This window comes from Salinimicrobium sp. CAU 1759, assembly GCF_054482715.1.
In genome coordinates this window covers 230686-287639 of sequence record NZ_JBTLRK010000003.1, presented here as the reverse complement: position 1 = coordinate 287639, position 56954 = coordinate 230686, and the positions used below count along the sequence as shown (strand labels likewise).

The following is a 56954-nucleotide window of genomic DNA, read 5'->3' as shown; positions in this document are numbered from 1 at the left end:
TTAGAAGAAAGATTGATGAATCTATAGTTTCTGCATTTGAAGTATTAAGAAAGCGTATCGATAAGTTTGGTGTAACTCAACCAAACATTCAGCGTCTTGGTTCTTCAGGAAGAATTCTTGTTGAATTACCTGGTGCTAAAGAAATAGAACGTGTAAAAGACCTTTTACAGAGTACAGCGCAGTTAGAGTTCTGGCATGTTTATAAAAGCAATGAATTTCAAAACTTCTTTGTTCAAGCCAACAATGTGCTTAAGCAAATGCAGGTTGAGGAGACCGCAGAAGCTGATGTTGATACTGCAGAAGCAGAGCAGGATGAGATCGATGCTTTATTGGAATCTGCTAATGATACAGCCCAGGTAGCTGAGCAAAACAATCCTTTGTTTGACCTAATGGCTTCTCCTGGTTTCCAGGGAGGTCCTGTTTTGGCTACTTTCAACATTGAGGACACTGCAAAAGTAAGGGAGTACCTGAATATGCCCGAAGTGCGCAGCCTTCTTGAAGGTGAACAGCGTTATGCAAAATTTGTATGGGGAATTACCAGTGAAGATGATGAGGCTGCACCGCTTTATGCTTTAATAGGTAACAGGCAAAATGAGCCACCACTTTCGGGTAGTGTGATCACAGATGCTACACAAGCTTACGATCAAGTAGGTAGAGTTGCTGTAACCATGCAAATGAATGGAAAAGGAGCTAAGTCCTGGGAAGAAATGACAGGTTACGCCTTTGAGAACCAGAGCCAGATCGCCATAGTTCTTGACAATGTGGTTTATTCAGCTCCCGGAGTATCCAGCGGACCAATATCCGGTGGAAGAAGTGAGATCACTGGTGATTTCAGTATTACAGAAGGTCAGGATTTAGCAAACGTATTACGTGCAGGTAAACTTCCTGCTTCAGCAGATATCGTACAGAGTGAGATCGTTGGTCCTTCTCTTGGACAGGAAGCCATAGATAGCGGTATTATGTCTTTCGGTATAGCACTGGTTCTTGTTTTACTTTGGATGATCTTCTATTATGGTAAGGCAGGTATTTTTGCCGATATCGCCCTTGTGGTGAACATCCTTTTCATCTTTGGAGTACTTGCAGGTCTAGGAGCGGTTCTTACCCTTCCCGGGATTGCGGGTATCGTTCTTACCATAGGTATATCTGTGGATGCGAACGTTCTTATCTTTGAGCGTATTCGTGAGGAATATGCAAAAGGAAAAGTTCAGAAAGATGCAATTAGAGACGGATTTAATAATGCTCTTTCGTCAATTCTTGATGCTAACATCACGACTGGTCTTACGGCCTTGATCCTTCTGGTTCTTGGAACTGGTCCAATTAAAGGGTTTGCAACCACCTTATTGATAGGTATTGCTACCTCTCTTTTCACAGCTATCTTTATTACCAGGTTGTTCATTGACAATTATGCCAAGAACCCAAACAAGAGTCTTGAGTTTTCAACTTCGGTTACTAAGAACCTTTTCTCCGGACTTACTATTAAGTTCCTGGAGAAGAGAAAAACCTTCTATATAGTTTCAGGAGTATTTATTCTTGTGAGCTTAGGTTCCCTGTTTACTCAGGGATTAAATCAGGGTGTTGATTTTGTTGGAGGAAGGAGCTATACTGTAAGATTTGAGCAGGCCATCAACCCATCTGAAATCGAAGATGACCTTGTTGCGGAATTTGGAAGTGCGAGTGCCAAGACTTTTGGAGCTGCCAACCAAATCAAAGTAACTACTAAGTATAAAGTAGAAGAAGAAGGAAGTGAAGTAGATGAGGAAATTTCTAGAAAGCTATACAGTGCAGTTCAGTCCTATTTACCTGAGGGAACTACTTACGAAGACTTTACTGTTGGAAGTGAGGGTGAAAGAGAGATTGGAATAATGCAATCTATAAAGGTTGGACCATCTATTGCCGATGATATTAAACAAGCTTCTATTTGGGCTGTATTAGGTTCTCTGTTGGTGATCTTCCTTTACATCTTGTTGAGGTTTAGAAAATATCAATTTTCACTTGGTGCAGTAATAGCAGTTATACATGATGTTCTTATCGTACTGGGAGTATTCTCCCTGACTTATAAGTTCATGCCTTTCAATATGGAGATCGATCAGGCATTCATCGCTGCAATTCTTACCGTTGTGGGTTATTCGCTGAATGATACCGTGGTTATTTTTGACAGGATCAGGGAGTTCTTCAATGAGCACCCGTCTTGGACCAAAAAAGATGCTATTAATGCTGCGATTAACAGTACAGTGAGTCGTACAGTGAATACCTCTTTAACTACACTTGTAGTACTTCTTGCAATCTTCATTTTTGGTGGAGAAAGCATTAGAGGATTCATGTTCGCCCTTATTGTTGGTGTGATTGTGGGTACTTACTCTTCTATTTTTATTGCAACGCCGGTTACTTACGACACGTTCAATAAAGAAACCAGGAGAAGAGAACTGAAAAAGAAAGAAGCTGTAGCTTAATTTCATCAGCTTTTCACATATAGCCTTCCGGAAACGGGAGGCTTTTTTTTGCCCTTTTTGGAGCAGGTAGTACATTGAAGTTAGAGGTGGTAGAGTAGCATTTTTTTCTAAAGTTAGAACGATGGTTAAAAGCTTCCTTTTAAACTTTTGAGCCAGCTCCAGGTTTGCTGTTGTTTAGCAATTGAGAAGAAAAGGACCAGGAAGGGTTTTTCCTGGTATCAGGAATACATTTTCGTGTTCCTGGTTAAGTATTTGAAGAGAGGGTTAGGTTTTGGGAAGCTATCTCAAAAAGAAAAGCCTCAAAAAGAGGCTTGAAAAATGGCATTTTCGGAAGGTTATATTTTAATTTCTCTTCAGGATTAAGCTGTCACCAACTTGCAGCCCCCATTCATCTGAAAGGCCGGCGTTTACTTCCAGTACATACTGTGCCGGAACTTCAGAAGGAATTGTTTCGAGACTCTGTGGCTTTGCATTTTTAGCAATACTCACAATTTTATTTTCAGCATCAAGGAAGATTAGATCAAGTGGAATATTGGTGTTCTTCATATAGAAACCCCGTGGCTCCTCATTATCGAAGATGAACAGCATACCCTGGTCCTGTTCCATTCTTTCCCTGTACATCAATCCCGTTTCCCGCTGGTAATCATCATCGGCGATCTCCAGTTGCAGGAATTGAATGGTGTCACCACCAGATTTTGTGAGATAAGCTTCTGCTTCTTTGGTGAAAGAAATAGGTTCAGAAATGTCCTGCTTTTGAGCTTCAGGCTTGTCTTTACAGCCCGCTGCAAGAATACCGACTACCAGAAGGCCCAAAAATGCGTTTTTTCGGATCATTTTACACGGGTTTTAGTTGAAGGCCTATACATAAAGTAAAAGCCGGCAAGGATGAAAGGAATACTCAACCATTGACCGGTATTTAGTACCCAATTCACTCTTTCACCCACCTGTGGTTCCTTCACAAATTCGACAAAGAACCTAACAGACCAAAGTAGGACAAGAAATAGTCCAAAAATATAACCCAGCTTTTCTCTTTTTAAGGTTTTCCAGTAGGTGTACCAAAGAATAAAAAAGACTACAAGATAACATGCGGCTTCATAGAGTTGAGCCGGATGCCTTGCGAAATCTTCACCCAGTTTAGTGAAAACTACACCAAAATCGCTGTTAGTGGGTTTTCCTATGATCTCAGAATTCATGAAATTCCCAATACGAACGAAGATCCCACCGCAGGCTACAGGTATAACTATCCTGTCCAGGATCCATAGCACAGGTTTGTGCAGCACGTTGCGGCAATAAAGGTACATTGCTGTAATAATTCCTATTGCTGCTCCATGACTGGCCAGGCCTCTAAAGCCTGTGAACTCGAATTCCGGTTCAAAACGTACCGGCAAGAAAATTTCCAGTAAATGGTTCTGGAAGTAATCCCAGTCGTAGAAGATGACATGTCCAAGCCTTGCACCTATAAGTGTAGCAAGAACTGTATAGATGAAGAGAGAATCCAGTTTTTCAAGGGAAACACCTTCTCTTTCATAGATGCTCTTCATGAGATACCAACCTATGGTAAAGGCGATAACAAACATTAAACTATAGTAGTGAATAACGAAAAATCCCAGATCAATTCCTTCGGAAGGATTCCAGTAGATCTTATTGAAAAGCATGATGTGTTTTTACTGTTGGGAGGTAAAGATACATATTCGGCAACTTTTCGACTTATTTTTCCTGCTGAAGTTTCTCCGGAACAGGGTCATATCCTTTTCCTCCCCATGGGTTGCAGCTGGCAATGCGTTTAAGAGAGAGCCATCCGCCTTTCAAAGCCCCGTGCTTATGAAGTGCTTCAACGGTGTATTGAGAACAGGTGGGAGTGTATCGACAAGTGGCCGGAGTGAAGGGAGAGATGAAACGCTGGTAAAATCTCACAAGTCCAATAAGCGGATATGTTGACCACTTTTTCACCTCATAGCTTTTATTCAATGCTAAAACTAGTACCCTCTTTGCCGTCTTTCAGTTGAATTCCTAACTCAATAAGCTCATCCCTGATCTTATCACTTGTTGAAAAATCCTTGTTTGCCCGTGCCTCAGCCCTAAGCTTTATTAGTAACTCCACTGTTCCTGATAGTTTATTTCCAAAGTCATTATCTGCAGCTTCAGTTGTATCTACAAGTCCCAGAACTTCAAAAATGAAGTCGCTCATAGTCTTTTTAAGAAGCTCAAGGTCTTCAGCATTGATCTCAGCCTTGCCATCTTTTATGATGTTGATCTGTTTTACCGCTTCAAAAAGCTGAGCAATCAGGATTGGACTATTGAAGTCATCATTCATAGCATCATAGCATTTCTGCCTCCAATCAGCTACATTAAAATCCGATCTATCTGAAGTTTCAAGACTGTTAAGGGTGTGGAAGGCATCCATAAGCCTCTGGAAGCCTTTTTCACTTGCCATAAAAGCTTCATTGGAAAAATCAAGGATGCTCCGGTAATTGGCCTGTAACATGAAGAATCGAGCTATAGTAGGAGCAAAGCCTTTTTCGAGATTGGGATTGTCGCCCGTAAAGATCTCATTTGGGAGAATGTTATTGCCTGTACTCTTAGCCATCTTCTTGCCATTAAGGGTAAGCATATTGGCGTGCATCCAGTAATTGACCGGAGTCTTCCCGGTGGCCGCTTCTCCCTGTGCGATCTCGCACTCGTGATGAGGGAATTTAAGATCCATTCCGCCGCCGTGGATATCAAATTCTTCACCTAAATATTTAGAGCTCATCACTGTACATTCCAGATGCCAACCGGGAAAACCGTCACTCCATGGGGAAGGCCAGCGCATGATATGCTGAGGCTCTGCTTTCTTCCAAAGGGCGAAATCCTGAGGATTCTTTTTGTCACTCTGGGCAGCCAGTTCCCTGGTATTAGGGATCATGTCTTCCAGTTTTCTTCCGCTTAACTTCCCATAATCATGGGATTCATTGAATTTGAGAACATCAAAATATACGGAACCATTGGCTTCATAAGCATAACCTTTCTCCATGATCTCTTTGATGATCTCAATCTGCTCTACAATGTGGCCTGTTGCAGTAGGTTCAATGCTTGGAGGTAAATTGTTGAACTTTTGGAGGATATTGTGAAAATCAACGGTATAGCGCTGAACGACCTCCATTGGTTCTATTTGTTCTAAACGTGCTTTTTTGGCGATCCTGTCTTCACCTGAATCTGCATCGTTTTCCAGGTGTCCGGCATCAGTAATATTCCGTACATATCGCACTTTGTAACCCAGATGCTTTAGATATCTAAAGACCAGATCGAAGGAGATAAAGGTGCGGCAATTACCAAGGTGAACATTGCTATACACAGTTGGACCGCAAACGTACATGCCAACTGCACCTTCGTTGATGGGCTTAAATACTTCTTTTTCTCCCGATATTGAATTGTAGATCTTTAATTCCTGCTGCTGGTAGAGTGCCATAAATTATAAACCTGTTTAAAATTCGGTTTCCAGATTGATGTAGTCCAAAAAGTCCCTTCTTGCTTCGGGATCTTTGAACCTTCCGCCGTATTCACTGGTTACTGTGCTGCTTTCAATATCGCGAATTCCGCGGCTGTTCACACAAAGGTGCTTGGCATCAATAACACAAGCCACATCTTCTGTCCCCAACACCTCCTGAAGTTCCTTCACGATCTGCATGGTAAGTCTCTCCTGGACCTGTGGGCGCTTTGCGTAATAATCTACGATTCGGTTCATTTTCGATAGACCTACTACAGTACCATTAGAAATATAACCTACGTGAGCTTTACCCACGATAGGAAGCAGGTGATGTTCGCAGGTAGAGTAGAGGGTTATGTTTTTTTCTACGAGCATTTCGCCGTACTTATATTTGTTCTGAAAGGTTGAAGCTTTCGGTTTCACCTGTGGGTGAAGTCCACCAAAGATCTCTTTCACAAACATTTTGGCCACTCTTTTTGGAGTACCTTTAAGGCTGTCGTCTGTTAGATCCAAACCAAGGGTATCCATTATGTTCCTTACATTTTCCTGGATGCGGTCGATCTTTTCTTCGTCACTTATATCAAATGCGTCCTTACGCATAGGCGTGTCTGTATTGGGGCTCACAAAAGCATCTCCCATTTCATCAATAGCCTCGTCAATATGGTCTTTTTTCATAATATTTATAAAGTACGGTCTAAACACTCAGTAATTAAGCTTGCAAAGATACATATTTAAACCCTTTTCTGGTAATCTGAGGAAGCAAGTTGCATCACCCCAATGGCCCGAAAAAGAAAAACAGCCCGAAGGCTGTTTTAGTAATAAGAATTTCTAAAAACTATAAGTTGAAACTAAGCGACAGAGAGTAATTGGAATTTTCTCTGTTAATATCTAACCTGTCGGTCAATCCCACCTGGTACATCTGTGGATTGTTTTCTCTTGAAGACCTGTCATACGCAAAATCGATTCTTACGTTCCCAAAGTTGTAACCAAGTCCGGCTGAATATCCTTCGAGGTCACCTACCGTAATTCCATTGCTGTAAGGACTTTCTTCAAAACGGTATCCACCTCTTAAGCTCCAGTTTTCTATTCTATATTCTCCTCCAATTCTAAATGTTGAAGCTCCCTGTAGAGCATTAGAAATTAGATCGTTCTGTGCCACAAAAGCCGGGTCATCTGTCGGCTTAAATTTGGTAGTTCCATGATCTCTATAAGTGTAATCAAAACTAATAAGCGCGGCAGAGCCAAAGAGGTAGGCAAGACTTCCCGTGTAACTTGCCGGAGTTTGCAGCTTGTAATCAGGATATACATTAACAACATTGGGATTTACAACTGCAAGATCTGATTCGATATACTGAGTGGTTTCTTCAGAGATCGTATACCATGTGGGTGACTCGTAAGAAACTCCGGCGCGTAGATTCTGTCCCACTTTTGCTATAGCTCCTAATTGTAAACTAAATCCACTTCCTAGAGTATTTAGTCGATCTTCAAAGTATACATATTCCGCCGGTGCATCCAGGTTTCCTTCATCTATTGCAGTCATTCTTTCATAATTGATGAAGTGCGTATTCAAGTTAAGGCCGAGGTAAAGGAAATCCTGATATTGAGAGGCGAAATTGAATGAAAACTTACCATTAAGACCTGTCGCGGCATAAGCATATCTTTGGTTGTAGGTCCCCGGAGACAGTATACTGCTATATGTGTCCAGATCATAATAAGAAGGGTCAGATTCAGGAATATTATCCGGGTTGTTTACTCCAATCACTCCTCCCTGTAAACCGAGAAACGCCTGTTGAGCCCCAAAACCAAGATTCTCACCTAAATAAGAATAGAGGTCTCCATCTGTCTCACCTTGCAAAGGGACAAGATAATCTAGCGCTATACCATTAGCGTAAGCGAGGAAGTACTGATCAATTGAACGCATGTTATTTCCCACTGCCAGGAAATCATCCTCAAAACTTGCTGTTTTGTTGTAGTTAAAACCAAGGGAAAATTTTCTCCAGTTTGCTTCCTGGTCATTGTTATTAAAGACAAAAACAGCACCGGCCTGTCCCAGATCAGTGTGAGAGTTAGAGTTGGTGTTGTACCCATTCATGAAACTCACTTCGTTATCGCTGTTTTCTACATTGAGAGTGAGGGTGGAAAAGCTGTTAAGAAAAACCGCTGAACCTGCAGGGTTCACATTTAAAGAGGAAAGATCACCTCCCAACGCACCAAAGGCTCCGCTCATTGCTCTATAACGAGCTGTTCCATTAAGGTCTGTATTGGAATACCTTACGGCATCTGTAATATTTTGAGCCTCCACAGTCATAGAAACTATGGCTGTGAAGGCAAAAATTAATTTTTTCATTTATAAAGCTTTAGATAAGGACTAATTTCCACCTCTTCCACGGCTTGATCTGCTGGAACTCGAAGATGAGCCTGTTGCGCCAGATGAAGATCTTGTTTGTGTTGAAGATCTATACGAGCTGTTATTACTTCTTGAAGATCGGCTTGATCTCACTGCCGGTCTGGAATTCTCATATGATCTACCTCTTACCGCAGGTGCAGATCTGCGCTGAGTAGAACTTCTATAAGCGTCATTGCTTCTTGTTGAAGTTGATCTTACGCGAGTGGAACGGGTTTGATAAGTTCTGCTATCATTTACACGTTTTCCTGCTGCGCGTACATTTCGGGTATTGGAATATCCCTGGATCCTGGAGACTCGGCTGTCTGCGTTGACCTGCCTGTTCCTGTAATCATTGGAATAGCTGTCTCTACGCCCTGCATTGTAAGCAACATCTCTGCGGTTGTAGAAAGGATAATTGTGATAATAACCCCCATACGGGAAATACGGCGAATACCTGTGGCCATAGCCATAGTAGCCACCCCAGCCGAATCCCCAGCCAGTATTCCATCTCCACGAGTGGTAGGCAAAAGGGTGCCCATAATAATATGGGTTTCGAAAACCATAACCGTAATATCCAGGCCCCCAAAAAGGATCGTAGAACCCTCCATAGTAGGAGAATGGATGGCCATACCCATAACCATAATAGAATGGGTGATATCCGATATTATTGTTGTAGACATTGATCGCTATCTCATCTGGATCTGTTCCCCAGGCAGCACGTCCCGGCTCATATTCCAGGCCTTCGGCCCCAAACATGTTTTCATCATAATGGCCCGAAGAATAACTCTCGACATCTGTGAAGATGGCTCCGCTCTCCGGTACTGCTTCAAATTCAGAAGCTTTTTGACCAAAGAGATTTTTGTAATATAATGCGTCTTCATAAGATTCCTCATAATCATTAGCAGTATAAGCCTCGCCTTGATTAGAGGAACTATAGATTCCATCATTATCATATCCGGCATACTGATAAGAACTACAGGAAGCTAATAAAAACAGAGAACTCACTGCAAAGAGCAGGCTCCTCACGTTTAAAAGCTTGTAGTTTGATTTCATGGCGTCGAATTTATTATTGAACAAAGATAAAAATAGTTAGTTTTGCGCTAACATTTATTATTATAACGAGGTACAAGATTTGTGCCAAAAGACAGGAGATGGCAAAGAACCTAACTACCCGAAAAGAAGATTACTCAAAATGGTATAACGAATTAGTTGTCAAGGCGGACCTGGCTGAAAATTCTGCCGTAAGAGGATGTATGGTGATCAAGCCGTATGGTTATGCGATTTGGGAAAAAATGCAGGCGCAACTCGACAAGATGTTCAAGGAAACAGGGCACCAAAATGCTTATTTTCCATTATTTGTTCCTAAAAGCCTGTTCGAAGCTGAAGAAAAGAATGCTGAAGGATTTGCTAAGGAATGTGCTATAGTTACGCATTACCGACTTAAGAACGATCCTGATAATGCCGGAAAATTAATAGTCGACCCCGATGCAAAGCTGGAAGAGGAGCTAGTGGTAAGACCAACTTCTGAAGCTATTATCTGGAATACCTACAAGGGTTGGATTCAATCTTACCGCGACCTGCCTATCCTGGTGAACCAGTGGGCAAATGTTGTGCGTTGGGAAATGCGTACCCGTCTTTTTCTACGTACTGCGGAATTTCTCTGGCAGGAAGGACATACAGCTCATGCTACAAAAGCTGAAGCTCTTGCCGAAACAGAACAAATGAATAACATCTATGCCGAATTTGCTGAGAGTTTCATGGCGATGCCGGTAATCAAGGGTAGAAAAACTGAAAGCGAACGCTTTGCCGGAGCCGAAGAGACTTATTGTATTGAAGCCTTGATGCAGGATGGAAAGGCGCTTCAGGCCGGGACATCACATTTTCTGGGTCAAAATTTTGCCAAAGCTTTTGATGTGAAGTTTGCTACAAAAGAGGGAGGTCTTGATCATGTATGGGCCACGTCCTGGGGAGTTTCAACCAGGCTGATGGGAGCACTGATTATGACCCACAGTGACGATAACGGTCTCGTGCTTCCTCCAAATCTTGCGCCAATCCAGGTGGTAATAGTGCCAATTTACAAAGGAGAGGAGCAATTGGACCAAATTAGTGAAGTGGCAAATAAACTGGCGTCAGATCTCCGGGCACAGGGAATTTCAGTTAAGTATGACAATCGAGATACGCAAAAGCCGGGCTGGAAGTTTGCTCAATATGAATTACAGGGCGTGCCGGTTAGAATTGCTATTGGTCCAAAAGACCTTGAAAAAGGTTCTGTAGAACTTGCCAGAAGAGATACCTTGAGCAAAGAATTTGTTCAGCAGGATGAGGTGGTAGGAAAAGTGAAAGAGCTTATGACCGAGATACAGGAGAACCTGTATAAAAAGGCAAAGGATTTCCGTAATGAGCATATTACGGAGGTTGAGAGCTTTGAAGAATTTAAAAAAGTACTTAAAGAAAAAGGTGGATTTATTTCTGCTCATTGGGATGGTACTGCCGAGACAGAAAATAAGATCAAAGAAGTTACCAAAGCCACTATACGGCTGATTCCGTTTAATGCAGAAAATGAGGAAGGAGCCTGTGTTTACACGGGTAAACCATCTGTGGGGAGAGTGTTGTTTGCTAAGGCCTATTAAAATTTCAAAAAAATTTCCTCAACATTTGCGGCATTGAAAAATAGTTGTATTTTTGCATCCGCATTTGAAAATAAATGGTCCGTTCGTCTAGGGGTTAGGACGCCAGGTTTTCATCCTGGTAACAGGGGTTCGATTCCCCTACGGACTACGAAAGGTTTGCAAGTCGTGTAAACCATCTTTGAAATAACAATTGGTCCGTTCGTCTAGGGGTTAGGACGCCAGGTTTTCATCCTGGTAACAGGGGTTCGATTCCCCTACGGACTACTGAGAAAGAATTAATTTAATAAGAGTGTAATGGCAAATCATAAGTCATCGTTAAAGAGAATCCGTAGCAACGAGACAAAACGTCTTAGAAACCGCTACCAGCATAAAACTACAAGGAATGCCATCAAGAAGTTGCGTGATGCAGGAAAAGAGGAGGCGCAATCATTATATCCTACTGTAGCTTCTATGATCGACAAATTAGCGAAGAAAAACATTATTCACGATAATAAAGCTGCTAACCTTAAGTCAAGTCTGGCTAAGCACGTTGCTGCACTTTAATTAGAATAGTAGTGTTCAATTTATAGAGGAATGCCTCTCGTGAAAGCGAGAGGCATTTTTTCGTTTTACTATTTCATCCTCCTCCCGTCGTATCCTTCGCTTCCTTGTTTTCTTCTTATATTTTTGTACAATTTTTCTTCTCATAGGGAAGGGATTCCGCCGCAGGTGGGCAGTGAGGTTAATTTGGATCAAGAACAAAAGTTGTGGATTAGCTAAATATTGTAGTTAATCTATAAAGAAAGAACTCTACGTTTTTTACGCCTCTAAACTGACTTCTAAAAGCTTTTATTTTGGCATTAAAGGATTCTGCTGAGGCGTTTGTGCTTCTATTTCTAAAGTAGTTTAAGATTGATCTGTAGTTTAGACTTATTGTCGTGGCGACGGTATTAAATGATTTAAAACCGGATTCTTCTACTTCTTTGTACCAATGAGCTAATCTTGTATACCCTGCTTCAATGGTTGACGTCTGGTTAAATACATTTCTAAGGCTATTGACTAGGTCATAAGCTTTAGCAATGTCGGGATATTCATTGAACAGTATTTTAGCTCTTTTAGATTGACTTTGTGTCCATTTGGAGGGAGCTTTGTATAGCAGATATCTACTTCTGGCTAATAATTGTTTCTTGGTATCTCCATTGGTAAAAGTCTCTGGAGTATAACTTTGACCTTTTATTTTTTTCTTCTGTATCTGGTCGTTTTCATAGTCTATTGCTTCCCATCGATGTTTGATCCGGACGTTCTGTAAAGCTTCAATGGCCAGCTTCTGAACGTGGAACCGATCTGTGACTTGTATTGCTTTTGGAAAACACTTCTGCACGATAAGCTTCATTGAATGCGCCATATCTAAGGTGATCTCCTTTACTTTATTGCGTTGAGAGGAGGGGATTTTTAGTAGTTGCTCAATGATAGATTCTGCTTTAGTACCGGCAATAATAGCTACTAATGCTCCTTTTTTTCCTTTAGCCTTCTTATTGGTGATGATCGTGTAGAGCTCTCCTTTGGATAGAGCAGTCTCATCGATAGGGAGGTAAGGCCCCATATTCTCAGGAAAGATGAGCCACTTTCTGGCGTGCTTCTTTTCTTTCCAATGTTTGAAGTCGCTTAAAAAATCCTTGTATTGCCGCTGTAACTTCTTCCCATTGACACTGTAGAAACTTCCAATGGTATGGCAGTCTGAAGCCTTAGTATCGACTAATTTCTTTTAAAAAAGCAGCGAACTCGTTGGTCATACGGGTTCCCTGTGCTACCAGATTCCAGTCCCTTTGCACTACCTGCCCGGTATCCTTATCCAGCCATCGACGCCGTTTTACACGAAGATAAACAGTGTTTCCCCGGAGCGGAAAGTCTTGAATGGTAATTTCTTTGTGAAAACCTTTAGACACCAAGATCTTGGAGGAATGTTCTTGAGGAGGTATATTACGCTCTTCAAAATAAAGATGAAGTACTTCTTTTTCTTTTCTACTCTTTACTAAATCAAAATTCTCCACAAGGAATTGTGGTAATACAAGCTTAATCAGATCCAGATAATTATTATCCACCTACAGTAATTTTTCTGCAAATATCCAGCTTTACTTCATTTCCTCCACAACATTTAGGAATGATCCGTTAATTTTTCCAGCCACCCTATAGAATACATAACAGTATGTTTATTGAGGAGAGGAGTCTGCAGGACAGGGTGGTGCTCGTTCCTTCAATTGATATCAGTAGGCGGTCGGTAAAAGTCCGCTATAGCCAACTTCTGCTGTGGCACCATTAAGACACAAAAAAATCCGGAGCATCGAAAGATGTCCGGATTTTGTCATTTTTGAAAGGTCTGTTCTTTATCCGTTCATGGAGATAAGAAACTCCTCATTATTTTTTGTTTGTTTGATCCTGTCGTTGATGAATTCCATTGCTTCTACAGGATTCATATCGGCAAGATACTTACGCATCACCCACATTCTTTGAAGTGTGTTCTCGTCAAGAAGAATGTCATCTCTACGCGTACTGGAAGAAGTAAGGTCGATAGCAGGGAAAATCCTCCTGTTGGCGATCTTTCTGTCCAGTTGTAGTTCCATGTTACCGGTACCTTTGAATTCTTCAAAGATCACCTCATCCATTTTTGAACCGGTTTCAGTTAATGCAGTAGCAATGATCGAAAGAGATCCTCCACCTTCAATATTCCTGGCTGCTCCAAAGAACCTTTTTGGCTTGTGAAGAGCGTTGGCATCCACACCACCCGAAAGTACTTTTCCGCTGGCAGGTTGTACTGTGTTATATGCCCTAGCCAAACGAGTAATAGAATCGAGTAGGATCACAACGTCATGTCCACATTCTACCATTCTTTTTGCTTTTTCAAGAACGATATTCGCTACCCGTACATGCTCATGAGCTTCCTTGTCAAAGGTTGAAGCAATAACTTCCCCTTTTACATTTCGCTGCATGTCTGTCACCTCCTCAGGGCGTTCGTCAATAAGGAGAATGATCTGGTAAACTTCAGGGTGATTTGCTGCAATTGCATTGGCAATATCCTTAAGAAGCATTGTTTTTCCCGTTTTTGGCTGGGAAACGATCATCCCTCTTTGTCCCTTTCCAATTGGGGAGAACATGTCAATTACCCTTGTAGAAACGGTGCTTTGTCTCTCGGCGATATTAAATTTTTCCTGTGGGAAAAGTGGAGTAAGGTGTTCAAAAGAAACTCTGTCTCTTACCACTTGTGGATCAAGACCATTGATCTTATTGATCTTTATAAGCGGGAAATATTTTTCTCCTTCTTTTGGCGGTCTCACCTGTCCTAGAACGGTATCACCTGTTTTTAATCCAAACAGGCGTATCTGTGACTGGGAAACGTAAATGTCATCGGGAGAAGAAAGGTACATATAATCTGAAGATCTCAGGAATCCGTAACCATCCTGCATGATATCAAGAACACCCTCGCTTTCGATAATTGCATCAAATTCGTAGTCAGGTTCTTTGTAACGGTTGCGGTTATCCCGATTTCCGGAATCCCGGTTGCCGCTATCACGATTTCCGCTGTCCCTGTTGCTGTCGCGGTTTCCATTGTTATCGCGGTTTCCGCTGTCGCGGTTGCTGTTGTCGCGGTTTCCGCTATCGCGGTTACTCTGGTTTCGATTGTCCCGGGAATCCTTTTGGCGGTTATCTCTCCTGTTGTCTTTCTGCTGATTACGGGAGCCGGAATCTTTAGAAGACTGTTGTCTTCCTGAATCTTCCTTTTTACCTTTGGACTCAGCTTTATTGTCGGAAGAGCTTTTGGTTTCCTGAGGTTTCTCTTTTTGGTCACCTGAAGCTTCGGCTTTTGGGCCCGATTGCTGGTGCTTTTCTCCTGCAGATTTAGGAGTAGTAGATTTTTCTTTTCTCGGACGTGTTTTGCGCTGCTTTTTATCGGAATTCTGATCTTCCTGCGGCTGCGGTTTCACCTCTTCATCTGTCAAAGCCTCCTGAACCTTCTTAGGGTTGGCGGCTTGGTAGTCAAGAATTTGGTATACCAGGTCAAGCTTTTTTTGCGTGCGGTACTTTGGAACCCGAAGCGTTTTGGCTATTTCCTGAAGTTCAGGCAGCTTTTTAGCCTTTAATTCTGAAATTTCAAACATGAATGTTCTTAAATAAAATTGGTCTTTGGTTTAATTAACCTTCTCGAGGAAGAATCGAAAAAATTTTAGGAGTCTAAGTAACCTTTATTGAATTGGTTACGAATTGATACTGCAATTATACAATATTATTTTCAGATTATAAATATGGTTTCTAAAAAGAATCTTTTATTTTTGTGCCTCTATTGAAGATTAATGCTACAACGAGTACAGACAGTTTACCTTTTGATCGCGGCTCTTTTTAGTGCCGGTTTTGTTTTTATATTCAAGCTGTGGGAAGGTCAAAGCGGGAATCCGGTATTCATTGAAGATGTATTTTCAGCCTTAGGCTTGACTCTGCTATCTGCATTAATTTCTTTAGTTACGATCTTTTTGTTTAAGAATAGAAAGCTTCAGTTCGTGCTGGGGCGTATCAATATCTTATTAAACTTAATTTTACTAGGATTATTTGTCTATTGGTCCCTAACTGTATCTGGAGAAACCTCGGTTTCAGAGAAAGGTATTGGGATGCTGACTCCTGTATTTTCTATCGTTTTTTTAGTGCTGGCCAATAAGGCCATAAAAAAGGATGAAGATCTTGTAAAATCTGTGGACCGGTTGCGATAAACCTTTTATCTTAGTAGTATTAGTGCGTAAAAACCCGGAGTGAAAGCTCCGGGTTTTTTAGTTCAAGGTTTAAAGTTCAAAGTTTAAGGATCAAGAAATATCAGGTGCCAAAAATGGTATTTTTGGAAGGTATTTCTGAAGCAGTTTTTTCCGAGAACTATTAACCAATAACTATTAACTACTGATCACCGACCACTGAGAATTGACCACTCAAAACTACCTTTTCCCCAGTTCAATTACCTCCAGGTTTTTTATTTCCTTGCCATCAATAACAAATCGAAGCATAGTGCGCATTTGGTGGAAGCCTTGTTTACCTGCAGCCCCGGGGTTCATATGTAATAGTCCAAGTTTCTTGTCATTCATTACCTTCAGGATGTGGGAATGTCCGCTAATAAAGATCTTCGGTGGATTCTGTTTTATTTCATCTTTTACAGCAGGAGAGTAGCGACCGGGATAACCACCAATATGTGTGATCCATACATCCACCTCTTCACACATGAACCTGTTGTTAAGGGGAAACTCTTTGCGTACCTCTCCGCCATCTATGTTCCCAAAAACGGCTTTTAGAGGCTTTATTTTTTTAAGTGCATCGCTTACTGCAATAGTTCCAATATCACCTGCATGCCAAACTTCATCTGCTTCCCCGGCATAAGTAAGAATGCGGTCGTCTATGTATCCATGGGTGTCACTAAGCAGTAAGATCTTTTTCATTGAGAATAATTATTACAGGATTAAAAATCTAAAGACTGTGGAGAATGAGCGGTTGCCTTTAATGGCTTATCTTTGTCTCTTTAATTTGCTAAAGTAAAAATTTAGATTGAGATATTTTTTGGAGCTGGAATACTTCGGAAAAGCCTATCATGGCTGGCAGCGACAGCCTACGGCAATTTCGGTGCAGGAAGTTGTGGAGAATTCTTTGAGAACCTTGCTTCAGGAGGAAGTTGAAATAGTTGGAGCCGGAAGGACAGATGCCGGAGTCCATGCACGGCAGATATTTGCCCATTTTGATTCTGAAGCCGACTTTTCTAAAGAATTTACCTTCAGGCTTAATTCCCTCTTGCCAAAAGATATAGCTGTGAAGCGCTTAAGGCTGGTGAAGCCTGAAGCTCATGCAAGATTTGACGCTATATGCCGTTCCTATGAATATTGGATAACAACCAGAAAAAATGTTTTTGTAACAGATTCAGCACACCTTGTACATAAAGCTCTGGATGTTGAAAAGATGAATGAGGCGGCACAAATCTTACGGGAATATGAAAATTTTAAATGCTTCTCCAGATCGCGGACAGACGTGCACACCTATAATTGCAGAATCGACAGGGCGGAGTGGGTGCAGGAAAATGAGATGTTAGTCTTCCATATCACTGCAGATCGTTTTCTGCGCAATATGGTTAGAGCTATAGTGGGTACTTTGCTGGATGTTGGCCAGTCAAAACTGGAGGTGAAGGAGATGCACCGTATTATAAAAAGTGAAAACAGGAGCGAGGCAGGAGCATCGGTTCCTGCTCACGGACTTTATTTAACAGGGATTAAATATCCCGAAAGTATTTTTGATTAATGGCAGCATCGGGAAACGCATTTGATTTTACTCTGTTTAAGCGATTGCTTGGTTACGCTCATGCGTACAGATGGGCTTTCTATTTTGTAGCTATTGCCGCTATTCTCCTGTCGTTCCTGGGAGTAATGCGTCCTTATTTACTGCAGCTTACTATAGACAATTCTATAGTTCCACAAGATAACGATCAGTTATTTTTCTTTATAAGTTTAATGGTAGGTGTTCTCTTGCTGGAGGTGATTTTTCAGTTCTGCTTCATCTACTTTGCAAACTGGCTGGGGCAGGAGGTGATACGGGACCTTCGGGTGAATCTCTTTAAACATATGCTGCAATTCAAGATGAAATATTTTGATAATTCGGCAGTTGGACGTCTGGTCACCAGGGCTGTGAGCGATATTGAAACTATTGCCAGTATCTTTAGTGAGGGCTTGTTTGTGATCATCAGTGATCTGTTAAAAATGCTGGTTATCCTTGCCTTCATGTTCTACCAGAGTTGGCAGCTAACCTTACTAGTTCTGGTAGTGTTGCCTTTCATCCTTTATGCGACAAGAGTATTTCAGAAAAAAATGAAGCTGGCATTTGAAGAGGTGCGTACACAGGTTGCTAATCTCAACACCTTTGTCCAGGAGAGAATTACCGGAATGAAGATCGTACAGCTGTTCACGCGGGAAGAGAAGGAATATGAAAACTTCAAGCATATTAACGATAAACACCGTAAAGGCTGGGTGAAAACCGTGTGGTATAATTCCATCTTCTTTCCTATTGCCGAAATGGCCACTTCCATTACCATAGGTTTGATCGTTTGGTACGGAGGTTTAAGAGTGGTTGCCGGAAGTGAGGCGATCACTCTGGGGGTAATCGTTGCCTTTGTGGAGTTGAGCCAGATGTTGTTCAGGCCTTTGCGGCAAATTGCCGATAAATTTAATACCCTCCAAATGGGTATGGTCGCTGCAAACAGGGTTTTCGGGATTCTGGACACTGAGGCCTCCATTGCCGATAACGGAAAAGTAGAAGTAGATCATCTTAAGGGAGAAATCGAATTTGAAAATGTGAGGTTTAGTTATGTGGGAGATGAAGAAGTACTTAAAGGTGTTTCTTTTAGAGCGGAACCCGGTGAGACTGTGGCGATCGTGGGAGCTACCGGTGCAGGGAAATCAACAATTATTAATTTACTGAACCGTTCTTATGAAATTTCAAGTGGCCGCATACTTATTGATAGTATTGATGTTAAAGATATGACGCTCAAAAGCCTGAGAGGGGAAATTGCAATTGTGCTTCAGGATGTATTTTTGTTTGCAGATACGATCTTTAATAACATTACCCTTAATGATCCAAAGATCACCAAAGATCAAGTGGTAAAGGCGGCAAAGGAAATAGGTGTTGACAAATTCATTGCCAGCCTGCCCGGAGGTTATGACTACAACGTGAAGGAACGTGGGGTTATGCTCTCATCGGGACAGCGTCAATTAATTGCATTTTTGAGGGCTTATGTAAGTAACCCAAGTATATTAGTTCTGGATGAAGCTACTTCTTCTGTGGATTCATACAGTGAGCAGCTCATACAGGATGCCACTTTAAAAATCACTCAGGGCCGTACCTCCATAGTTATTGCCCACAGGCTTGCAACCGTGAAAAAAGCCGACAAGATCCTGGTAATGGATGCTGGTAAGATCGTAGAGCTGGGAACTCATTCAGAATTGCTGAAGAAGGAAAACGGATACTATAAGAACTTGTATGAGGTGCAGTTCATGCAGGAAGAATCAGCTTAGATCAACCCTGATTTGTCTACTTTAAGAAAGGATTTAAACAAGATCTGATTTCAATTTTTTAATAAGGTCATCTCTGTCCTGGAACATTACAAATTCCCCGTCTTTTATATAAGAGATCTGTCCTGTTTCCTCACTTACCACAAGTGCAACAGCATCGGTTTTTTCGGTAATTCCTACCGCAGCACGGTGTCGGAGTCCGAAACGAAGAGGGATGGTTCGGTCATTTGAGACGGGAAGAATGACTCTTGTTGCTGTAATGTAATTATCTTCAATAATGAGTGCCCCATCGTGCAGTATGCTGTTCTTGTAAAAGATTGATTCGATTATTGGTTGGTTTACCAGGATCTTCATTGGGTCCCCGCTTTGCTTTACAAAATCAAGGCTCGTGTTTCGCTGGATCACTATAAGAGCTCCGGTATTTGTTCTACCCATGTTTTCACAGGCTTTCACTACTGCCTCGATATCATTAGGAGTTTCAAGATCGTCTTTAATGATCTTTAAGGTCTGGAGAAAACGCCTTCTTCTGGCAAAATTAGTAGACCCGATCATTAGGAGGAATTTTCGGATTTCCTGTTGAAAAACCACAATCAAGGCGAACATCCCCACCCCAATGAATTCTCCAAGTACGCTGCTAAGCATTTCCATGCGTAGCAGCTGGGTGAGCTTCCACACAAAATAAATGATCACTATCCCAATGAAGATATTGACGGCGACGGTTCCTTTTACCAGTCTATAGATGTAATAGAGCAGGGCCGCAATAAAAATGATGTCAACAATATCTAGAATGCGTAGGTCCAGGAACTCCAAAGTAGGTTGCTTTTTGGTAAATGTAAAAAATTATGAGCTAGTTTGGGAGACGCTGCAGCAATTTCACGCATTCCACTGCCTCTTTTACGTCGTGTACTCTCAAAATATTGGTGCCATTCATTAATGCTACTGTGTTCAAAGCTGTGGTGCCGTTCAAGGCATTATCAGGTGTTGTATTAAAGGTTTTATAAATAAGAGATTTTCTCGAAAGCCCTGAAAGAATGGGAAGGTCGAGGTTTTTAAAGAGCTGTAATTTAGAGAGCAGCTCGAAGTTCTGCTCAATATTTTTTGAGAAGCCAAAGCCCGGGTCAATAATGAGATCGTTTATTCCATAGTCTCTGGCACGGTCTATTTTTTCAGAGAAATAAAATAGTATGTCCTGTACAAGATTATTATAACTATTGAGGTCTTTCATAGTTTGAGGATTACCTCTCATGTGCATCATGATATACGGCACCTGCATTTGAGCTACAGTTTCCATCATCTTCTCGTCAAGATTTCCTGCGGAGATATCATTGACCATAGCTGCACCTGCTTCCACACATTGCCTGGCAACTTTACTTCGGAAGGTATCTATGGAAAGGATTACATCTGGAAATCTCTCAGCCAGTTCCTCCACTACCGGAAGTATTCGCTTTAGTTCCTCTTCTTCCGAAATGTCATCGGCGCCGGGCCTGCTGCTGTAGGAACCAACATCAATAAAATCAGCTCCCTCTGCCAACATTTTCTCTGCCTGATGCATATGGTCTTCCCGGCGCTTCCTGCGGCCGCCATCGTAGAAGGAATCGGGGGTAAGGTTGAGGACTCCCATTACTTTTGGAACAGAAAGATCTATAAGTTGGCCTTTGCAGTTGATATACATCCCGAAAAATGTTGTTTTTTGGTTGGAAAAATTAACTTTGACAAAAAGAATAAAATCAGCGAAATTTACGCAAATTAACCATTTCTATGAAGGATACTTCTGCCCAATATGATGCTGTGATTACCGAATGTCGCGGCCTTTTCATGAAAAAAATGAAAGATTACGGCTGTGCATGGCGAATATTGAGGTTGCCCTCTCTTACAGATCAGATCTTCATTAAGGCGCAGCGTATAAGAGGGCTTCAGGAGAATGAAGTAAGAAAAGTTGATGAAGGCGAGGTGCCCGAATTTATTGGGATCATAAATTATTCGGTCATGGCTTTGATCCAATTGGAAAAAGGTATTGCTATACAGCCTGACCTTACTTCAGCAGAAGTGGAGGAGCTATATGATCGCACCGTTGCCCGAACAAAGCAACTCATGGAAAATAAGAATCACGACTATGGAGAGGCCTGGCGTGAAATGAGGGTGAGTTCCCTAACAGATCTTATTCTTCAAAAGGTGCTGCGAATAAAACAGATCGAAGATAATAAAGGCAAAACATTGGTAAGTGAAGGAATTGAGGCGAACTATGAAGATATGATCAACTATGCTGTTTTTGCCCTTATTCATATTCATGAAGAGAGCGAATTGAGTAAATCTTAAATAATCATACATGAAAATTCTGGTAGGTATTGCCCGATGGGTTGTGGGTCTGTTATTCATTTTTTCAGGGTTTGTGAAGCTGAATGACCCAATTGGTTTTTCCTTTAAGCTTGAGGAATATTTTAGCCCTTCAGTACTCGACCTGGAATTTTTGGCTCCTTTTGCACTTATAATTGCGATCCTTCTGGTCGTTTTCGAACTGGTGCTGGGAATAATGCTGCTTATTGGCTATCTCCCGAAGTTTACAACCTGGGCATTGTTGCTTATGATTATCTTCTTTACATTTCTCACATTTTACTCCGCATACTTCAACAAGGTTACCGATTGTGGTTGTTTTGGGGATGCAATTCCCTTAACTCCCTGGCAGTCTTTCTATAAGGATGTTATTCTGTTGGTCCTCATTCTAATTCTCTTCTTTAAAAGGGAATATATTACACCTTATTTTGCAAAAGCCTCTCACCGCTGGATCGTCTTTTTAAGTTTCATGCTGTGTTTTGTATTCGCTTATTATGTTCTAATGCACCTGCCGGTCTTTGATTTTAGGGCCTATAAGGAAGGAACCAACATCGAGCAGGCAATGAAGGTACCACCGGGAGCGCCCGAAGCAGTTTATGATTACAATTGGAAATTCCGTGTCAATGGAGAGGAGAAGGTCTACACTACCAGTGGAGCTTATCCCGCAGTTGAAGGGGAATTTATTGAAGTAGATACAGAACTTGTGCAAAAAGGATATGAGCCACCCATTCATGATTTTTCAATAGAAAAAAACGGCGAAAACCATATTTCCGAAATTCTTGCTGAAGATAAGCTGCTTATGATCATTGCTTACAGCCTTGGTCGTAGTGAAGCTGATGGAATGCAAAAACTGGAAGAGGTGATTGAAAGGGCTCGCAGTAACGGCTATAGAGTTATTGGGCTGTCTGCTTCAGGTGAAGAACTTAAGGAGCAAATGAACCAGAAGTATGATCTTGATCTGGAATGGTATTTTAGTGATGAAACCGCCCTTAAAACAATAGTCCGAAGCAATCCTGGTCTTGTAAGACTTCAGGAGGGAACTATTCTGCAGAAACGGCACTGGAATGATGCCGCCGAGCTTCAATTTTAAGAGGCTCCAAAAATGCCATTTTTGGCACCCTGTTTTTTCAACTTTTTGTTCTAAATCTGCAGGTTCTTCGAGCCTGCAGTCCTATATTTGTATCTATAGCTGGAGAATATTCTTCAGGATCTTAATGTGTTGATTATTAAGAATTTCGGTTGAATTTTATAAAAGTTTTAGCTAGAGCATCAAAATCAGAATATTAACTTACCCTTTAAACAACCATTATGAGAGATAAAATAGTAGCAGGGAATTGGAAAATGAACAATGACCTGGCACAAACTGAGGATTTACTTTCCAACATCAAGAACCTTTATAAAGAAAATGATGGGGTTCGTGTGATTGTAGCACCTTCATATACCAACCTTTATCACACCTTTGAATCTTTAAGGAATTCAAAGATTGAAGTTGCTGCTCAAAATATGAACGAGAATAGCGAAGGAGCTTTTACCGGGGAGGTTTCGGCAAAAATGTTGACCAGCGTGGGAGTAAAAACTGTTATCCTTGGGCATAGTGAACGAAGAGCGATCTTCAAAGAGACAGATGACTTACTGGCTAAGAAAGTCAATGCTGCTCTTGAAAATGATATGGAAGTGATCTTTTGCTGTGGTGAAGAATTAAATGAACGTAAAGCCGATAAACATTTTGAAGTAGTAAAACAACAATTGGAAAAAGGCCTCTTTCATCTTTCTGAAGATCAATGGGAGAAAGTTATAATTGCTTATGAACCTGTTTGGGCCATTGGTACGGGAGAGACCGCTTCCCCGGAACAGGCGCAGGAAATGCATGCATTTATAAGGAAAACTATTTCTGAAAAATTCGGTAGTGAGTTGGCTAATGATGTAGCCATACTTTATGGGGGTAGCGTAAAACCTAGTAATGCCCGGGAGATCTTTGCTAAAGAAGACGTAGACGGCGGACTCATTGGCGGTGCCAGTTTAAAAGCCGAAGACTTTATGGCTATTGCCAATGCCTTTTAATATGAAGAACATGAATTATTTGGAGTTTAAATTTGTAATTGAGCCTCCACAACCAGCATCAGAGATCCTTATTGCCGAATTGGGCATGGCGGGCTTTGAGAGTTTTGTGGAGAATGAAGATGGGATCACTGCCTATATTCCGAAGGAAGAGTACGAGGCAGAAACAATGACGGGAATACATATTCTCCAGTCAAATGAATTCGATATTTCTTTCACCCAAACCGAAATTGAACAGGTGAACTGGAATGTGGAATGGGAAAAGAACTTTCATCCCATTATAGTAAATGAAAAATGTGGAGTAAGAGCACCTTTTCACCCCAAGCCCGATGTCACCTATGACATTGTAATAGAGCCAAAAATGTCATTTGGAACCGGCCATCATGCTACTACTCATATGATGATCGAATTTCTTTTGGAGCATGATCTCGAGGGTAAAAAGGTGCTCGATATGGGGTGTGGTACTGGAGTTTTAGCAATAGTTGCCGAGAAAAGAGGTGCATCTCAAATAGATGCTATTGATATTGATAACTGGTGCTTTCAAAATACTCAGGAGAATGTTGAGCGCAATGAATGTCTAAAGATAGAAGCTTTTGAGGGTGGCGCAGAGCTACTTAAAGATCAACAGTATGACGTCATAATTGCCAATATCAACCGAAATATCCTTCTTGAGGATATGCCAACATATTACAACTGCCTTAATGAGGGAGGAGAACTTTACCTAAGTGGTTTCTACTCAAAAGATATACCTGTTATTAGAGAGGCATGTGAGAAACAGGGACTGGAATATAATGACTACAAAGAACGGGAAGAATGGGTGGCTTTAAGATTTCTTAAAAAGAATGATTAGAAAGAAATTATTATATTTAAACCCTGTTTTTCCAATGAAAAGGATTGATTATGAGTACACAAGAAGAAGTTCTTGAGAAGAAGAAGGTCGAAAGCAAGGAATCCAAACTGCATGAGATCGTTTTATATAACGATGACTACAATACCTTTGACCATGTTATAGAAACATTGATCATTGCATGTGATCACACCCCCGAGCAAGCCGAACAATGTTCTTTACTGGTACATTACAAAGGTAAGTGTACAGTAAAAACCGGGACTTATAAAGACCTTGAACCTAGATGTGGAAAACTTCTTGAGGAAGGCCTAACGGCAGAGATAGTTTAAAATTTCAGGAAGTAGAATTAAAAAGGGTAGGAGCATAAACTCCTGCCCTTTTTGTTTTTAATATTATTGAGCCGATAAGTTGAAAAAGGATATTGTAACGGAATCAGCTTTATCAGGTTCTATTATGATTATTAGTTATACCTGGATTTCATCTCACTGGTTGTTTTGCCTCCAATAATTAGAAACTGAAGGGGTAAAAAATATCTAAGAAAAAGGGCTCTTGAAAAAACATGAGGAAAATTAATTCCTGAACCTCAGAAGCATAAAAAACGTCTTTTGGCTTTTTAATCCTTTATTCGGTTTCTGAAGTGGATTTTCTACGGGAATCGCGCTGCATCATTCGGCGATATTGGTCTGTATATCCCCAGTCTTTTCTTCTTGTACTTTTAGTTTCATCTGATTTTTCAGTAGATGAACTTATTCTTCGGGTCCTGTTCCAGGAAAATGTTTTGTCACTCATGATAGTAAGTTTAAAGTGATTATTCAGTTTGAATTAAGGAATTTTGGTTACCTCTTCCAGCGGATGAAGTAGCTTTTCTCAAAGTTATTAAAGGATTGGCTTTGAAAAATTGACCCTTACTCCTTTAACTTATTTTTAGCCTATTTTATTTTTTTAACCTGAACGTTATGATTAATGAGAATAATTGATTTTTAGCTCTTTATTGTTTAAAATCAACCGTGGATCATATGAAATTTTATAATTTTTATATTGATTCATTAAAGAGAAGAGCATTTCATTACACTTTATTTAACTTCCCAAAGGTTTGTTAACGCTTTTTCTTATGTTTGTGGTTATGAAAAAAGCTGCTGAATTCTCCTTTCTTTTACTTTTCTGCCTCACGTTTTTAATTGGTTGTGGAGGCGAGGAAAAGGAGGAGCTTCCGGTTGCTCCTGAACCGGGTACCGCAGGTTATTTTTATTTACTGGGTCTTGATACATCAAACATTGAAAAGAAGTTAGGGCTTTATAACAAAGGTTTAGCGGCAATAAAAGACAAGAGGGATTCTTCACTGGTTGCACTTCTGGATGGGAAGATATATGCTTACACGCGATTGGGAATTGAAGACAGTATTGATTTTTGGATCGACAGTTTAATTTCGGCGGCAGAATTTCAGGGAGATCTCTTCTACCAGGCCAAAGGATATTACAGAAAGTCCTGGTCTTTCCAAAATGTCAATCCCGAGGAACAATTCAGAAACGCTTACTATTCACGTAATCTGTATTTAAAATACGGGGACACCTCCTTAGCCGGAAGGCGCTCTCTTGATATGGCTCATGCTCAATATGGATATGGAGACTTTGCAGGAAGTCAGGAATCTGCCATAGAGGCGCTAAAATATCTTGATGCCGAAAATGATCCCCATTATGTGAGTTCTGCATACAATGTACTGGGGCTTACCTATGGAGAGCAAAAACTCTATTCAGAAGCACTTAAGGAGTATAATAATGCGTTGAGGTATGCTGTTAATCGCAAAGATAGTCTTAGCTATTTGCATAACATTGCTCTTCTTCACAAGAATCAGGAAAATTATTCAGAAGCGACTCAAATTTTCCGGGAGATCATACGATCTGATGAAGCCAGTGAAATTTCCCAGATAAGATTTAGAGATAATTACGCTTTCATGCGTTGGTTGCAGGATCCTACTTGTGAAGCCGATAAGGTCATGCTGCAAGCTCTTGAGCAAAGACAAAAAATTGGGGATTTAGAAGGAACTCAGACTAGTTATTCTCATTTATCGGACTTCTATAGGAATAAAGATCCAGGGTTATCTCAGTTTTATGCTGAAAAGTACCTGGAAGTAGCAAAGACATTATCCAATCCTGCCGCAGAGGTTGAAGCCCTTAGTAGGCTTATTCCTCTCACAGAGGGCAGGGATGAGGATGAGTACGTACAGCGATATCTTTTCTTAAGTGACAGTCTTAAAGAAGCCAATCTGCGACTCAAATATCAATTTGCCAAAATAAGGTTTGATGAGGAGAGGAAGGAACAACAGATTAGTCTTTTACAAGCTGAGAATCTTACCCAAAACTTAAGAACAGAGAAGTTGCGAACCAGCAATATCATCAGTTCTCTTATTGCCCTGTTGATCCTGCTTTTCGCTGTCGGACTTTTCTATTATTTCAGGCAGCGGGGGAGAAGAGAAAAGGTAAAGCAAATATACCTTACCGAAAGTCGGATATCCAGGAGGATACATGACGAATTGGCCAATGATATTTACCACGTCATGAGTTCCCTGGAAACAGTCGCACCTTTGCCCATGATCGATAAACTGGAGAGGATCTATCAACGCACACGTGATTTCTCACGAGAAAACAGTGAGATCGTGACCGGAGCCGAATTCTTAAAGGGGCTCCTTAATATGTTATCTGGAACTGTGCCTACTGGAACAAAACTAATAATTCGAGGGGAAGACACTATTGATTGGAATAAATTAGAGCCCGAAAAGAAGATAGTCGTCTATAGAGTACTTCAGGAGATGGTGGTGAATATGAAGAAACATAGTAAGGCGAAACTTGTAGCTCTTGTTTTCTCTAAAGAAGGGAAGCAAATAAAGATCAGTTATTCAGATAATGGTGTAGGAGCAGAAAAAATGGTGTTGGAAAATGGTAATGGCATCAAAAATCTAAAGGACCGCCTAAAAACTATTAAAGGAAATGCCATTTTTGAAAGTGCAGATAAAGGCGTGAAAGCTGAATTCTATATTCCTCTCAAATCCTGAAAATTTAGTTTCCTGATTTTCTACTGTTCCTTTGGCGGTGGAGTATATCTTAGGAAATACATTTTGTCCCCGCTGGGATGATCCCATTCGTTGAACAATTCAAATCCATAGCGTCTATAGGCAAGGCTTATTCTTCTTATTCTTGTTTCGGCATATATTGGAAGTTGTAGGTCTTTGGCGATGGCATAGAATTGATTTTTCATGTCATAGGCCGTCTTTGCGTCGTCACTCCCCCTGGCATCACTAAGAATTCCCCAGAACCAACAGTATAGGTAATCCCCTTCCTTTGGACGCTGAGCCTTCACATACTCCTGTACCTTCATAGCTTTTAAGCCCTTCTTAATACCTGTAACATTCCAGGCAAGTTTAAGGTCCATAATAAGATCCTTCCAAAAATTTTTGTCTTTGCTATTGGTCTTAAAAAGAATTGCAATTCCCTTTCCATCGGGAGAAGTAATGAGAGCATCCTTTTCTATGGCTTTTTCAACCATGTATTTAGCCAGGTAACGAAATCTCTTTTCTTTCTTAGAATCATCCTTAACGATCTCCATTGAAGTAGGGATTTCCTGTAATAAAGTAGAGACGTTATTGATTATTTGCTGCTTATCCAAGGGGCTGAAAATTTTTCCGAAAGATAGAAAATTGAATGCAGTTTAACTTCCGGCAAAAAGGAAATATTTGCAGCATTATTTTTCAATCCTAAAAAATTTGTTCAAACAATTGTCATTTTTGAACAGGTTTGGAATGGTTTTTTACATTTGTTCTTCCTTATCAAAGTCTTATGAAAAAAATTGTTGCCCTATTTCTCGTTTTAAGTGCGATGAATACCTTCGCCCAATCTACCATTCAACAGGATTCCATGGCTCTTAGAAAGCTCTACGACATGTCCCTGCTCAATGGTCAAAGTTATGCCTGGCTTGACCATCTTTCCAACAACATTGGAGGTCGGCTTTCGGGTTCTGTGAATGCTCAGCGTGCTGTGGAGTACACAAAGGCTGAATTGGAAAAACTTGGGCTGGATCGGGTATGGTTACAACCGGTTATGGTACCAAAGTGGACTCGTGGTAATCCTGAATATGCTTATGTGCAAACTCCGGGAGGACCTTCCAATACTGTAAATATTCTCGCTTTGGGTGGTTCTGTTGCTACTCCCGATACAGGTCTTCGTGCAAAGGTGATCGAAGTGCAGGGGATAGAAGATCTTGCAAGGTATGGTAGGGAGGAGATTGAAGGAAAGATAGTTTTTTATAACCGGCCTATGCGTGCAGATCTTATTCACACTTTTGAAGCTTATGGAGGATGTGTGGACCAGCGTTATTCCGGCGCGGCCGAAGCTGCCAAATATGGTGCAGTAGGTGTGATCGTTCGTTCTCTTTCTCACAAGATCGATGATTATCCACATACCGGCTCTATGAGCTACGGTGACCTGCCAAACAACAAAAGAATTCCTGCGGCTGCAATAAGCACTAAAGACGCCGAATATCTTAGCGGGATGCTAAAGCTTAACAAGGATCTTGATTTTTACTATAAAATGAGTTGCCGAAATTTCGAAGATGTAGAATCCTATAATGTTATTGGGGAGATCAAAGGGAGTGAACGTCCAGATGAGATCATTGTAGTAGGAGGTCATCTGGATTCCTGGGATGTTGGTGATGGTTCACACGATGATGGCGCGGGAGTGGTTCAATCTATGGAAGTTTTAAGGCTTTTTAAGGAAGCCGGGATCAAACCTAAAAGAACAATTCGGGTAGTTCTTTTTATGAATGAAGAAAATGGTCTTAGGGGCGGAAACAAATATGCCGAAGTAGCCAAAAGGAATAAGGAAAATCACATCTTCGCCTTAGAAAGTGATGCCGGAGGTTTTACCCCCCGCGGGTTCTCTTTTGATGCCCGGGATTCTCAGTTCGAAAAAATCCAGAGCTGGAAACCTCTTTTTGAACCCTACCTTATCCATTATTTTGCAAGAGGTAGTAGCGGTGCCGATATAGGCCCGTTGAAGAACGGAAGTACAGTTCTCGCCGGACTGCGTCCTGATTCTCAACGTTATTTTGACCATCACCATGCCGCTACAGATACATTTGATGCCGTAAACAAGCGGGAATTGGAATTGGGAGCAGCTACTATGGCTTCCCTGGTTTACCTGGTTGATCAATATGGTTTTGATGGCATTCAAAATGATCCCGAGATCCTGAAATAAAAAGAATTGCCGGGCTTGTGTCCCGGCAATTAAACTTTCTATCTTTGCAGCCTTAAACTACAAGGCTTGCAGCTCACTGCCTACACAAAAGAATTTAGTAAGAACCTGAACATCGCTTATCCTGTGATGCTCGGGCAGTTGGGACATGTAATGGTTGGCCTGGCCGATAATATTATGGTGGGGCAACTTGGAGCCGCACCACTTGCAGCTGTTTCGCTGGGGAACAGTCTCGTTTTTATAGCCTTGTCCTTGGGAATAGGATTTTCTTTTGCCATTACTCCTTTGATCGCTGAAGCCGATGGAGCAGGAGACATTGAGACCGGTAAGAGCTATTTCCATCACGGTATCATTATGTGCGGGATCAATGGACTCTTTTTATTTATCCTGCTGTTACTGGCTAAGCCCATTCTGTACCACCTGGATCAACCCCCAGAAGTCGTGGACCTGGCAATTCCATATTTGGAGATCGTAGCTTTTTCTATGATCCCGCTTATGTTTTTTCAGGCTTACAAACAGTTTGCCGATGGACTTTCCCAAACCCGCTATGCCATGTACGCTACATTAATAGCCAATGTGGTAAACGTGGTGTTCAACTATCTGCTCATCTATGGGATCTGGATATTTCCACGGCTCGAGCTTGAAGGCGCCGCCTGGGGAACTCTAATCTCAAGATTCTTCATGTTGTGGTTTGTTTGGGAGATCCTAAGGAGGAAGAAAAAGTTCCGGAAGTACTTTGAATGGTCCCGAAAAGAACTGCTTAAAATTGACATTTTTAAGAGGTTATTTGCTTTAGGTTTTCCAACTGCTCTACAAATGCTGTTTGAAGTGGCGATCTTTACAGCCACAGTTTTTCTTGCCGGCACTTTAGGAACTAATCCGCAGGCAGCAAATCAAATAGCACTTAATCTGGCCTCCATGACTTTCATGGTCGCTGTGGGACTGGGAGTGACGGCAACTATAAGAGTTGGCAACCAGAAAGGAAAGGCCAATTTTTATGAATTACGGCGAATAGCCTTTTCTACCTTTTTGTTGGTCTTCCTTATCGAAGCAGTGTTTGCTGTTGGTTTTATCGTGCTCAAAGATTGGCTGCCCACCCTCTATATTGACAATATGGAAGTGATCTTACTGGCAGCGCAACTGCTGGTTGTGGCAGCTTTATTTCAGCTAAGTGACGGGATGCAGGTAGTGATACTGGGGGCGCTTAGAGGGCTGCAGGATGTAAAATTCCCCACACTTATCTGTTTTATTGCCTACTGGATCATAGGATTTCCCGTCTCCTGGTATTTAGGAAAAGAATCGGCTCTGGGCAGTATGGGTATCTGGTTAGGATTATTGGCCGGGCTTAGCGCATCAGCATTAATGTTGTATCTTCGATTCAATTATTTAAGTAAAAAATTACTTTTTTCGGCAGGTGCTTCGGGCTAGCCGGAAAGAATCAAATTATATTAGTAACTATGGATTTTCCGAAATTTCTACTGGGTGATAATACAGATTATCCCGATGCTATCTTTATAGTGCATACCGAATATCCCCGCTTTATTCTAAACCTTGAGAACGATGAGGTAGAATGGCTGGAAGATTTTGATGCAGCCGATGAAAAGGAACTAGCTTCTGAAGCCGAAGGGCTTATTCAACAGGCGACTAATTTCTATGACCGCGAGATTTCGAGATACGAGGACTAAGTCATGGAACAGCTGGTAGAACTGGATCAGGAAATCTTTCTGTTTCTGAATAATCTCGGAAATCCTTCCTGGGATAATTTCTGGAATTTTATCACCAACAAATTTGCTTCTATACCGTTCTATGCGCTGCTAGTCTTTTTTCTTTACAAAGCTTTGGGTTGGAAGAAAACCTTGCTCAGTTTAGTGCTTGTGGCGGCTGTGATCACCTCTACAGATCAGCTTTCTAACGTTTTTAAGCATTTTTTTGAACGACCCCGACCCTGCAGACAGGAAGGGGTTATGGAATATGCCCGTTTCGTTGCTGTGCGTTGCGGACGGTTTGGCTACTTTTCTGCACATGCGGCCAGTTCGGCAGCATTGGTGATATTTCTGGGGTTAATTCTAAAAAACTATTGGAAGCACATTTTTGCAGTGCTCGTTGTGTGGGGGCTAATGGTATCTTATAGCCGGATCTATATAGGAGTTCATTATCCCGGGGATATACTTACTGGTTGGATCTTTGGTATTGTGATAGGTTATTTGTTCTACAGGCTTTTCCTGTTTTTGCTGAAGAAATTTTTTACTCCTTCCGCTGCAGAAGATAGAACTGCCTGATCAATCTGTCTTTGTATCCCGAAGCTTCAGGACTTACGTAGTTGAGATCGTATCTCCTGGAAGAGAGCACCTCAAAATCCCTTTTTAGAATATCTATTAAAGCGGAATCTTTTTCCTGAAGAGATGTGGCTCATGGAAAATTTTCTATAACTCGCGGTAACGCTGCAATAAATAGTTAGCTGCTTCAAATGGGGTGGTCTCATTATTCTCCAAAGCTTCGATTTGTTCGCTAAGTAATTTCTTTATTTCCGGCTGATTGTAAAACCGACTTTTGAGATGTTCATTGATCGTCTGTAATAGCCAGAATTTATTCTGTTCATGTCGCTTTTTATCGAAATTTCCGCTTTCTTTCATTTTCTGCTCATAGTCTGAAATGAGCTCCCAAACTTCAGCAATCCCTTCTTTGTAGTAGGCACTGCACAACAAGACCTTCGGCTGCCATCCGCTCTCTTTTGCAGGATATAAATGTAATGCCCGGCGAAATTCTGCCCGGGCTCTTTCTGCAGGTTTCAGGTTTTCACCATCGGCTTTGTTGATCACTATTGCATCGGCCATTTCCATTATTCCGCGTTTGATCCCCTGGAGTTCGTCACCGGCTCCTGCGAGTTTCAACAGTAAAAAAAAATCCGTCATACTGTGCACGGTGGTCTCGCTTTGCCCAACGCCAACAGTCTCGATGAGCAATGTATCAAAACCTGCAGCCTCGCATAAAATGATCGTCTCCCGTGTCTTTTTTGCTACTCCACCAAGAGAATCTCCGGAAGGAGAAGGCCTGATAAAAGCATTTTTGTGATTTACCAGCGTCTCCATTCTGGTCTTGTCCCCCAGGATGCTTCCACCCGAAATAGAACTGGTGGGATCTACTGCCAGCACCGCAACCTTTTTACCGGCATCGGCAAGATGTCCGCCAAAAGCTTCAATGAAAGTGCTTTTCCCAACTCCCGGAACTCCTGTGATCCCTATTCGAATTGAATCATTTGCAAATGGCAAACATTTCTCAATGAGTTGTGATGCCTTCTCCTGTTGCTTTGGCTGATTAGTTTCAACCAGCGTAATTCCCTGGCTCAAAGCTGATTTATCTCCTGCTCTTAACTTTTCAAAAAGGTCATCTACAGTCACTTCTTTTCTTCGGGAATCCCTTATTTTTTTCGCCATTGCGGTATTAACTTCCGAGGAAGGGCGACTGCCTTCTTTTTCATGTAAAGCCGATGGTTTTTTCAAAACAGGGAATAAGTTTTTAGGTGGAGATCTTATTTGTATATTGAAGTACTAAAATAATAAAATAAAAGATCATTATGAAGACATTGTATACCGGCGTAGCCACCACAACAGGCGGGAGAGAAGGAAGTGTAAGGAGTGACGATGGAATTTTAGATTTAGAACTTAGTAAGCCAAAATCCATGGGCGGGAAAGGTGAAGAAAAAACCAATCCCGAACAACTTTTTGCTGCAGCATATTCTGCCTGCTACGGTAGTGCCCTTCAGGCTATGGCAAAAAAGCACAAGGTAGATCTTGGAGATTTTTCAGTTACAGCTTCAGTAGAGCTTGGAACAACCGAAGAGGGAGATCTGCAACTTTCAGTCATTCTTGACTCCTATATCCCGGGAGTTGATGTGGAAACCGGTGAAAAGCTGGTAAATGAAGCACATGAGATTTGCCCTTATTCCAGGGCTACGCGAGATAATATTGATGTAACTCTTAATCTTATGCTAGATGAGGAGGACTAAGGTCCTTCTACTACCTAATAACACTAAGGGCATTGAAAAATGCCCTTTTTTGATGGTCTTGTCTCAACAATTTCTACAGATTATCTTCATCATCTGTATCGGGATTGTATGCGAGATGTAAGCTGTTATACACGGCTTCCACGTTCCTTTGATTTTCCATTAAGACGATCAAAGTATCATCTTCCTCAATTTGAGTTGCTCCGTTTGGTGTTAAAAATTGCCCGTTCCTGGAGATCATTGCTATAATGGCGTTTCTCGGAAAATGCAAGTCTACAATTCTCTTTCCTACCGAAAAATTATCTGGTGGTATAGTGATCTCTCTAATGAGTGACTTTGTGCCATCGGCAAGAAAAGCATCGACAGGGGATATCTTTTTTGCCTTTTTTGGAAGGGCAACATGCAGCCAGTGGGCAACTTTAGATAAAGTCGTTCCCTGTATAAGGACAGAGGTGAGGGAAACGAAGAATACAATATTGAAGATCATGTGCGCCTTTTCAATACCTGCGAGAAGGGGGTAGGTAGCAAAAACTATAGGCACCGCACCTCTAAGGCCCACCCATGATATATACCAGCGGCGGCGCATTTTCATTTTAAAGGGGGCGAGGCTAAGAAATACCCCTATAGGCCTCGCAATAAGAATAAGAAATCCTGAAATAAGAATACCCAGTCCAATTACCGGAAGTATATCGCTTGGAAAGACCAGCAGTCCCAAAGTGAGGAAGAGGACTATCTGCATTAGCCAGGCTACCCCGTCAAAGAACCGCATGATCGTTTTCTTATGGATAAGGTCTTGATTTCCCAAGTAAACACCAGCCAGATAAACAGCTAAAAAACCGTTTCCGCCAAGTCTATCGGTTGCCGAAAAAGCCAGAAACATAAGGGCGATTGCCAGCACCGGGTAAAGTCCTTCAAAATCGAGGGTGATTTTATTAATGATCATTTTACTCAGCTTTCCGAAGAGAAAACCAAGAGCAGCTCCAATAAGTATCTGCTTCAGAAAAAGAGGAACTATTGAAAGCAGGCTTTGATCCTGATTTACCACCAATCCCAGGAAAGCTATAGTCAAGAAGTAAGCCATTGGATCGTTACTTCCACTCTCCAGCTCAAGGGTTGGTCTAAGATTGGCCTTGAGGGCCATATTTTTCGAACGCAGAATAGAGAAAACGGCAGCGGCATCTGTTGAAGAGACAATAGCACCTAGAAGCAGGCCTTCATAGATGCTGAAATCTGTGATTGCCCATACGAATGTTCCTAAAGAAACGGCAGTGAAAAGAACTCCAAGGGTGGAAAGGGATATACCGTGCCACAGTATAGGTTTGATACTACGCCAGTTCGTGTCCAATCCCCCTGAAAACAGAATGAAGTTTAAAGAAACTATCCCGACGAACTGGGCCAGCTGTGGGTCATCAAATTCAATCTGTCCAATTCCTTCAGATCCCGCCAGCATTCCTACAGAAAGGAATAAGATAAGAGTGGGTACGCCAAATTTGTAGGAGGTTTTCCCTGCAAGAATACTTATGAGCAGCAGTAGGGAACCTATAAGCAATACATTCTCTGTGGTAATACCCATACGTGGTGAGGCTTATTCAAGTTTCCGCAAAGAAAGCTAATTTTAACTTTTTTGGAAGCTTATTCCTATTGGTTTTCCTTGAGTAGCTGCGGAAATTTCTTTTTAAACCTGTTTAATCGGGGAACTGAAACATTTTTAATGTATGGATTATTGGGATTATACTTTTTGTAATCCTGGTGATAATCTTCTGCTTTCCAAAATTTTTGGAAGGGCAGTACCTCTACGGCAATAGCTTTTTTATATTCTCCAGCCAGTTCCTTCATTTTTTGCTCTATAATCTTCTTTTGCTCCTGGTTTTGATAAAAAATTATGGAGCGGTATTGAGAACCCATGTCCGGTCCCTGGCCGTTCTTTTGCGTGGGATCCATAGAACCAAAGTAGACATCTGTAAGAGTGGCAAAATCAACGACCTGGGGGTCGTAAATCACTTCAACTGCTTCAGCATGACCGGTGCGACCGGTGTTGCTCTCTTCATAGGTTGGATTTTTTGTATGTCCTCCGGAGTATCCTGAAACAGCCTCTTTTACTCCAATCACACTTTCGAAAACAGCTTCTACACACCAAAAGCAGCCGCTGGCAAAATATGCCTTTTTAAGACCATCCTGCACAGGAACTTCTACCGGTTCGGCATTGGCAATTTCGGGCAAAGTCACTGTTTCGCCTGAAGAATTTCCACAGGCAGTAAAACTAATAAGCAGTGTCAAAAGCAAATACTTCATTCTAATCTTTTTTATAAATTCCTTCTAATGTTTTTTTGCCGTACAAGGCATAGTCTGTTATGACTTCTCCATTCTTTGAAAACCCAAGCCAGTCGAGTTTTGCGCTGCCGTCTGGTTGAAAGGTGAGCGTTGCTACGGGAGTGTTGGTATCAAATTCCTTCCAGGGTAGAGATCTATCCGGAGATAGTTCCCTGCCGGAGCCAACAAAATAAACATCGGCAGTGTTATCTCCTGTTTTTTGACAACGGGCATTCATATATACCTTGTCCTTGGTTATGCACCACTCCGTCGCTCGGTCGTAAGCAATTTCAATACAATTACAGTTGCAATCATCGGCAGCCTTGTCCTTGATCATCTTTCGATAACGTCCGTGATTTACTGCGATGGGGTCAGGTGCAGTACGCAGTTCTTCTTTTTCTGTTTGCATTGCATCCCTTTCCTCCTGAATATTTCCCGGAGGCAAAGTATCTGCACTAATTGTATCCGGATCAATTTTTTCTGAAGTATTAGACGTGTTGCTCTTCCCGTCATTACAGGAATATATCACAACTAAAATAATGAAAAGTAGATTTTTCATAGCTGTAGGTTTATTCTTTAAAGGTACAGCATACAGATTAGATTATTGTGAAACAGATGTTAACGGGAAAAGATTCAAGCCCGCCAGGCTTCGAACAAGATCCAGGACTAAAATGTTTGCTAGTCCTGATACCAACACTGGAATCACAAACTTATATCAACAAAAAACCCTTCACTTTTGTGAAGGGTTCAAGTATTGGTATAGACTTTAATTAGAAGCTTTGAAAAAGCTCATTCATTTTTTGTCTTTCTTCCTGGGCAAGTTCTTCGTCTACAAGGATTCGGCCACTGTGCTCATCTGTAATGATCTTTCTGCGACCTGCGATCTCCATAATGACCTGTGGCGGGATGGTGAAGAAAGATCCACCTGAAGCTCCTCTTTCAACAGGAACTACTGCAAGACCGTTCTTTACGCTACTGCGAATTCTTTTGTAAGCATTAACCAGGCGCTCTTCGATCTGCTTTTCAAATTCTTTTGACTTGTCCAGAAGTGCTTTTTCCTCTTTTTCAGTTTCAGCAAGAATTTCATCAAGTTCACCTTTTTTGTGATCCAGGTGCTTTTGTCTTTCTTCAAGACGTCCTTTGGTTTGCTCGATCACCTCTTTTTTCTGCTCGATCTGAGCCCGGTATTCCTTGATCTGCTTTTCAGCCAGCTCTATTTCCAGCTCCTGAAATTCAATTTCCTTGGAAAGCGCATTGAATTCGCGATTGTTACGCACATTCTTTTGCTGCTCATTATATTTTTTGATCAATGCTTTAGCATCTTCAATCAATACTTTCTTTGTGTTGATATCCTGATCGATCACTTCAAGGTCGGCATCCATTTTTTCCAAACGGGTGTTAAGGCCTGCTACTTCATCTTCTAAATCTTCTACCTCAAGCGGAAGTTCACCTCGCACGTTTCTTATCTCATCCACGCGGGAATCTATAAGTTGAAGATCGTACAACGCTCTTAACTTCTCTTCTACAGTAACATCGGATTTTTTTGCCATAGTTAAAAATACTTGATAGGATTGGTATCTGTGTTTGATAAAACGACTGCAAAATTAGCAAATTTTTTCTTAAGAAAAGAGGCTAACAAGTTTTTTGTGTACTGCTCACTTTCATAGTGCCCAATGTCTGCCAGCACCAGTTTTTGCTCGGCTTTGTAGAAATCGTGATACTTGAGATCGGCCGTGATGAAAATATCTGCTCCCGCTGCAGCTGCCTTTTCAATTGCAAAGCTTCCGCTGCCACCCAGAACAGCTACTTTTTTGATCGGCTTTTCAAGCAATTTTGAATGTCTTATACAGCCGGTTCCAAAAGTGTTTTTTACCTGCTTTAAAAAGTTCCTTTCATCCAGCTCTTCTTCAAGTTCCCCTATCATGCCAATCCCAATATGCTGATTTACGTTTTCGAGACTGGTCACTTCGTAAGCCACTTCTTCATAAGGGTGCCGCTCAAAAAGGGCTTTTAAGATGACCTTTTCAAGATGCTTCGGAAAAGTCACTCCAATCTGGACCTCTTCCTCATAATGTGTTTCTCCTTTTCTGCCGATCACCGGATTTGATTCCTCATTTCCACGGAAAGAACCGCTGCCAAGGAGATTGAAACTACAATGGTCATAATTTCCAATGGTGCCCGCTCCCGCTGCAAAAAGGGCTTCTCGAACGCTGGCTGCATCCTTTTTGGGAACAAACGTGGTCAATTTTTTGATGGTTCCAGGTTGAGGGATAAGGATCTTGCGCTTTTTTAATCCCAGTTGTTCGCAGATCATATCATTTACTCCCTTAAAGCTATTATCTAAAGCTGTATGAATTGCATAGATTGCAATGTCGTTCTTTATTGCCTTCAGCACGGTCCTCTCCACATAATTGCTGCCGGTAAGTCTCTTAAGACCAGAAAAGATAATCGGGTGAAAGCTAAGGATAAGGTTGCAGTCCTTCTCAAGTGCCTCATCTACTACGTCTTCAAGTGTGTCCAATGTGACTAAAACGCCGGTGACTTCATTTTGTAGAGAGCCGGTTAATAAACCTACATTGTCGAAACCTTCGGCATAGGCAGTAGGCGCAAATTTTTCTATTTCGGTTATGATATTCTGTATGATCATGATCTTGATTTTGCTGAAGAATCCAAAGATAAAAATTCTAAGGCCAACAGAGAGATCTGGTGAAACTACCTTTAACGCCGAAATTTTCTATCAAAGGACTTCTGCAGTAGGGTTCCAAAAAGGGCAAAATTTAACTATCTTATTTCTTACCCATATTTCAAATATCTTATTTCTGTTTCAGGAAAAAAATTACCTTCGCGGTCATGTCTGCAAGAAAGTTTCTTTACCCATTTTCAATCGTATACGGCTCCGTGATGCGCGTACGCAACAAGCTGTATGACCATGGAATTTTACCCTCAAAACGCTATGACCTGCCGGTAATAGCCGTGGGCAATTTAAGCGTGGGTGGTACCGGGAAATCGCCTATGGTGGAATATCTCGCAGAATTGCTTCGGAAGGAGTACAGAGTGGCAACCTTAAGCCGAGGTTACAGAAGAAACAGCAGTGGATACATCTTGCTCACCGGCCAGGAAACTGCGACAGAAGTAGGGGATGAACCCTTGCAGTTCAAGCAGAAATTCCCTCACGTCATGGTGGCTGTAGACGAGAGCCGCACTAATGGCATTGAAGAATTACTAAGTGAAAAACCACAACCCGAAGTGGTGCTTCTTGATGATGCCTACCAACACAGGCGGGTTACTGCAGGATTATATCTTCTGCTTACCTCGTATTCCAAACTTTATAGGAACGACCTTGTGTTACCTGCAGGAAATTTGCGGGAGCCTGCATCGGGTGCTAAGAGAGCGAAGATCATTGTGGTCACAAAATGTCCTCCTGATCTTGATATGGAGGAGCAGATGGAGATTATCAAAAAATTAAAGCCAAAAGCGGGGCAGGAGGTTTTCTTCAGTACTATTCAATACAGTGAGTCGGTTTTTGGAAGGAATAGGTCCTTTACATTAAAGGAGCTGAAAAATATTCATTTTACACTGGTCACCGGAATTGCAAATCCGCTGCCTCTGGTCAAATTCCTCCGGGAGCAGGGATTGCAATTTGACCACAAGGCTTATAAAGATCATCACAACTTCACAGAGTCGGAGTTAAGGGAATTGCAGCACGAGGAACTTATAATCACTACTGAAAAAGATTATATGCGGCTCAAAAATGAGATTTCCAGGGAGAAAATATTTTACTTGCCCATCAAAACCGGTTTTCTTCACCGGGAAGAGGACTTTAATCATGTGATCCTGAATTACGTGCAAAAAAAATGAGACCTGTTACAGTCTCATTCTTTATATTTTTGGCTAATTCAAACTATCTCTTACAATAACCTGAGCTAACATTTTATCAAACCTTGTGCCAAATTTAAACTGTAGCTTTTTCCTGGCTCAAATATTTGTTGATCTTCTGAAAAAATTCCTCTGTTTTATAAGGTTTTGGAATGATATCATTAAAGCCGTTGAGGTAAAATTCATCTAAGCTTTCTTCCAAAGTAACAGCGGTAAGTGCGATAATCGGGATTGATTCATTGAACTTTCGAATCTCCTTGGTAGCCTCAATACCGCTAATTCCCGGCATATGAATGTCCATTAAGATAAGATCAAAATGATTGTTCTCTACTTTTGAAATAGCAATAGTACCATTGTCGGCCACGTCACAGATCACTTTATTCTTTTCGAGGATCTTTCTTGTGATCATTTGGTTGATCTTGTTATCCTCAACAATAAGGATCTTCTTATTGTGCATGATATCGTTGGACAGTGGCTCCGGGATCTCATTTCCGGTTACACTTTGTGGGGTTGCCGGTTCAAGAGCTTCAAAATTCAATTCGAAGTAGAATAGGGAGCCTTCACCAAGTTCGCTCTCAAGATGTATCTCACTGTCCATAAGATTAAGGAGATTCTTGACGATCGATAGCCCAAGCCCGGTACCACCAAATTTTCTGTTGATTTGTAAGGAACCTTGGGTGAAGTTTTCAAAAATTGCTTTTTGTTTTTCTTTACTAATTCCCTCGCCGGTATCCTGAATTTCGAATCTCAGTAAAACCTTGCAATCATTTTGGTTTATGCTCTTGACCCTAACCCAGATATCTCCATTTTCGGTAAATTTAATCGAGTTCCCAACCAGATTGATAAGAATCTGGGAGATCTTGAGAGGGTCACCTTTTAGCTTTTTAGGGATGTTCGGGTCAAACTCCAGGTGCAGCTTCGTCTTTTTATCTTCTGCTGAATTTTTTAAAGCAACAAGAACATCTGTTATCCTTTTCTTGAGATTAAAAGAACTTTCCAGCATTTCAACTTTTTTTGCTTCAAGTTTATTCAGGTCAAGGATGTTGTTGATAAGGGAAAGCAGGTATTCTCCGGAAAACTTCAGAGAATTGAGATGTTCTTTTTGATTTTCAGTTGGGCTTTCCTCCAGCAGGAGGTGAGTAAGACCAGTAACTGCGTATAATGGAGTCCTAAGTTCGTGGGTAATTGTAGACAGGAACTGCGCCTTTGCAAGGGAAGCTTTTTCGGCATTTTCCTTTGCGGTCACCAGTTCGGAATTCTTTTTTTGAAGCAGGTCATTTGCCCTGGCTCTTAGGTTGTTGTTCTTGTACAGCGACAAAGTAAGCAGGGAAAGAATGGTGATCAAAGCCACACTTAAGATAGTTGTCAACTTATTCACTTTTAGAGTTCTTTCAGCCTCTTCTTTGGTGCGGGTCAATTCATTCATAGTGCTCTTCATGGGATCTACTCCATAGGGGGCAGAGGCATCTACAGCCAGGGCCTCCTGGTTTAGATTATAAATTGAATCCCGAATTTTATTATTTTGACGAAGAAGTGCTAAAGCCTGAGCATGATTACCCATTTCTTCCTGTAGCTGACTTTGAACAAGCATTGTATGCTGGATCATTCCGCCGAACTGGTTTCTCTGGGCATATTCCATACTAATCTCAGCTTCTTCCACCGCCTTTTCAAACTGCCCGGTGGCCTGGTAAGCGCGTGCTTTATAGAAATGCACTCTCCCCCGCTCATATTCGTTGCTACTGGTCTGCAGCTTTTCTTCTGCTAAATTCAACAAAGTTAGAGCAGCATGAGGCCGTTTTGCTGTGTTAAGGTACAAGATTCCTCTATTGAGATCTACTACCCCAAGGTTTTCCCTGTCACCTAATTTCTTATAAAGCGTTTCAGAAAGGTCGAAGTATTCCGTTGCACGGTCGAAGACCTGTTTTGCCGTAAAGATCTTTCCGAAGTTAAGATAACTGTAGGCCAGGCCTTCTTCATCATTGATCTCCCGTTGAATGGAAATTGCACGTTGAAGTTCTGTTGCGGCCTTGTCATTTTCATGACGCACATAGTGGAGTTGCGCAAGAAGACTACTGGAAAGTGCTATTAATCTGGGATGATTAATAGTTCTCGACAGCTCAAGGGCAGTGTTTAACTCCCGCAGAGCCTGGTCAAATTGAACGCTGTTGATGGATTCTTCTGCGTCTTCCAACAGCTGTTCAATAGTGGCATTTAATTCGTCTACTTCCTGTAGGTTATTTTCCTGGGCGAAGGAAAAGGAATAGAATAAAATTGCCACCATTAAAAGAGTAAAATTCTTCATTTGGGACGTGGATAACAGTGGCTAAATATAATTATTTAATTGAAACATGGGAAATTAAATCGATAAGCCGGCTCGAATATGCAATTTCATTGTCGTACCATCCTATAATTTTAACAAGAGTTCCACCCACAACCGAGGTCATTTGTGCATCAAAAATGCAGGAGTGTGTATTCCCATTAATGTCTATAGAAACAATGGGGTCTTCTGTATATTCGAGGATATGTTTTAGTGATCCTTGAGCGGCATGTTTAAAGGCTGTATTTATAGCCTCAATGCTTGTCTCTTTTTCAACGTGAAGGGTCATATCTGTCAGGCTACCATTAGCAACCGGAACTCTAATGCCGCAGCCACCTATAACTTCAGATAAATTGGGAAAAATACTTGTCAGGGCTTTTGCGGCACCTGTCGTTGTAGGGACGATAGATTGCCCGGCAGCCCGTGCTCTACGTAGATCCTTGTGAGGTTGATCATGAAGGCTTTGATCTGTAGTGTAAGAATGTACTGTGGTAATATATGCCTGTTTCACACCGGCAAGCTCATTTATGATCTTGAGCATAGGCGCAGCATTATTTGTTGTACATGATGCATTGGAAATTATGTCCTCTGTTCCAGCGAGGATATATTCATTGACTCCTAGAACCACCATTTTAATAGAATCGTCCTGGGGAGGAACGCTTAAAATGACTTTTTTGATACCTCTTTGTAAATGTGGCTGCAAAAGTTCCCGGGTCTTAAATTTTCCGGTGCTTTCCACCACAATGTCGACCCGGTGTTCACTCCAGTTTATATCCCGGGGATTCGACTTATTGAGGATTGGAACTTCAATGCCATCTACTACTATCGAATTTTCTGTAGATGAAACATCTTTTTTCAGGACTCCGTGAATACTGTCGTACTTAAGAAGATGGGCCAGGGTAGGAGCAGATGCAATATCATTGACAACCACTACCTCAAGGTTTCTCTGATCCAGAAGGAGCCTGAACAAGTTTCGGCCTATGCGGCCGAATCCATTGATCCCTATTCGGATCTTTTTACCTGTCTCTGCTGAAGGTTTTACGCCCTCCATTAAGTCAAATGTTTTTGTGCTTTGTATGAAGATCTAACTAAAGCGCCACTTTCAACATGCCTTAAGCCCAGTTCCAGTCCGATGTTCTCATATTTTTTGAACTGCTCGGGTGTTATAAATTCATGAACAGGAAGGTGTTGCTTGGTTGGCTGAAGGTATTGGCCTATAGTGACTATGTCAAGATCCACCTCTCTTAGATCCTTTAGTGTTTGTATTACTTCTTCCTCTTTTTCTCCCAGACCTAACATGATCCCAGACTTGGTCCTTTTGATCCCCTGTTGCTTCAGGTATTTTAGAACCTGTAAACTGCGTTCATATTTCGCCTGTATACGTACTTCACGTGTCAATCGTTTAACAGTTTCCATGTTGTGAGAAACGATCTCTGGATTTACTGCGATGATGCGATCGATGTTTCTTTCTACTCCCTGGAAGTCGGGGATAAGAGTTTCGAGGGTGGTTTCAGGATTCATGCGGCGAATTGCAGTAACAGTCTCGGCCCACATGATCGATCCCATATCCTTCAAATCATCCCTGTCAACGCTGGTAATTACAGCATGTTTGATCTTCATTAGTTTGATTGAACGGGCTACTTTTTCTGGTTCGTCCCAGTCCAGGGTTTCAGGTCTTCCGGTTTTTACACCGCAAAATCCGCAGGAACGGGTGCAAATATTACCCAGGATCATAAAAGTAGCAGTTCCTTCTCCCCAACATTCTCCCATGTTAGGACAACTTCCCGAGGTGCAAATGGTGTGCAGGTTGTATTTCTCAACAACACCGCGCAGCTCGGTGTATTTCTTTCCGGTAGGCAATTTTACCCTTAGCCACTTAGGTTTGGGGGTTCTTTGTGTAGGGATTTGCTGTGTTTCCATAAGGATGCAAAGATACAATATCAAAGAGAATCAACAATTATTTACAAAGAAGGTTGATCTTATTGAGCAATAACAAAAAGCTTTAATTGTAAGAATAGCCGGAATGAAAATAATGTCCTAATTGCCGGTTCTTTTCTCAATAACTTCGGCGAGCAGTTTTTTAGCTCTTAGCAACTTGACTTTGACGTTATTCATTGGTTCCTGAAGGTGAGCAGAGATCTCCTTATAGCTCATTTCCTGAAAATATCTCAAAGTAATTACTTCCTGGTACGGAGGTTTTAACTTTTTGATATCCCTTAGAAGTTGCGCCAAATTTTGTTCGGTGATCAATGTATCCTCAATGGTGGGGGCATCGTCGGGAATCCTGTGCACCCTATCATCTTCTTCATCTGTAGTCCTGGAGCGAATTGATGCTTTCTTCTTCCTTACCAGGTCTACGTGGATATTTTTGGAGATGGTAATGATCCAGGTCTTAAAAGTGTATTGGGGGTCAAAAGTGTCAATTTTATCAAAAGCTCTGGAAAAGGCCTGAATGGTGATATCCTCGGCATCAGATTCATTCTGGGTACGCTTGAGTTGAAAGCTGTAGACGTCGTTCCAAAATCTGTCCAGCAAATAATTAAAAGCAGCCTGCTTCCCTTTTTTTGCTTTTTCGATTTGTTGCTGAAGTAGTTCTGGTTCTATTTCCAATGAGTAGGTTTTGAAACGATGTTAGCTATAAATATAGCTAATTGGGCCCATATTAGAAACAGCTCCAGGAAAGGGAAAACCCAAAATAGATCGGTCTCACCGAATTTTTTACCCGAATTGTAGATCACAGTTCCCTGAACTATCCACCTTAAAGCAAGGAATATTAAAGACACCTGCCAAAAGGAAGTGAAAAGCAGAGTAAAGAACAAGATCCAGAATAACAGTTGAGAGGTGTAGAATAATCCTAAAATGAACTGGTGTTCTTTCTTGTAATGAGAAGCAATGGAGACGTGCCTTCTTTTTTGGGTGAACCAGGATTTAAAATTAGTCTTTGGTACACTCCTGGTTATGGCTGTAGGTGTATAGCAGAGGGCTGTATTGAGCTTATTTGCTGCCTTATTAACAAAGAGATCATCATCCCCGGCTTTCACATGTAGATGAGTCGCAAAACCATTTTGTGCAAAAAATTCTTCAGAGGTATAGGCGAGATTTCTGCCTACACCCATATAAGGCTTACCCCAACTGGCATAGGAGAAATACTGTATGGCAGTAAAAAGTGTCTCAAACCTGATTAATTTATTCAGTACGGAGCGGGTATTTATCAAATATCCCCCATAGCCCAGCACTATACTTTTTTGATCCTCAAAATGAGCGCTCATCTCCTGTAGCCATTGGCTAGTCTCGGGACGGCAATCTGCATCGGTAAATAGGAGATAAGGTTTTTTGGCCTTTTTAATACCTAAGGTAAGTGCGTATTTTTTATTCGCCCAAAAAGCTTCATTGTTCTGAACATCCACGATCTTCACCCGGTTATCCCGACTTTGGAAATCCTCAAGCACCTCAAGAGTTTCATCTGTAGAAGCATCATTTATCACCACCACTTCAAAGTCGGGATGATCCTGTGATAATATTACCGGAAGAAAATTTTTAAGATTATCGGCTTCGTTTTTGGCGCAGATAATAACCGAAACCGGTAAATTTTTATAAGCAGGTGGATTTTGAACAGTAGCCAGGGCAAACTTGAAAAAGCCAAGATAATAGCACAGGTTAATTAGGCCAATGATCACAAAGGCGACAAGGATGGTTAGCATGCTGTGAGAGGAATTATTTTACCGTATGAGGTTGATCACAGTCTTTAACTTCATCGGGCAATTTGCCGCAATAACTACAGGCTTCACCCTCTTTATTTAAAAAAGGACTTTGACTTGCGCAGGTTCCACTGAATTTCCCATCTTTTTTACCCCATATTTTTATGGCGATGCCCGCAACAGCCAATCCCAGTAATACTATAGTGATCAATATAAGTTCCATAACCGAAATTTTGTGCAAAAATAATGAATAATAGGCACTATAAGAAGTGAATGAAAAATTTAATTAAGTCTTCATTTACACTATTTTAACTAAAATTTATAGCGCTTTAATATGTAGTAGGGTCTGAACGTAATAACTTACTTATAGATCTTAAATATTATGAGTTATGAGTCACATGTTTTTAAGAATTATGATTGTTTGCCTTTTTATAGGGATTACTTCCTGCAAGGATAAGGAACGGGAACAGGATACCGAAGTAGACATCATTCCTGCTGAAGAAAAGAAAGATGAATTGAACGATCAGGATCGGCCAATGGCTAGAAGTTATCTCCTGGCAAGAATGCGTGAGAATGATGAACTGAGTGCTTTTACAGAAGAGTTGAGTCAATCTGGTATTGAAGAAGAGTTTGAAGGTGAAGAAGGGTTGTATACTATTTTTGCTCCCTCGAATGCCGCATACGACAAGATTCCTGCAAGAGAAATAAATGCTAAAGATAGTACTGAAATTAGTAACAGAATGCGGTATTACATGGTTGAGGGGGAAATGACCGTAGATTATCTTCGTGAAAGATCTACTGTACAGTCTTGTTTTCATTTTAACTAAGGATTATAACTTATTTCTGGGCTAAAAGTCATGTTTTTAATATTTTAAGGTGGAAATCTATAAAAGAGAAAAGCAATGAAAATTCAATATCTAGTTTTGTGCAGTGCGTTTCTAATATTCAGCCTTAACTCTTGTAAGGACAATGAGAGGGAAGTAGATAGAGATGCTGAAAGTCTTGAAATGCAGGAAGAGAATTTCGACGAAAGTGTAGAAAATCTACGGGAAAGAAATTCCACTGTAGATGCAATTGAAGGTAATCCTGAATTGAGCACTTTTGCTACCGGTCTAAATGTTTGGAATATTGAAGATACTCTCGACATGGTAACAGAACCCTACATGGTCTTTGCTCCCAGTAACAGAGCTTATAGCCGGGTTTACAGGCAGCAGGGTTATGACATCCTCGAGACAACACCGGAATCTGTTATCCCGTACCACATGGTCAAAGCAAATTACACTCATGACGAGCTTAAGCAGGAAATAAGAAATGCGAATGGCTCACTGGTACTTCCCACTTTTGAAGGTGAAGAAATTACATTTAAAATGGATGGAGATAAAGTGGTATTGGTAGATGCTAATGGGGTGACTGCAAACATTATGGAGACTTTTGATATTGAGAACGGAACAGCGTACATAATTGATACAGTTTTGCTTCCCGCAGGTCTGGTTGAACCTGTAACTCTAAGTACTGAAGAATAAAAAATGGAAATTGAAAAAATGCCGGTCAAAAAAGTCACTTTTGACCGGCATTTTTTCTGAGATATCTAAAATATATTTACCTCGGGCTGTATTTCTATCCCGAACATCTCCTCAACCTTCTTCTGAATTTTTTTTGAAAGAGCGAGGATCTCCTTTCCGGTGGCACTTCCGTAATTCACCAGGACGAGAGCTTGTTTTGTATGCACCCCTGCATCACCTTCTCTGTAGCCTTTTAATCCGGCTCGTTCGATGAGCCAGCCTGCTGGTACCTTCACCAGATTTTCATCAATTGCATAAAAAGGAATTTCAGGAAATTGTGCTTGTAATTCCTTCAGTTTTTCAATGGAAACAACCGGATTTTTAAAGAAACTTCCGCTGTTCCCCAGCTCTTTCGGATTTGGTAATTTTGATTCTCTGATGTTTATTACTGCTTCAGAAATGTCACCTATAGTTGGATTGTTAACACCTTTTTCTTCAAGATATTGATCAATAGATCCATAGGAAGTATTCAGTTTATGATTTCTCTTCCTAAGCCTGAAATTCACACTTGTTATAATGTATCTTCCTTTGGCTTCATTTTTAAAGATCGAATCTCTGTAACCGAATTTGCAATCTTCCCGAGAAAAGGTCATTAGTTCTAATGTTTGAAGATCCATGGCTGTACAGCTTTCAAAGCTGTCTTTTATCTCCACTCCATAAGCCCCGATATTTTGAATAGGAGCGGTGCCAACATTCCCGGGAATAAGCGAAAGATTTTCAAGGCCGCCCATATTCTTGCTAATACAATAGCGGACAAATTCATGCCAGTTCTCCCCGGCCATAGCCTGTACTACTGCTTCATCCTCTGTCTCCTCAACAATTTCCCGTCCTTTCAAATTTATGTGAACAACAGTCTTCTCAACATCCTTCGTCAGGAGCATATTGCTTCCGCCTCCAAGAATGAAGAGCTCTGATGCATACATGTTCGTCAGGGTCTCCCTAAGTTCTTCCACAGACGTGACTTCCACAAAATTGCGGGCTTTCACATCTATACCAAAAGTGTTGTATGGTTTAAGGGAAATGTTGGAAAGGAAATTCATTAGCCTTTATACTGCTTTAAGGCTGCTCTCAAGATCTCAATAGCTCTTATTAGATTTTCCTTCTTTAGAACATAAGCTATTCTTACCTGGTTTAATCCTGTATTAGGTGTAGAATAGAATCCTGCAGCAGGAGCTACCATTACTGTCTCGTTGTCGAGTTCAAAACTTTCAAGGAGCCACTTTGCAAAATCTTCGGCATCTGCAACCGGTAATTCGGCTATACAATAGAAAGCTCCCTTTGGAACGGCAACTCGTACTCCTTCGATCTGTTCAAGACCTTGTACTAAAGTATTTCTACGGGAAGTATATTCCTCAATAACTTCATCAAAATATTCCTGTTCTGTTTCCAAAGCAGCTTCGCTTGCGATCTGGGCAAAAGTTGGCGGACTTAATCGTGCCTGGGCAAATTTCATGGCTGTTGCCATGAAATCCTTATTCTTGGAGGCAACACAACCAATTCTTGCTCCACACATGCTATAGCGCTTAGATACGGAATCTATCATAATAGCATTCTGCTCCAGACCGCTTACACTCATGATCGAATGGTGCTTTGCGCCTTCATAGGCAAATTCCCGGTAAACCTCGTCGGCAACTATGAATAGATCGTGTTTCTTAACAATAGCTGCCAGTTGATCTATCTCTTCTTTCGTGTAGAGATAACCAGTAGGATTCCCGGGATTGCAAATTAAAATAGCTTTAGTCTTTGGGGTGATGAGCTTTTCAAATTCCGAAATAGGAGGGAGCGCGAAACTATCCTCAATCTTAGATTCTACAGGCACAACTTTCACACCCGATGCAGTAGCAAAACCATTGTAATTTGCATAGAAAGGCTCCGGTATTATTACTTCGTCCCCTGCATCGCAAATGCTGCCCATAGTAAAGAGTAGGGCTTCAGATCCACCAGTTGTGATGATTAGCTCGTTTGCGTCAATTCTAATATTGTGCTTGCTGTAATAGGCCGCAAGTTTTGTGCGGTAACTTTCGAATCCTGCAGAATGACTATAGGAGAGAACCTCAATATTATTGTCTTTTACTGCAGCAAGGGCTTTGGCCGGCGTCTTAATATCCGGCTGGCCAATGTTGAGTTGATAGATTGTGCGTCCTTTTTTTATTGCAGCTTCGGCGTAAGGAACCAGTTTTCTTATAGGAGATTCGGGCATTGCCTGCCCTTTGTTTGAAATGCGTGGCATACTTAAAATTTTGGCTTACAAAGTTGCAAAAATTAAAATTCAGAAAGATAATTTTCGTAAATTTTATCATATCCTAATTCTTACATTATGCTTAGAACAGGACTGCTAATATTATTTGGATTTGGATTGATCATGAGCAGTTCTGCGCAGGAGAAATTTTTGATCAGGAACAACAAGAAAAGTGACAAGATCAAGTTCGAAATGGTCAACAACCTCATAATCGTTCCTGTGGAGCTTAATGGCACCAAATTATCTTTTTTAATAGATACAGGAGTGAAAACTTCTGTGCTTCTCACCCTTAACGAGGAGGACACCCTTTTACTAAATAACGCAGAAAAGATCTTTCTTAGGGGAATTGGTGGTGAGGAGTTAATAGAAGCTTACAGGTCTGTGGATAACGAATTTACCCTGGGAACAACTACTCACCCAGGCCTTACCCTCTATGTGATCTATGATGAAGACATTAATTTTTCCCCGCGATTGGGAGTTCCCGTACATGGGATAATTGGATACGATCTCTTCAAAGATTTTATTGTGGAAATAAATTATTCCCGAAAATTTTTCCGACTCCATGACTCTCACCGGTTTGATAAGAGATTAAAGAGGTACAGTCGGCTTCCTTTACAATTTAATCAGGATAAACCTTACATAGAAGTAGATGTAGAGATCGAGGGCAAGGAGTCTCGGGCGACACTGCTTCTGGACAATGGTCTTAGTGATGCCCTATGGCTCTTCCCCGATGAAAAGCAGATTCAGGTTCCTGAAAAAACATATTCAGATTATCTTGGAATGGGACTTTTAGGAGATGTAAGTGGACAGCGGGGTTTGATAAGATCCTTAAAAATTGGGGAGGAAGTCCTTGAAAATGTTCCCGCATCCTTTCCCGATAGTCTTTCTGTGCAGGATCTAAAGACTTATCGTGCCCGGAATGGCAGTATAGGTGCAGAGATCATGAGGCGCTTCCATTTGATCTTTGACTATAAAAATCAAAATCTTTACCTGAAGGATAATAAAAACAGGAAACAAGCCTTTACCTTTGATATGAGTGGGATTATCCTGGAGCATAGTGGCTTCAATTTAATTGAGTCTTATGAGGAGGTAGTCTCTTCAATCCTTTCGAAGAATGAGAACAAGAATGAGATCATAATGGAGCCGTCTTTCTTTAAAAAATTTGAATTGAAACCCGCTTTTAAAATAGCGAGGTTAAGAGAGGATTCTCCTGCAAAAAATGTGGGGCTTAAAATAGGAGATGAGGTTATAGAGATCAACCGCCGTAAGGCGTGGAAAATGGAGCTTGACGATTTCACTAAACTTTTTACTTCCGGGGAAGGAGATTTGATCACAATGGAAATCCTGCGAAACGGAAGAAAGTTGATATATGAATTCAACCTTCAGAATCCTTTCCAATAAAAAACCCCTCCGGCCAGAGGGGTTTAAAAAATGTTATTTTTTATACCGTTTAAATTTCTTCCTCAAGAACCTTACCTTTTATCTTTATAGATTTTGCAGGCTCTTCGGCATTGGAGTAAACAGTGATCGTTTTCCTGATAGGGCCCACCCTTTGAGTGTCATATTTCACCTTGATCTCTCCGGTTTCACCTGGAGCAATAGGATCTTTCGGTTTTTCAGGAATGGTACATCCACAGCTAGAGGTGACATCGGTGATCACCAGAGGAATATTTCCGGTATTGGTAAATTCAAATACCCTAATGCCGTCACTTCCTTTTTTTATTTCGCCGTAATCTATTACTTCAGATTTGAATTCAATTTTTGCTGATTCCTGCGCCTGTACCGCAAAACCAACAAGAACGAACATGGCGATTGCAATTAGTTTTTTCATAGTTTTTCATTTAATCAGAATTGTAAATATACTAATTATCTGCTTTTTGCAGCAAATAAAAAAGCAAACGACTGCTTCTCCTTTTTTAATCCTGAAGTTATAATTACTTTTGCCAAGATATTCCAAAAACCGCACCAAAGAATGGCTGTAGCATCAAATTACATAGCAAAGGAAGTTGAAAAAAAGTGGTATGACTACTGGATGAAGAATGGGTATTTTCATTCTGAAGTTGATGAAAGAGAGCCTTATACTATTGTAATTCCGCCGCCAAACGTTACCGGGGTGCTGCACATGGGGCATATGCTGAATAATACCATTCAGGATGTATTAATTCGTCGTGCGAGATTGCAAGGTTATAACGCCTGCTGGGTTCCGGGAACAGACCACGCTTCTATTGCTACGGAAGCAAAAGTAGTGGCAAAGCTAAGAGCTGAAGGAATTGATAAAAATGATCTTTCAAGGGAAGAATTTCTTAAACACGCATGGGACTGGACTCATAAACATGGAGGAATTATCCTCGAGCAGTTAAAGAAATTAGGAGCGTCCTGTGACTGGGAGCGTACCAAGTTCACTATGGATGATGATATGTCTGCTTCGGTCATAAAAGTGTTTGTTGATCTTTATCGCAAAGGTCATATCTACCGCGGTTACCGAATGGTAAATTGGGATCCACAGGCAAAGACTACACTTTCAGATGAAGAGGTGATATACCAGGAAAGACAGGGACACCTATATTATCTTCAGTACAAAATAGAGGGTTCAAATGATCATCTTACAATAGCAACGACACGTCCCGAGACCATTTTGGGAGACACCGCAATATGTATCAATCCAAATGACGAACGCTTTTCCCATTTAAAAGGGAAAAAAGCCATTGTGCCTTTGTGCGAACGCCCAGTTCCCATTATTGAGGATGAATATGTGGACATGGAGTTCGGTACAGGTTGTCTCAAGGTAACGCCGGCTCATGACGAGAACGATAAGGTGCTCGGTGATAAACATGATCTTGAGGTGATCGACATTTTTCATGATGACGCTACCCTTAATTCCTACGGAATGAATTATGAGGGCTTGGATCGTTTTGAAGCCCGGAAGCAGATCATTGAAGAACTTAAAGAAAAAGGAATCCTGGTAAAGACCGAGGATCATATCAACAAAGTTGGAACAAGTGAGCGTACGGGTGCTGTCATTGAGCCGAAATTGAGTGACCAATGGTTTCTTAAAATGAAGGAGTTGGCACAACCCGCCCTTGATGCTGTGCTGGAAAAAGAGGTCAACCTGGTGCCTGAAAAGTTCATCAACACCTACCGTCACTGGATGGAAAATGTTCGCGATTGGAACATTAGCCGACAATTGATCTGGGGCCAGCAGATTCCCGCTTTCTATTACGGAGACGGAAAAGAAGATTTTGTTGTTGCCGAAACTCCCGAAGAAGCTTTAGAACTTGCCAGGGAGCAGTCCGGTAAGTCTGATCTTACAGCCGGCGACCTTACTCAGGATAAAGATGCTCTTGATACCTGGTTCTCTTCCTGGTTATGGCCTATAAGCGTGTTCAACGGAATTCTGGAGCCCGATAATAAGGAAGTTAATTACTACTACCCAACTAATGATCTTGTAACAGCTCCCGAGATACTATTCTTTTGGGTAGCCCGTATGATCATTGCAGGATACGAATACAGGGATCAAAAGCCGTTTAATAATGTTTACTTAACCGGGATCGTTCGGGATAAACAGCGCCGTAAAATGTCAAAATCCCTGGGTAATTCTCCAGACCCGCTGGGGCTTATAGAAGCTTATGGAGCCGACGGAGTGAGAGTGGGAATGTTACTTAGCTCCCCGGCAGGTAATGATCTTATGTTCGATGAAGATCTTTGCAAACAAGGGGGCGCTTTTGTAAACAAAATATGGAACTCCTTTAAGCTGGTGAATTCCTGGGAAGTTTCAGAAGAAGCTTCTCAACCTGAATCTGCTGCTATTGCGGTTGAATGGTACAAGGCCAAGTTTCAAAAAAGCCTGCAGGAGATTGAAGATAACTACAAGAAATACCGAATTAGTGATGCTTTAATGGCAACCTATAAACTGGTATGGGATGATTACTGTTCCTGGTTTCTGGAAATGGTAAAGCCGGCTTACGGTCAACCCATGGATAGAACCACTTTTGACGCGGTAAATGAGATCCTGGAGAATAATTTGAAGATCCTGCATCCTTTTGTCCCTTTCGTATCTGAAGAAATTTGGCAGGCTATGAAGGAGCGGTCTAAAGAGGAAGCTCTTATTGTTGCTTCCTGGCCAAAAAGCAGAAATTTTGACGCCTCTCTTATTGATGACTTCACAGTTGCTTCCGAAGTGATTTCGGGTATAAGAAGTATTAGAAAGGAAAAGAACATATCCTATAAAGATCAGATCGAATTACTGGTACTCAATAATGAGAAAGTTTCGACTAATTTCGACCCTGTAATTGAGAAGTTGGGGAATATTTCTACGCTGGCTTACACAAATGAGCAGGTAATGGGAGCGCTTTCATTTAGAGTAAAATCCAATGATTATTTTATTCCTGTGGCAGGCGCAGTAGACGTTGAGGCGGAAAAAGCCAAACTTGAGGAAGAACTGAAATATACCCGCGGCTTCCTTCAATCTGTAGAGAAGAAACTGTCAAATGAAAGGTTTGTAAGTGGAGCACCTGCTAAAGTTGTGGAGATAGAGAAACAGAAAAGGGCTGATGCTGAGGCAAAGATCGAAGCTATTCAGGCAAGTCTTAAGGCTCTATCATAGAAATTTCGGGAGCCCGGTTGCGGTTGTAATTGCTAAATTTCAAATGGGAACCTGGAATTTGGTGTATTTGATTTAAAGCGGCTATTTATAAGCGCATTGACCATTCACCACTATTCCTTTATATTTTCATTTACCAGCTTAATATAAGCTTCCTTCGCTTCCTGTATACTCATACCTTTGACCTGGAGCAAAGCATTGAGTTTAAATGCATTCTTTACGTCATTGTCGCCTGAAGGAATGTAGGCAGAGGTGTGTTCTGTAGCCTGCTTATAATAAGCGTACAGCTTTAACATAAGATCTGGAGGGAATTTTTGGGAAGTATTACTGGCTTTTTCGTAAGCCTTTTGGAATTCCCTGTCAACTTCTTCGGGAGTCATGACTACAGGATTAGGAAACTTTGGCAATGAGGCTAATTCCACCTTTAACTTTTTGATTCAGTTTAACTTCTAACGGGGTTCCAAGTGGAAGGAACACATCTACTCTTGAACCAAACTTGATAAAGCCGCTGTCGCTTCCCTGTATTACTTCTTCGCCTTCTTTGGCGTAATTCACAATCCTCTTAGCGAGGGCTCCGGCAATTTGCCTGTAAAGGACCTCTCCGGTAACTTCATTCTCAACCACAACTGTCGTACGCTCATTTTCTTCACTGGCTTTTGGATGCCAGGCTACAAGATATTTTCCGGGGTGGTATTTGCTGTATTTCACCACACCGCCAACAGGATGTCTTGTGACGTGCACATTAATGGGCGACATAAAAACAGAGACCATCAATCTCTTGTCCTTGAAATACTCTTTTTCAAAAACTTCTTCAATAACCACCACCTTGCCGTCTACAGGAGCAACTACATGTGCATCATTGAGTTCGGTTTCTCTTTTGGGATTTCTAAAGAATTGAACAATAAGGAAAAAAAGGAGGATCGAGCCAATGAGGATGGCTATACGTATCCAATAGGTGAAAATGAATGTATGGGCAAGTAGATTGACAACGATCAATAGGATCATTGCAACTCCCATTATTTTATATCCTTCTTTATGAAACATAGTTAAGTAGTTGTAAGTAGCCGTAAACAAAAGGGCTGGCAAATATAATACTATCCAGTCTATCAAACAGCCCTCCATGACCGGGCATTAATCTTCCACTGTCTTTTACGCCGGCCTGTCTTTTAAATTTTGACTGAATAAGATCTCCCAGGGTGCCAAAAATGCTCAAAATTATGGCCAGTCCCACCCAGGTATGTAAGTCCAACAAGCCGGTAAAAAAGTAGACCAGGTAAGCAGCAACGGCACTAAATAAGAGACCTCCCAGGAAACCTTCTACTGTCTTTTTTGGTGATATTCTTTCAAAGAGCTTCTTTTTTCCAAAGTTCTTACCTACAAGATAGGCAAAAGTATCATTAATCCAAATAAGGGAAAATATCCCTACAACCAGCTCAGGAGTAAAGTCTCCGGTGTAACTGGGGATTAGGGTGAGAAAAATCATTGAAGCAATGAGGTAGAAGATTACTATTACATACTTCTTCTTCTCAAAAAGGGGAATTTTATTAACCAGCATGAGGTCTTTCACCAGGAAAAGGTTAACAAAAATGGTGATCAATAAGAGGACCATCGTAGCATAGGGATTCCAGCGTAAATAACTGAAGATGTAAAAAAAAACAATGAGGAGAAAATAACCAAGGTAACTCTTAAGGTGAAGGAGACGCTGCAATTCCCGCAGACATATAATCCCAAATAAGAGGAAAAGAGTGGTGAAGGCAAACTCAGACGCGAATATGGAGACCACGAGTATAGATATGTACAAGACCCCCGATAAACCCCGAATAATACTTTCCTTCATGTTACAGATCTTCCAGAAGCAGCAAATATAGGTTTTTTGTGCTACTTCCATAACTCATGAAGTCTCCTTCCTTGTTGTTCTCGAAATTTTTAATAGTTGTAATATTGGAAGGAATACGATCTTTATTCTTGAATTTTATACCTCTAAGACCTTCTCCAATAGCATCGACAAGTTTACTGGTAGAGGCAAGGATAACAAAGTTGTAAGGTAACTCCTTAAGTTTCTTCTCCTTGATTTGGTTTGAAGAAATTAAGATAGAGCCATCGTTGGCAATTAAGTATTCACAAGTGCTCAGAAAAAAAGCTGCATCACCCGAAGTGGTGAATTCCAGGTTCTGGTCTGAAAATTTATCCCTTAAGTTCTGATCAAAACAACAAGTTTGCTTTTCATACCAGTCATTCTCCAACATAATGTTTTCGAATGTTTCAACTAACTCCTCGTTACTTTCACAATAAAGAAACTTGCCGCCATTGTTTTTAAAGTTGAGCATAAAACGCTCATCTGTAGGGAGCTTAACATCTGGCATGTACTTGCTACGGTCAGAATTTTCTACTTTATCCTGACCTTTGTCTGATTTAGATTTAGGGTTTAAGAAATTTCTAAATAGACTCATATAGGTTTTCAATTACTCTAAGTAGCATTTCAACCAAAGGTAAAAAATCTTAACTTACAGATTAGGATAAGTCAAGATTTTTTACAGGTAATTAAATAATTATTTTTCTTCGGAAGCAGGTGCGTCTGGTGCCTCTGAAGTTGCTGTGCTTCCCGGAACAGTTCTTTCGGTTACAGTTTCTTCCTGTGCGGGCACATTTTTTTCCTGGCTGTTACCGTTCATAATTTCGTCACGGCTTTTAAAAGGTCTCTTTCCAAAAATCTCTTCGAGGTTGTCTTTGAAGATGACTTCTTTTTCAAGGAGAATTTCAGCCAATTGGGTAAGCTTGTCTTTGTTTTCTTCCAGTAGCCTTATTGCACGTTGATATTGTTCTTCAATAAGATTTGATATTTCCTTATCGATCAACTCTGAAGTTTTTTCGCTGTATGGCT

General features: G+C 41.2%; 57 protein-coding genes and 2 tRNA genes (2 of these 59 only partly in view). 24 read left to right on the top strand and 35 right to left on the bottom strand.

The window, feature by feature from the left end:
• Positions 1-2450, top strand: partial view of a protein translocase subunit SecDF gene (gene secDF, locus ACXYMT_RS14565; RefSeq protein WP_459059826.1) — the 3' portion only. 538 nt of this gene lie to the left of the window's left edge; only the last 2450 of its 2988 coding nucleotides appear in the window; its start codon lies off the left edge, out of view; its stop codon occupies positions 2448-2450.
• A gap of 342 nt (positions 2451-2792) precedes the next feature.
• Here secDF and ACXYMT_RS14560 read toward each other — a convergent pair whose 3' ends face one another.
• The 7 genes from ACXYMT_RS14560 to ACXYMT_RS14530 form a co-directional block, all read right to left on the bottom strand.
• Entirely contained in the window at positions 2793-3284 is a 492-nt protein-coding gene (locus ACXYMT_RS14560; protein ID WP_459059825.1) for a DUF192 domain-containing protein, read from the bottom strand.
• Complete coding sequence (lgt, locus tag ACXYMT_RS14555) at positions 3281-4105, bottom strand: prolipoprotein diacylglyceryl transferase (protein WP_324720630.1); 825 nt, start codon at positions 4103-4105, stop codon at positions 3281-3283. Before lgt ends, ACXYMT_RS14560 begins: the two co-directional genes overlap by 4 nt.
• A gap of 52 nt (positions 4106-4157) precedes the next feature.
• The gene (gene yidD, locus ACXYMT_RS14550; RefSeq protein WP_459059824.1) at positions 4158-4400 is read right to left on the bottom strand and encodes a membrane protein insertion efficiency factor YidD; all 243 of its coding nucleotides are present in this window, start codon (positions 4398-4400) and stop codon (positions 4158-4160) included.
• Between the two features lie 10 nt (positions 4401-4410).
• Positions 4411-5898 carry a cysteine--tRNA ligase gene (gene cysS, locus ACXYMT_RS14545; protein ID WP_459059823.1) on the bottom strand — a complete coding sequence of 496 codons (1488 nt, stop codon included), beginning with the start codon at positions 5896-5898 and terminating at the stop codon, positions 4411-4413.
• 15 nt (positions 5899-5913) lie between these two features.
• Entirely contained in the window at positions 5914-6591 is a 678-nt protein-coding gene (folE, locus tag ACXYMT_RS14540) for a GTP cyclohydrolase I FolE (RefSeq protein WP_459059822.1), read from the bottom strand.
• A gap of 160 nt (positions 6592-6751) precedes the next feature.
• A complete protein-coding gene (locus ACXYMT_RS14535) occupies positions 6752-8263 on the bottom strand; it encodes an OmpP1/FadL family transporter (protein WP_459059821.1) in 1512 nt (503 codons plus the stop codon).
• Between the two features lie 21 nt (positions 8264-8284).
• Complete coding sequence (locus ACXYMT_RS14530; protein WP_459059820.1) at positions 8285-9355, bottom strand: hypothetical protein; 1071 nt, start codon at positions 9353-9355, stop codon at positions 8285-8287.
• Between the two features lie 98 nt (positions 9356-9453).
• Here ACXYMT_RS14530 and proS point away from each other — a divergent pair, with 98 nt between their 5' ends.
• The 4 genes from proS to rpsT all read left to right on the top strand — a co-directional run bounded on the left by proS (position 9454) and on the right by rpsT (position 11475).
• Positions 9454-10932, top strand: a complete 1479-nt coding sequence (proS, locus tag ACXYMT_RS14525) for a proline--tRNA ligase (RefSeq protein WP_459059819.1) — start codon at positions 9454-9456, stop codon at positions 10930-10932.
• 76 nt (positions 10933-11008) lie between these two features.
• A tRNA-Glu gene (locus ACXYMT_RS14520) sits at positions 11009-11080 on the top strand.
• 44 nt (positions 11081-11124) lie between these two features.
• Positions 11125-11196: transfer RNA gene (locus ACXYMT_RS14515), tRNA-Glu, on the top strand.
• A gap of 30 nt (positions 11197-11226) precedes the next feature.
• On the top strand, positions 11227-11475 hold the full coding sequence (gene rpsT / locus ACXYMT_RS14510; protein WP_459059818.1) for a 30S ribosomal protein S20: 249 nt from the start codon (positions 11227-11229) through the stop codon (positions 11473-11475).
• A 208-nt stretch (positions 11476-11683) separates the two neighbouring features.
• On the opposite strand, the gene ACXYMT_RS14505 is transcribed toward rpsT, so the two are convergent.
• The 3 genes from ACXYMT_RS14505 to rho all read right to left on the bottom strand — a co-directional run bounded on the left by ACXYMT_RS14505 (position 11684) and on the right by rho (position 15065).
• On the bottom strand, positions 11684-12637 hold the full coding sequence (locus ACXYMT_RS14505) for an ISAon1 family transposase (RefSeq protein WP_459059928.1): 954 nt from the start codon (positions 12635-12637) through the stop codon (positions 11684-11686).
• A 19-nt stretch (positions 12638-12656) separates the two neighbouring features.
• Entirely contained in the window at positions 12657-13013 is a 357-nt protein-coding gene (locus ACXYMT_RS14500) for an ISAon1 family transposase N-terminal region protein (RefSeq protein ID WP_459059817.1), read from the bottom strand.
• A 282-nt stretch (positions 13014-13295) separates the two neighbouring features.
• A complete protein-coding gene (gene rho / locus ACXYMT_RS14495; protein ID WP_459059816.1) occupies positions 13296-15065 on the bottom strand; it encodes a transcription termination factor Rho in 1770 nt (589 codons plus the stop codon).
• A gap of 192 nt (positions 15066-15257) precedes the next feature.
• On the opposite strand from rho, the gene ACXYMT_RS14490 reads away from it, so the two are divergent.
• A complete protein-coding gene (locus ACXYMT_RS14490) occupies positions 15258-15668 on the top strand; it encodes a DUF4293 domain-containing protein (RefSeq protein ID WP_459059815.1) in 411 nt (136 codons plus the stop codon).
• A gap of 216 nt (positions 15669-15884) precedes the next feature.
• Here the strand turns inward: ACXYMT_RS14490 and ACXYMT_RS14485 are convergent, their stop codons facing one another.
• Positions 15885-16379 (bottom strand): metallophosphoesterase family protein, encoded by a 495-nt coding sequence (locus ACXYMT_RS14485; protein ID WP_459059814.1) that lies wholly within the window; start codon positions 16377-16379, stop codon positions 15885-15887.
• Between the two features lie 106 nt (positions 16380-16485).
• Between ACXYMT_RS14485 and truA the strand changes: the two genes are divergently transcribed.
• Together truA and ACXYMT_RS14475 are read left to right on the top strand one after the other, a co-directional pair.
• Positions 16486-17226, top strand: a complete 741-nt coding sequence (gene truA / locus ACXYMT_RS14480; RefSeq protein ID WP_459059813.1) for a tRNA pseudouridine(38-40) synthase TruA — start codon at positions 16486-16488, stop codon at positions 17224-17226.
• A complete protein-coding gene (locus ACXYMT_RS14475; RefSeq protein ID WP_459059812.1) occupies positions 17226-18992 on the top strand; it encodes an ABC transporter ATP-binding protein in 1767 nt (588 codons plus the stop codon). Before truA ends, ACXYMT_RS14475 begins: the two co-directional genes overlap by 1 nt.
• Before the next feature lie 33 nt (positions 18993-19025).
• Here the strand turns inward: ACXYMT_RS14475 and ACXYMT_RS14470 are convergent, their stop codons facing one another.
• Complete coding sequence (locus ACXYMT_RS14470) at positions 19026-19799, bottom strand: diadenylate cyclase (RefSeq protein WP_459059811.1); 774 nt, start codon at positions 19797-19799, stop codon at positions 19026-19028.
• 37 nt (positions 19800-19836) lie between these two features.
• Positions 19837-20661 carry a dihydropteroate synthase gene (gene folP / locus ACXYMT_RS14465; protein ID WP_459059810.1) on the bottom strand — a complete coding sequence of 275 codons (825 nt, stop codon included), beginning with the start codon at positions 20659-20661 and terminating at the stop codon, positions 19837-19839.
• A gap of 86 nt (positions 20662-20747) precedes the next feature.
• Between folP and ACXYMT_RS14460 the strand changes: the two genes are divergently transcribed.
• The 5 genes from ACXYMT_RS14460 (at position 20748) to ACXYMT_RS14440 (ending at position 24554) form a co-directional block, all read left to right on the top strand.
• Complete coding sequence (locus ACXYMT_RS14460; RefSeq protein ID WP_459059809.1) at positions 20748-21305, top strand: DUF1599 domain-containing protein; 558 nt, start codon at positions 20748-20750, stop codon at positions 21303-21305.
• Positions 21306-21315: 10 nt separating this feature from the next.
• Complete coding sequence (locus ACXYMT_RS14455) at positions 21316-22410, top strand: BT_3928 family protein (RefSeq protein WP_459059808.1); 1095 nt, start codon at positions 21316-21318, stop codon at positions 22408-22410.
• Positions 22411-22628: 218 nt separating this feature from the next.
• Positions 22629-23381 (top strand): triose-phosphate isomerase, encoded by a 753-nt coding sequence (tpiA, locus tag ACXYMT_RS14450; RefSeq protein ID WP_459059807.1) that lies wholly within the window; start codon positions 22629-22631, stop codon positions 23379-23381.
• A 1-nt stretch (position 23382) separates the two neighbouring features.
• Positions 23383-24228 (top strand): 50S ribosomal protein L11 methyltransferase, encoded by an 846-nt coding sequence (gene prmA / locus ACXYMT_RS14445; protein WP_459059806.1) that lies wholly within the window; start codon positions 23383-23385, stop codon positions 24226-24228.
• 50 nt (positions 24229-24278) lie between these two features.
• Positions 24279-24554: an ATP-dependent Clp protease adaptor ClpS gene (locus ACXYMT_RS14440; protein ID WP_324720610.1), complete on the top strand. Its 276-nt coding sequence runs from the start codon at positions 24279-24281 to the stop codon at positions 24552-24554.
• A 292-nt stretch (positions 24555-24846) separates the two neighbouring features.
• Here the strand turns inward: ACXYMT_RS14440 and ACXYMT_RS14435 are convergent, their stop codons facing one another.
• Positions 24847-25014 (bottom strand): hypothetical protein, encoded by a 168-nt coding sequence (locus tag ACXYMT_RS14435; protein ID WP_459059805.1) that lies wholly within the window; start codon positions 25012-25014, stop codon positions 24847-24849.
• A gap of 334 nt (positions 25015-25348) precedes the next feature.
• Between ACXYMT_RS14435 and ACXYMT_RS14430 the strand changes: the two genes are divergently transcribed.
• Positions 25349-27274 carry a tetratricopeptide repeat protein gene (locus tag ACXYMT_RS14430; protein ID WP_459059804.1) on the top strand — a complete coding sequence of 642 codons (1926 nt, stop codon included), beginning with the start codon at positions 25349-25351 and terminating at the stop codon, positions 27272-27274.
• 20 nt (positions 27275-27294) lie between these two features.
• Here the strand turns inward: ACXYMT_RS14430 and ACXYMT_RS14425 are convergent, their stop codons facing one another.
• Positions 27295-27885 (bottom strand): hypothetical protein, encoded by a 591-nt coding sequence (locus ACXYMT_RS14425; protein WP_459059803.1) that lies wholly within the window; start codon positions 27883-27885, stop codon positions 27295-27297.
• 170 nt (positions 27886-28055) lie between these two features.
• On the opposite strand from ACXYMT_RS14425, the gene ACXYMT_RS14420 reads away from it, so the two are divergent.
• From ACXYMT_RS14420 to ACXYMT_RS14405, 4 genes are all read left to right on the top strand, one after another.
• Positions 28056-29471: a M20/M25/M40 family metallo-hydrolase gene (locus tag ACXYMT_RS14420; RefSeq protein ID WP_459059802.1), complete on the top strand. Its 1416-nt coding sequence runs from the start codon at positions 28056-28058 to the stop codon at positions 29469-29471.
• 66 nt (positions 29472-29537) lie between these two features.
• Positions 29538-30896, top strand: coding sequence for an MATE family efflux transporter (locus tag ACXYMT_RS14415; protein ID WP_459059801.1), 1359 nt, complete (start codon positions 29538-29540; stop codon positions 30894-30896).
• A gap of 29 nt (positions 30897-30925) precedes the next feature.
• Positions 30926-31153 (top strand): hypothetical protein, encoded by a 228-nt coding sequence (locus tag ACXYMT_RS14410; RefSeq protein WP_459059800.1) that lies wholly within the window; start codon positions 30926-30928, stop codon positions 31151-31153.
• Positions 31154-31156: 3 nt separating this feature from the next.
• Positions 31157-31747: a phosphatase PAP2 family protein gene (locus ACXYMT_RS14405; protein ID WP_459059799.1), complete on the top strand. Its 591-nt coding sequence runs from the start codon at positions 31157-31159 to the stop codon at positions 31745-31747.
• Between the two features lie 144 nt (positions 31748-31891).
• Here ACXYMT_RS14405 and meaB read toward each other — a convergent pair whose 3' ends face one another.
• The gene (gene meaB, locus ACXYMT_RS14400) at positions 31892-32968 is read right to left on the bottom strand and encodes a methylmalonyl Co-A mutase-associated GTPase MeaB (protein WP_459059798.1); all 1077 of its coding nucleotides are present in this window, start codon (positions 32966-32968) and stop codon (positions 31892-31894) included.
• A gap of 74 nt (positions 32969-33042) precedes the next feature.
• Between meaB and ACXYMT_RS14395 the strand changes: the two genes are divergently transcribed.
• On the top strand, positions 33043-33474 hold the full coding sequence (locus ACXYMT_RS14395; protein WP_459059797.1) for an organic hydroperoxide resistance protein: 432 nt from the start codon (positions 33043-33045) through the stop codon (positions 33472-33474).
• Positions 33475-33547: 73 nt separating this feature from the next.
• Here the strand turns inward: ACXYMT_RS14395 and ACXYMT_RS14390 are convergent, their stop codons facing one another.
• The 5 genes from ACXYMT_RS14390 to ACXYMT_RS14370 form a co-directional block, all read right to left on the bottom strand.
• The gene (locus ACXYMT_RS14390; protein WP_459059796.1) at positions 33548-35044 is read right to left on the bottom strand and encodes a potassium/proton antiporter; all 1497 of its coding nucleotides are present in this window, start codon (positions 35042-35044) and stop codon (positions 33548-33550) included.
• A 65-nt stretch (positions 35045-35109) separates the two neighbouring features.
• Positions 35110-35763, bottom strand: coding sequence for a peptide-methionine (S)-S-oxide reductase MsrA (gene msrA / locus ACXYMT_RS14385; protein WP_459059795.1), 654 nt, complete (start codon positions 35761-35763; stop codon positions 35110-35112).
• A gap of 1 nt (position 35764) precedes the next feature.
• The gene (locus ACXYMT_RS14380) at positions 35765-36340 is read right to left on the bottom strand and encodes a hypothetical protein (protein WP_459059794.1); all 576 of its coding nucleotides are present in this window, start codon (positions 36338-36340) and stop codon (positions 35765-35767) included.
• Between the two features lie 211 nt (positions 36341-36551).
• Positions 36552-37331, bottom strand: a complete 780-nt coding sequence (locus tag ACXYMT_RS14375) for a zinc ribbon domain-containing protein (RefSeq protein ID WP_459059793.1) — start codon at positions 37329-37331, stop codon at positions 36552-36554.
• 2 nt (positions 37332-37333) lie between these two features.
• Positions 37334-38428: a Nif3-like dinuclear metal center hexameric protein gene (locus ACXYMT_RS14370; protein ID WP_459059792.1), complete on the bottom strand. Its 1095-nt coding sequence runs from the start codon at positions 38426-38428 to the stop codon at positions 37334-37336.
• Between the two features lie 203 nt (positions 38429-38631).
• On the opposite strand from ACXYMT_RS14370, the gene lpxK reads away from it, so the two are divergent.
• Complete coding sequence (gene lpxK / locus ACXYMT_RS14365; RefSeq protein WP_459059791.1) at positions 38632-39639, top strand: tetraacyldisaccharide 4'-kinase; 1008 nt, start codon at positions 38632-38634, stop codon at positions 39637-39639.
• Between the two features lie 94 nt (positions 39640-39733).
• Here lpxK and ACXYMT_RS14360 read toward each other — a convergent pair whose 3' ends face one another.
• The 6 genes from ACXYMT_RS14360 to ACXYMT_RS14335 form a co-directional block, all read right to left on the bottom strand.
• Positions 39734-41959: a hybrid sensor histidine kinase/response regulator gene (locus tag ACXYMT_RS14360; RefSeq protein WP_459059790.1), complete on the bottom strand. Its 2226-nt coding sequence runs from the start codon at positions 41957-41959 to the stop codon at positions 39734-39736.
• 31 nt (positions 41960-41990) lie between these two features.
• Positions 41991-43025 carry a type I glyceraldehyde-3-phosphate dehydrogenase gene (gap, locus tag ACXYMT_RS14355; RefSeq protein ID WP_459059789.1) on the bottom strand — a complete coding sequence of 345 codons (1035 nt, stop codon included), beginning with the start codon at positions 43023-43025 and terminating at the stop codon, positions 41991-41993.
• Entirely contained in the window at positions 43025-43894 is an 870-nt protein-coding gene (gene lipA, locus ACXYMT_RS14350; RefSeq protein ID WP_459059788.1) for a lipoyl synthase, read from the bottom strand. The genes gap and lipA overlap by 1 nt, the downstream gene beginning before the upstream one ends.
• 117 nt (positions 43895-44011) lie before the next feature.
• Positions 44012-44584 (bottom strand): RNA polymerase sigma factor, encoded by a 573-nt coding sequence (locus ACXYMT_RS14345; protein ID WP_459059787.1) that lies wholly within the window; start codon positions 44582-44584, stop codon positions 44012-44014.
• On the bottom strand, positions 44575-45675 hold the full coding sequence (locus ACXYMT_RS14340; RefSeq protein WP_459059786.1) for a glycosyltransferase: 1101 nt from the start codon (positions 45673-45675) through the stop codon (positions 44575-44577). Before ACXYMT_RS14340 ends, ACXYMT_RS14345 begins: the two co-directional genes overlap by 10 nt.
• A 13-nt stretch (positions 45676-45688) precedes the next feature.
• The gene (locus ACXYMT_RS14335; RefSeq protein ID WP_324720585.1) at positions 45689-45895 is read right to left on the bottom strand and encodes a membrane or secreted protein; all 207 of its coding nucleotides are present in this window, start codon (positions 45893-45895) and stop codon (positions 45689-45691) included.
• Between the two features lie 166 nt (positions 45896-46061).
• On the opposite strand from ACXYMT_RS14335, the gene ACXYMT_RS14330 reads away from it, so the two are divergent.
• Positions 46062-46499: a fasciclin domain-containing protein gene (locus ACXYMT_RS14330; RefSeq protein WP_459059785.1), complete on the top strand. Its 438-nt coding sequence runs from the start codon at positions 46062-46064 to the stop codon at positions 46497-46499.
• A gap of 75 nt (positions 46500-46574) precedes the next feature.
• Entirely contained in the window at positions 46575-47195 is a 621-nt protein-coding gene (locus tag ACXYMT_RS14325; protein WP_459059784.1) for a fasciclin domain-containing protein, read from the top strand.
• A gap of 65 nt (positions 47196-47260) precedes the next feature.
• On the opposite strand, the gene murB is transcribed toward ACXYMT_RS14325, so the two are convergent.
• Together murB and ACXYMT_RS14315 are read right to left on the bottom strand one after the other, a co-directional pair.
• The gene (murB, locus tag ACXYMT_RS14320; protein ID WP_459059783.1) at positions 47261-48274 is read right to left on the bottom strand and encodes a UDP-N-acetylmuramate dehydrogenase; all 1014 of its coding nucleotides are present in this window, start codon (positions 48272-48274) and stop codon (positions 47261-47263) included.
• Complete coding sequence (locus ACXYMT_RS14315; RefSeq protein WP_459059782.1) at positions 48274-49464, bottom strand: pyridoxal phosphate-dependent aminotransferase; 1191 nt, start codon at positions 49462-49464, stop codon at positions 48274-48276. The genes murB and ACXYMT_RS14315 overlap by 1 nt, the downstream gene beginning before the upstream one ends.
• An 87-nt stretch (positions 49465-49551) precedes the next feature.
• Here ACXYMT_RS14315 and ACXYMT_RS14310 point away from each other — a divergent pair, with 87 nt between their 5' ends.
• The gene (locus ACXYMT_RS14310) at positions 49552-50874 is read left to right on the top strand and encodes a pepsin/retropepsin-like aspartic protease family protein (RefSeq protein WP_459059781.1); all 1323 of its coding nucleotides are present in this window, start codon (positions 49552-49554) and stop codon (positions 50872-50874) included.
• A 49-nt stretch (positions 50875-50923) separates the two neighbouring features.
• Here the strand turns inward: ACXYMT_RS14310 and ACXYMT_RS14305 are convergent, their stop codons facing one another.
• Entirely contained in the window at positions 50924-51304 is a 381-nt protein-coding gene (locus ACXYMT_RS14305; protein ID WP_459059780.1) for a DUF1573 domain-containing protein, read from the bottom strand.
• Positions 51305-51445: 141 nt separating this feature from the next.
• Here ACXYMT_RS14305 and ACXYMT_RS14300 point away from each other — a divergent pair, with 141 nt between their 5' ends.
• Complete coding sequence (locus ACXYMT_RS14300; protein WP_459059779.1) at positions 51446-54076, top strand: valine--tRNA ligase; 2631 nt, start codon at positions 51446-51448, stop codon at positions 54074-54076.
• Between the two features lie 110 nt (positions 54077-54186).
• Here the strand turns inward: ACXYMT_RS14300 and ACXYMT_RS14295 are convergent, their stop codons facing one another.
• The 5 genes from ACXYMT_RS14295 to ftsH all read right to left on the bottom strand — a co-directional run.
• Positions 54187-54495, bottom strand: coding sequence for an acyl-CoA-binding protein (locus ACXYMT_RS14295; protein WP_459059778.1), 309 nt, complete (start codon positions 54493-54495; stop codon positions 54187-54189).
• Complete coding sequence (locus tag ACXYMT_RS14290; RefSeq protein ID WP_459059777.1) at positions 54464-55117, bottom strand: phosphatidylserine decarboxylase family protein; 654 nt, start codon at positions 55115-55117, stop codon at positions 54464-54466. The genes ACXYMT_RS14295 and ACXYMT_RS14290 overlap by 32 nt, the downstream gene beginning before the upstream one ends.
• Positions 55107-55910: a phosphatidate cytidylyltransferase gene (locus ACXYMT_RS14285; protein ID WP_459059927.1), complete on the bottom strand. Its 804-nt coding sequence runs from the start codon at positions 55908-55910 to the stop codon at positions 55107-55109. Before ACXYMT_RS14285 ends, ACXYMT_RS14290 begins: the two co-directional genes overlap by 11 nt.
• A 1-nt stretch (position 55911) precedes the next feature.
• Complete coding sequence (locus ACXYMT_RS14280) at positions 55912-56523, bottom strand: LUD domain-containing protein (protein ID WP_459059776.1); 612 nt, start codon at positions 56521-56523, stop codon at positions 55912-55914.
• 99 nt (positions 56524-56622) lie between these two features.
• Positions 56623-56954: the 3' portion of an ATP-dependent zinc metalloprotease FtsH gene (ftsH, locus tag ACXYMT_RS14275; protein WP_459059775.1), read on the bottom strand. Its footprint extends 1723 nt past the window's final position; 332 of the gene's 2055 nt are visible here — the last part of the coding sequence; its start codon lies off the right edge, out of view; its stop codon occupies positions 56623-56625.

What these genes read in the sequence shown, in the direction of transcription:
- ACXYMT_RS14290 (WP_459059777.1), bottom strand. Translation starts at nt 55,117, where the DNA reads ATGTTTCATAAAGAAGGATATAAAATAATGGGAGTTGCAATGATCCTA.
- ACXYMT_RS14370 (WP_459059792.1), bottom strand. Translation starts at nt 38,428, where the DNA reads ATGATCATACAGAATATCATAACCGAAATAGAAAAATTTGCGCCTACT.
- ACXYMT_RS14375 (WP_459059793.1), bottom strand. Translation starts at nt 37,331, where the DNA reads ATGGCAAAAAAATCCGATGTTACTGTAGAAGAGAAGTTAAGAGCGTTG.
- ACXYMT_RS14395 (WP_459059797.1), top strand. Translation starts at nt 33,043, where the DNA reads ATGAAGACATTGTATACCGGCGTAGCCACCACAACAGGCGGGAGAGAA.
- ACXYMT_RS14460 (WP_459059809.1), top strand. Translation starts at nt 20,748, where the DNA reads ATGAAGGATACTTCTGCCCAATATGATGCTGTGATTACCGAATGTCGC.
- rpsT (WP_459059818.1), top strand. Translation starts at nt 11,227, where the DNA reads ATGGCAAATCATAAGTCATCGTTAAAGAGAATCCGTAGCAACGAGACA.
- cysS (WP_459059823.1), bottom strand. Translation starts at nt 5,898, where the DNA reads ATGGCACTCTACCAGCAGCAGGAATTAAAGATCTACAATTCAATATCG.
- rho (WP_459059816.1), bottom strand. Translation starts at nt 15,065, where the DNA reads ATGTTTGAAATTTCAGAATTAAAGGCTAAAAAGCTGCCTGAACTTCAG.
- proS (WP_459059819.1), top strand. Translation starts at nt 9,454, where the DNA reads ATGGCAAAGAACCTAACTACCCGAAAAGAAGATTACTCAAAATGGTAT.
- lipA (WP_459059788.1), bottom strand. Translation starts at nt 43,894, where the DNA reads ATGGAAACACAGCAAATCCCTACACAAAGAACCCCCAAACCTAAGTGG.
- tpiA (WP_459059807.1), top strand. Translation starts at nt 22,629, where the DNA reads ATGAGAGATAAAATAGTAGCAGGGAATTGGAAAATGAACAATGACCTG.
- ACXYMT_RS14300 (WP_459059779.1), top strand. Translation starts at nt 51,446, where the DNA reads ATGGCTGTAGCATCAAATTACATAGCAAAGGAAGTTGAAAAAAAGTGG.
- lpxK (WP_459059791.1), top strand. Translation starts at nt 38,632, where the DNA reads ATGTCTGCAAGAAAGTTTCTTTACCCATTTTCAATCGTATACGGCTCC.
- prmA (WP_459059806.1), top strand. Translation starts at nt 23,383, where the DNA reads ATGAAGAACATGAATTATTTGGAGTTTAAATTTGTAATTGAGCCTCCA.
- ACXYMT_RS14280 (WP_459059776.1), bottom strand. Translation starts at nt 56,523, where the DNA reads ATGAGTCTATTTAGAAATTTCTTAAACCCTAAATCTAAATCAGACAAA.
- ACXYMT_RS14310 (WP_459059781.1), top strand. Translation starts at nt 49,552, where the DNA reads ATGCTTAGAACAGGACTGCTAATATTATTTGGATTTGGATTGATCATG.
- ACXYMT_RS14330 (WP_459059785.1), top strand. Translation starts at nt 46,062, where the DNA reads ATGAGTCACATGTTTTTAAGAATTATGATTGTTTGCCTTTTTATAGGG.
- ACXYMT_RS14535 (WP_459059821.1), bottom strand. Translation starts at nt 8,263, where the DNA reads ATGAAAAAATTAATTTTTGCCTTCACAGCCATAGTTTCTATGACTGTG.
- ACXYMT_RS14380 (WP_459059794.1), bottom strand. Translation starts at nt 36,340, where the DNA reads ATGAAAAATCTACTTTTCATTATTTTAGTTGTGATATATTCCTGTAAT.
- ACXYMT_RS14305 (WP_459059780.1), bottom strand. Translation starts at nt 51,304, where the DNA reads ATGAAAAAACTAATTGCAATCGCCATGTTCGTTCTTGTTGGTTTTGCG.
- ACXYMT_RS14455 (WP_459059808.1), top strand. Translation starts at nt 21,316, where the DNA reads ATGAAAATTCTGGTAGGTATTGCCCGATGGGTTGTGGGTCTGTTATTC.
- ACXYMT_RS14340 (WP_459059786.1), bottom strand. Translation starts at nt 45,675, where the DNA reads ATGCTAACCATCCTTGTCGCCTTTGTGATCATTGGCCTAATTAACCTG.
- ACXYMT_RS14435 (WP_459059805.1), bottom strand. Translation starts at nt 25,014, where the DNA reads ATGAGTGACAAAACATTTTCCTGGAACAGGACCCGAAGAATAAGTTCA.
- ACXYMT_RS14325 (WP_459059784.1), top strand. Translation starts at nt 46,575, where the DNA reads ATGAAAATTCAATATCTAGTTTTGTGCAGTGCGTTTCTAATATTCAGC.
- ACXYMT_RS14315 (WP_459059782.1), bottom strand. Translation starts at nt 49,464, where the DNA reads ATGCCACGCATTTCAAACAAAGGGCAGGCAATGCCCGAATCTCCTATA.
- ACXYMT_RS14410 (WP_459059800.1), top strand. Translation starts at nt 30,926, where the DNA reads ATGGATTTTCCGAAATTTCTACTGGGTGATAATACAGATTATCCCGAT.
- msrA (WP_459059795.1), bottom strand. Translation starts at nt 35,763, where the DNA reads ATGAAGTATTTGCTTTTGACACTGCTTATTAGTTTTACTGCCTGTGGA.
- gap (WP_459059789.1), bottom strand. Translation starts at nt 43,025, where the DNA reads ATGGAGGGCGTAAAACCTTCAGCAGAGACAGGTAAAAAGATCCGAATA.
- murB (WP_459059783.1), bottom strand. Translation starts at nt 48,274, where the DNA reads ATGAATTTCCTTTCCAACATTTCCCTTAAACCATACAACACTTTTGGT.
- folE (WP_459059822.1), bottom strand. Translation starts at nt 6,591, where the DNA reads ATGAAAAAAGACCATATTGACGAGGCTATTGATGAAATGGGAGATGCT.
- ACXYMT_RS14475 (WP_459059812.1), top strand. Translation starts at nt 17,226, where the DNA reads ATGGCAGCATCGGGAAACGCATTTGATTTTACTCTGTTTAAGCGATTG.
- ACXYMT_RS14405 (WP_459059799.1), top strand. Translation starts at nt 31,157, where the DNA reads ATGGAACAGCTGGTAGAACTGGATCAGGAAATCTTTCTGTTTCTGAAT.
- ACXYMT_RS14530 (WP_459059820.1), bottom strand. Translation starts at nt 9,355, where the DNA reads ATGAAATCAAACTACAAGCTTTTAAACGTGAGGAGCCTGCTCTTTGCA.
- ACXYMT_RS14490 (WP_459059815.1), top strand. Translation starts at nt 15,258, where the DNA reads ATGCTACAACGAGTACAGACAGTTTACCTTTTGATCGCGGCTCTTTTT.
- ACXYMT_RS14360 (WP_459059790.1), bottom strand. Translation starts at nt 41,959, where the DNA reads ATGAAGAATTTTACTCTTTTAATGGTGGCAATTTTATTCTATTCCTTT.
- ACXYMT_RS14430 (WP_459059804.1), top strand. Translation starts at nt 25,349, where the DNA reads ATGAAAAAAGCTGCTGAATTCTCCTTTCTTTTACTTTTCTGCCTCACG.
- ACXYMT_RS14440 (WP_324720610.1), top strand. Translation starts at nt 24,279, where the DNA reads ATGAGTACACAAGAAGAAGTTCTTGAGAAGAAGAAGGTCGAAAGCAAG.
- ACXYMT_RS14420 (WP_459059802.1), top strand. Translation starts at nt 28,056, where the DNA reads ATGAAAAAAATTGTTGCCCTATTTCTCGTTTTAAGTGCGATGAATACC.
- ACXYMT_RS14390 (WP_459059796.1), bottom strand. Translation starts at nt 35,044, where the DNA reads ATGGGTATTACCACAGAGAATGTATTGCTTATAGGTTCCCTACTGCTG.
- ACXYMT_RS14285 (WP_459059927.1), bottom strand. Translation starts at nt 55,910, where the DNA reads ATGAAGGAAAGTATTATTCGGGGTTTATCGGGGGTCTTGTACATATCT.
- ACXYMT_RS14485 (WP_459059814.1), bottom strand. Translation starts at nt 16,379, where the DNA reads ATGAAAAAGATCTTACTGCTTAGTGACACCCATGGATACATAGACGAC.
- ACXYMT_RS14560 (WP_459059825.1), bottom strand. Translation starts at nt 3,284, where the DNA reads ATGATCCGAAAAAACGCATTTTTGGGCCTTCTGGTAGTCGGTATTCTT.
- folP (WP_459059810.1), bottom strand. Translation starts at nt 20,661, where the DNA reads ATGTATATCAACTGCAAAGGCCAACTTATAGATCTTTCTGTTCCAAAA.
- ACXYMT_RS14335 (WP_324720585.1), bottom strand. Translation starts at nt 45,895, where the DNA reads ATGGAACTTATATTGATCACTATAGTATTACTGGGATTGGCTGTTGCG.
- lgt (WP_324720630.1), bottom strand. Translation starts at nt 4,105, where the DNA reads ATGCTTTTCAATAAGATCTACTGGAATCCTTCCGAAGGAATTGATCTG.